We start from the raw sequence: 57,671 nt of genomic DNA, 5'->3' as shown, positions 1-57,671 counted from the left end.
GTGCTGGATGTCAAACCGGAGACCTTTTACAGTTTCCTGACCTCTAACCCGACTCCGGTCGTTCACGATGACGGCAGTGTGCTGTTAATCTTCAAGGCCCGCCAATACAACAACGAGTTTCCTTATCATAGCGGCATGATGCTGGGCGTGGCCAAGGCACCGCATTATACGGGGCCGTATACGGTCGTGATGGATGAGCCGATCTTCAGCGACGACCGTTTTGGCGTCTTGGAAGATCCCTTTCTCTGGCAGGACGAAAAGGGCTATCACATGCTGGCCAAAGATCAGCACGGCAAGGTGGGTGGCGTTTTTCAGGGAGGGATTCTGGCGCACTCGCAGGATGGCCTGAGTTGGACGCTGGATGATCAACCGACCGCGTATACCAAAATCGTCAAGTGGGATGACGGTACCGAACGCCAGATGGGGCAGCTGGAACGTGTTCAAGGTTTGATCCAGGACGGAAAACTGACCCATCTCACCTTTGCTGTGATGGATGGTGACGGCGGATTTGATGACGGTAAAAATATCTGGAATATTGTTGTCCCTCTTAATCCTGCAGGGGAATGAATCCTGAAAACCGTGCCTCATCTGCTGATATCCGTCAGACGGTAGAACAGTAGAAAAAGGAGTGAAATATGACTGTATGGATGTGTAGGAATGTTTTGGGGTGTTTGGTTGTCTTGGCAGGAGTGCTGTCCGGGGGGGCTGAACCCAGTCGCAGGGATCAACCCAATATTATTTTTCTGCTGACGGATGACCAGCGGGATAATTCATTCGGCATCATGGGGCACGAGTTCGTTAAAACGCCCAATGTGGACAAGCTCATTCGAAGCGGGGTGCGCTTCAGCAATGCCTATATTGCGGAGCCGACGTGTGCACCGAGCCGTGTGGCGTTTTTTACCGGGATGCATGAACGTGTGAATGGGGTGGGCTTTACCTCCAGCTATCGGCTTAACGATGAACAGTGGGAGCAGACGTATCCCGCCCTGTTGAAACGAAGCGGATATTATACGGGATTTATCGGCAAATTCGGGGTCGAATACTACACGTTCAGAGGGCAGGCGGATAAGCGGTTCGACTTCTGGCGCGGCCATGATGGCTGGGCGAATTTTTTCCCGAAGGCAAACGATACGAACTGTAAAATCTATCACGATTCCGGCGAGGAAATCATTACCCCGGTGATGGGCGAAAGCATTACGCGTTTTCTCGACCAAGCGCCCGCCGACGCGCCGTTCTGTCTGTCGGTGAGCTTTTCGGTGCCGCACGGATCTCAAATGATGAGCATGCATGACTGGGAAGCCCGGGCGTGCGAGAATCCAAAGCTGAAAGGCCATCCGGTCTATGGCTATCTGTACCGAGACCAGGGCATTGGAATTCCTGCTGAAACCGCGACGGATCCATACCGGTTTATTCCGAAGGCAATAATGGATCAGGACCAGGGGCGCAAAGGAAAGATCTATCCCTACGACTACACGGTTGAGGCCTGCCGGGAGCATCACATCCGGTATTATCAACAGATTACGGGACTGGATCTGGTTATTGGCGACATGGTCGAAACCCTGAAGGCAAAAGGGCTTGATCAAAATACGGTGATTATTTTTTCTAGCGACCACGGATTGCTCATGGGCGAATACGGCATGGGCGGAAAGGCGTTGCTCTATGACCTTACCGCAAAATTCCCTTGTTTTGTGTATGACCCGCGTCTTCCGGAGGAGCTGCGCGGACGGGATGTTAAAGAACTGGTGTCGAGTTTGGATATAACCAGCTCGATTCTCGAGTATGCGGGAGTGGGTCAACCGGCAGAGATGCAAGGGAGCAGTCTTGTTCCTCTGATGAAGGGTGAAAATGTGGAGTGGCGGAAGCACCTGTTTCTGGAGAATCTCTACACAGGGCGCGATACGCCGTTTTCTGAGGGGATCCGAAAGGGTAAATGGAAATACATCCGCATGTACGACGGTGTGGAGGGCTATACTGAAACCGATCTCAATTTTGCAGAGAAGAAACCCGACTTCGAGCAGTTGTTCGATCTCCAGCTTGATCCCTCAGAAATGAATAATCTGATCGAAAAATATGAAGGCAGCCCTGTGCTGACTGAACTCAGGGAAATGTGCGGTCAGTCATCCGATGAGTTGAATGACTGCCGGGCGCGTTTCCGGGACCGTCACGGCGTGACACAACGATAGTTGAAAAAGGAAAAGAAGATGAAGAATTGGGTGATGAAAAAAACAGTATGTGGAGCGTTTGTGCTGATTGTTGTGGTTGGCGCATGTGCCGAATCAGGCGGCGTTTTGAAAGACCTGCCTGCTCAAAACCTGAAACCCTCAGGCTGGGCGCTTGACTTTCTGGAACGGCAGGAGTCGGGATTAACTGGTCATCCGGAACAGAGCGGCTTTCCGTTCAATACCGGCATGTGGACGGAAGCTATGAATGTGCGCGACCGCGAGTTTTCGGGCAGCGGTTCGGATTGGTGGCCCTACGAACAGACGGCCTATTATCTGACCGGCGCGTTGCGTTGCGGTTACCTCCTTGAATCCGATGCGCTGATTGAACGGGTGCGGAATAACGTCAAAGCTGTTGTTGAAAACCCCAAGGCCGGCGGGCGGCTCGGTGCTTCCAATGTTGAAAACGATTCGTGGCCGATGGTGGTGTTGATGCGCATGCTGTTCGAGGAGTATGCCAACACGCAGGACCCCGAACTGCTGGCGGCAATCGAAGGCCACTATAATGCCGTTTATCCTGAAGGGCAGTCTATTGAATTTGCCGATTTGAGCGGCTTCAACGAGCGTACCGTGCTGCATGTGGAGCATCTATGTTCGCTCACGGAAGTCACGGGCGACTCCTCTTGGCTGGAACGGGCGCAGAGTCTTTATGCCGCTTTCGTAAAGGCGAAGGGAGAAAAGCACTGCCTGGTTGCGCCGGGAATGCTGGCAGGCACAACGCCTACTGGCCACGCGGTTTCCTATCTCGAATTTCTCAAGCTGCCCGCCGTGCTCTATTTGCACACCGGCGATGAGCAATATCGGAAAGCGCTTGAGAAGGCCTACGATAAGATGGAGCGTTACAGCACAATGGCGGATGGCCTCACCACGGGTGTGGAAGGCATCCGCCCGGTCAGCAGCGCCGCCGCCCACGAAACCTGCAACGCCACCGAGTTTGTCTGGACGGCCGGTTGGGCCCTGCGGGCAACCGACAATCCCGTCTATGCTGATCGCATGGAAAAGGTGATTTATAATGCCGGTTTCAGCTCAATCACCAAGGACTTCAAGGCCTTTCAGTATTACGGGTCGCCCAACCTGATGATCAGTACCGATGGCACCAGCCATTGGAACGACCACGACGGATGGGGCTACATGACCAAGGGGCGCATGACTTACCGCGCCGGCCACGACACCGAGTGCTGCGCCGGCAACATACACCGCATGTTTCCCGACTTCCTGAAGCGCTCGTGGCTGCAGAAGGGCCATCAGGTCACGGTTGCGCTCTACGTGCCGGGCACGGTGGGACTTGAGCTGGAGAACGGTAAAGCGCTTAAGATTAAGCAGTCCACCGAATATCCATTTGAACACGCGATTCGTTTCGACTTCGAGATGGAGAAATCGGAGCAACTGGAATTTCGTCTCCGCATTCCAGGTTGGAGCACGGGCTATAAAGTACTCGTTAATGGAAAAGAAGTTCAGTCCGGAACGGAAAATACGATTTATGCAAAGCTGAACCGCACCTTTAAAAATGGTGATTCAATTTCGATCGAATTCGATGCCGCACCGGTCGTGGTCGATCGAGGGCAGGGCATTTCAGTGGAATACGGTCCGCTCGTTTATTCGTTGCCGATCAAGGCTAAGCAAACGTTGACCACAGATGACGGCGGCATTGGAAAATGCTCGGAAGAATATCCGTCCATTCAGTTGCAACCGCGTTCCACCTGGAGCTATGCGCTTTCCGCCAACCTGAAGCCGGAGCAGATTAAGGTGATCCAGACGGGGGCCAAGGGCTACCCGTGGGATAACCCGCCCATCAAACTAAAGGTGCCCGGCCGCTATGTCAAAAACTGGAAGCTGTGCCACCATCAGGAAGTCCCGGAGTTCCCGGAAAAACTGGAGATAACGAATAATTCTGTGCTCACACTCCAGCCGCTCGGCAGTACGCTTCTGCGTATCACCGAATTTCCCAAGGGCGACTTTTAGTGGTGTTTGCGAGTTGTTCATAATGAACGAGAGGTATCACATGAGACCATTTTATGCGGCCCTTTTGGGGGGCATGTTGTTCTGCTCATGCGGTTCCCTCATGGTTTACGGGGCCTTGCATATGGAGGTCGGCGCAACGAATCAGGTTGACGTTTGGCTCGAGCGCGCCGAGCCGGGGACAACCTACCAGTTTCAATCGTCGACCAATCTCATGACACCATGGGAAAATCTTGGTAACCCCATTGTCGGCGATGGGCGTTTCCATACGGAGCGCGATTTCAACGACACGTCCGCCGGGTTCTATCGGGCCATTGAAACCAATATTCCTGCGGTTAGGCTGGAGCTCCAAAGCGACTTGCTGGACAGCTCGATATTTGGTCGGCATGCGACTCTTGCCGGAGGGGCTGTAAATTTTATCGAGGGACGGACCGAACATTTCCAAGCCTACGCATTCGATGGAGCCAACATGCTTGATCTTCCAATCATTGGAAGCGTCGATGCACTGACGCTATCCATGGATGTTTATCTTGACGATATAACCGGTGCAACCACCATGCTGTTCGATTCCGGTTCCTTGCCCGGCAACGTGCAACTGTATTTACGCGACAACCATTCCGGCACCCACACCGGGGATGGAAAAGACCGGGATGTCGGCTTGGTTTTCAAGGTGCATGGAAACACGGGGGGCAACGGGGTGACGGGCGAAAGCGTGGAAACAACCTATCGCCGTTTTGCGGAGCACTCACTCGATTTTTTAATGACGGTCAGCCACGAGCGGCGGAATCACCCGGAGCACAATTGGCTTCATCTCGCCGTCACGTACGCGCCTTCGGAAAAGCGTGTTGATTTCTACATCAACGGAATGCATGACGGGACGCAATATTTCACGGTTGCGCAACCGTCTGTTTTGGATGCCTCGCGGATCGGTTCCGATCTGGCAAGAGCCAATCCATTAATTGGAAAAATCAGCGATTTCAATATTTACGATACCGTGCTGTCCGCAGAGCAGATCCGCGCAAAGGCAGATTTCCGGCAGGACTTGTGGGCGGTTCGCGATATCGAGCAATGGACGAGCGACCGAACCTTCTATGTGGATGGGGCCACCGGCAGCGATGGAAACGATGGCTCCGTCGGCACTCCGCTGAGCTCAATTGGAGAAGCGGTTGATCGAGTCAACGCTCTGTCAGCAACCATGGCGCCGGGAAGCCGCATCGTAATCAAACCCGGGGTGTACCGCGAAGGGGGTATTGTTCTGAAGAAAAATGGAACCCGCTTCAAACCCATCATCATAGAGGCGGAAACACCGGGGACCGTCACGCTTAGCGGGTCGGAAGTGTGGGACGATGATGCTTGGTCGGAAACGGCTCCTGGAAGCGGGATCTGGACCCATGCATGGGCCTATAATTTTGGGCGCAGTACAACAAACGTCTTTGACGAAACCACTGAAGCGCGGTATCGCCGAGAGATTGTTTCCATGGATGGCGAACTGCTGCGCCCGTACATGACGCTCGCCAGCCTGCAGGCGGCTCCGGATCCGAGCAACGATGCCTACATGACCGACGAGCATGCCTTCTATGTGGATGAAGATAATGATCTCATCTATGTCCGGACAACGGGAGACCCCAATACGAGTTTGCTGGAAGTCGGCATCCACGAGGAACTGCTGCGCTTAAATCTATATTTTAATAACTGTGAATATGTGGTTATTCGAGGCATCCGGGTTCAGCATTCCGCCTCATTCTATGGTTATCATAAAGGTGCTTTGAATATCGTAGGCAGCAAATACCTGCTGATCGAAGACTGTGAAATTATCGACAATGGAAGCTCCGGACTGAAATCTTCCGGTTCCGGATACAATACGGTAATCCGTCGTTGCTCATTCGACCGCAATGGCCGGGAAGGGCTTTCACTGGTGCGCGGCTACAGCCGTGCATGGGTTCAGGATTGCGCGGTGGAACAAAACCAGTGGCGCAATGATCTGGGGAACTATACGGGGCCCGATCTCGCAGGGATTGGAAAGATCATGTTCTCAAGCCGGCTCTATTTTGAGCGGACCCGTGTTTCCAAACACAATTATACCGGACTCTGGGCGGATGCCCAAAACTGGGACATCACCGTTGACGATGGCTATTTTTCCGAAAACCAAGGAGCCATCTGGTTCGAGATCAATACGTTGAACCAAGAAGCGATTAACAATTCCTGCTACGAGAACCGAAACGCTGCCATCATAATGGATGCGGAGAGTAATCGTGTTGAGAACAACCTGCTTAAGCAGACCGGGTTGGTCTCGTGGCGGGGCATGCTCGCTTCTTCCCGTACGGTCCGGACGAAGCAGGCAAATATTCCGGATATCTACGCGGCAAAGGATGCCGTCGTGCGGAACAATGTCGTTGCGTCGGCCGGCACCTCCGGCAGCCTGCACCATTTTGATGACTCCACGATCATTCCCGACTCCATGATCTCGGCGGACAATGTCTACTATGCGCCTTATACCGCCAATCTGTTCAATATTGCGGGTTCCGCCATGCCGTTTTCGACATGGCATGACAACTATCTGTACGACTCAACCTCGCAGCTGCTGCCGGTAGGCTCGCCGCCGTTCGTGAACGATGGCAGCGTGACCATCAGCTTCGAAAGCGACTGGGTCGTTGCGCCTGAATCGCGTACGGCGCTTCAAGTACCGATCGTCCTTTCCATGGCGGTTGACGACGCCATCACGGTGGATTTGTCGGTTGAGGATGTCACTGCGGCTAAGGGCGCTGATTTTCGTGTGATCGGCAGCGGACAAATCACCTTTTCCCCGCTGGAGCGTTCGCGTGTGATCAGCGTACCCATCGCCCGCGATCTGATCGCCGAGAGCGAGGAGACCTTCCGCCTGCAACTGAGCAATCCCGGCAATGCCTCTATGGGGAGTATCACAACGTTCACGGTCCGGATTCCGGCCAATACTGACTAGGATAATTACCCATTGTTTGGGACAGGGTTTTTGTGGGGGGCGACGCTCCGTCGGAGTCATTACTATGGCACGTTACGATAGAGCTGGAATTCGCTGAGGTGTATGCGTCTCTTCGGTGACCGCCTCGACAGGGTTACTCTCCGGTGGTTTCGCGGATTGATTTCCAGCGGGCTGGCGTCCAACTGGCAGCCTCGGACTGTTTCATCGTTGGCAGGGCCTCGAGAATTTCGCGGAGATAGTCTGCCGGATTGATGCCGCAGGGCGCGCATGCTAGATTTATTGCTCAATTTGAACCGCTCCCTATGCTCGTTATATCTCCAGAGGAAATAATGTGTTGTGACATTCTTCAACGATATCATCCTGTCATCCAATGATCCTGTCCCCTTTCTACGCGGCAGTCCGGTTATCGCACGGTTTAATGCTGGAGGGGCGCGCTTCGTCGCGTCCTTATGCCGCAAAGAACTCAGGACATTACCTTAAGGATGCTTGTTATGGCCGCTTTCGCGGATTGCCGGCCAGGTAAGGGGGCCAAGGGGCGCCAGTTTGTTCTTTCCGATTGTTTTTTTTCCAAGGAAATGATGTCGGAAAGACGGCGCCAGAACATTTTGCAATCCGGATGCTTTCGGATGATGAACAGAAGCAGGCTAGAATTTGCCGGGGCGACATGGGGAATGTCCGTTCATCTGAGTTGGGACGGGCTGTTGTTTTTCAGGGGGTGGACTCTCAAACGTCATCCGTTTCTGGCGGCGAAAAAATCAAACGGTGTACCTCGGTGTTCCATCATGTTCCACTTGCCGTTGCCGGCCTTTCCTGTGATCCTGTCTGCAGGCACTGGGCCAAAGGATATTTCCAGGGCCGGTAATTAATAGAATAAGCTGTCCAGCATAACCTGCCTGATACGGATTATTTTGAATGAGGTTTTAGATACATAGGATGGGAATGAAAAAACTGAAAATATACGTGTTGACCGGCCTTACGGCCCTAATGGCAGGATGGGCTTTAGCGGGACAAAAGCCGAATATTCTTTTTCTTCTGGTGGACGATCTGGGTTGGACGGATCTAACCTGCAACGGAAGCTCGTTTTATGAAACGCCGAACATAGACGCGTTGGCGGCATCGGGCATGTTTTTTACCGACGCCTATGCGGCGGGGTCGGTCTGTTCGCCGACGCGCAACAGCATCCTGAGCGGAAAATATCCCGCCCGCACCGGCCACACCAACATTGGCGGGGCCATGAAGCGCTCGGAGGTAACCATCGCCGAAGCGCTGAAGGATGGCGGCTATGCCACCTATTTCACCGGCAAGTGGCACCTCGGCAATGCAAAGGGGAAAACGCTGCCGGAAGATCAGGGCTTCGATATCAACATCGGCGGTTGCCACTATGGCCAGCCCCCGACCTATTTTTATCCCTATTTTTCTGAGAGACAGTCGAAAAAGTTTGCTCATCCGATTCCCGGATTGGAGGTCGGAGTTGAGGGCGAATATTTGACCGAACGGCTGACCGATGAAGCGATCAACTATCTGGAAAGCCGCGCAGGAAAGCCCGAACCGTTCTTTCTCTATTTTTCGTACCACACTGTGCATACGCCGCTCGAAGCCCCGGCGGAAAAAATCGAAAAGTACAAAAAGAAAGCGGCGGATATGGGAATTTCCAATGATCGGAACCTGGCCGAAAACCGTCAGAAGAAAGTGCAGAACGATCCCACCTATGCGGCGATGGTCGAGTGTCTGGACGAGAGCGTGGGGCGCTTGCTCTCAACGCTGAAAACTCAGGGCATGGAAAAGAACACCATCGTGGTGTTTATGTCGGACAACGGCGGGCTGTCCACGAAAGGCACCTTTGGCGGGCCGACCTCCAACCTGCCGCTGCGCGCCGGGAAGGCGTTTGCCTATGAAGGCGGCATCCGCGAGCCGATGATCATCCGTTGGCCGGGCGTGACCAAACCTGGCAGCCGTTGCAGTGTGCCGGTGACCAGCACCGATTTTTATCCGACGCTGCTGGACGCCGCCGGACTGCCGCTTCGCCCGAAGCAGCACGCCGACGGCGTATCGCTGGTGCCGTTGCTCAAAGGAGGCAATGCATTGGAGCGGGAGGCCATCTACTGGCACTATCCACACAATCACGGAGGAACTGGCGCCAAAGCTTTTTCGGCGGTGCGCATGGGCGACTATAAGCTCATTCACTTTCATGCCGGCAACCGGTATGAACTCTACTGTCTTACCGACGATCTCGGTGAAATGAATGATCTGTCCGACTCCGATCCGGAAAAAACACAACAATTGAAGAGTCTGTTGACGCAATGGCAGAACAGCATTAATTCGGAGTTGAAATATGGAACCAGACGCAATCGCGTTAAATAAAAGATCAAAAAGCTGGGCAGGAACCTGTCCGGCCAAAGCGTAGGTTGAAACCGAAGGCCAAAGGGGGCGCACGGCCAACTCAAAGGTGTTCGTACACGTTGATCTATAGGCGGGAACGTATGGTTTCCTATAAAGAAGAATGGCAAGAGGTGATGTAATGAAGAATGTCTTAGTATTATCGTTTTTGCTAGTGGTCATGAGTGCGTGGTGCGACTCATCATTCACGATTTTAAAAAATGGGAATGTGGCTCCGATCTGCGTTGACGCTGATGCCGCTCCGGTACTTCATGAAGCCGCCCGGATGCTCGCGGAGGATATTGAGGCGATCGGCGGCGTGCGCCCTGCGATTGTGCATGCGGTGTCTGCCAAGCCGGCCATCTATCTCGGACAGGTTGGGAAAAGTGCGCTGATCCAGCAACTCGCTGGTCGGGAGACGTTGCCGGTGAAGCAACTCACGGGCGGGTGGGAACGCTTTTTACACGCCCGCGTTAACGGCTCGGTCGTGGTGATGGGGTCCGATCCGCGCGGAACCGCCTACGGCACGCTGGAACTCTCGCGAATGCTCGGTATCTCCCCGTGGATCTGGTGGGCCGATCTGCCGCCGGAACCCCGGACTGAAATTGAGCTGAGTGTTTCCGATAAGGTTTTTGCCGGTCCAGCGGTGCAATACCGCGGCATTTTTATTAACGACGAAGATAACCATCTGCGACCCTGGGCCTGCAACTATTTTAATGAGGAGCATCTGGGCCCCAAGGCCTATGAGAAAATCTATGAACTGATGCTGCGCCTGCGCGCCAATTATCTATGGCCGGCGATGCATAACCGAACGAACTCTCGCATTTGGGGACAACTGCCCCACAAAACCTTTCCGTTCCATTATGTGGAGGGCAATCGGGAGATGGCCAACCGCTTTGGCATCATCATCGGATCCAGCCACCATGAGCCGCTGCACCGCAATACGCTGCACGAATGGGGCGATGAAAACGGACGGGAAAAGTATGGGTATTACGCGAACAAAGAGCTGTTCCTGGAATGGCTGAAGAAGCGAGTGGTCGAAGCGAAAGAGTGTGACAATATTTTCACCCTGGCGATGCGCGGCAGCGGTGATAGCGGAATTAAGGTGCCGGACGGGGTGGATGTCATCGACGTCATTAACGAGGGTATTCTGGCACAACGCCAGATTCTGGCCGATGTATTCAAGAAACCAGCTCAGGAGATCCCTCAAATTTTCGTGCCCTATTCAGAAGTGCTGAAGCAATTTAACGAGGGGTTGATTATTCCGGAAGATGTCACTCTGGTCTGGCCGGATAACAACAGCGGCACCATGCGCCAATATCCTGATGCCGATCAGCAGGCGCGCAGTGGCGGCAATGGCGTGTATTATCATTTCCAGCATCTCGGACCGGGAATCAGCGGGCGCACCACCTGGCTCAACTCCACCCCGCTGGATCTAATTGCCAAAGAACACCACGCCGCCCTGCAGGCAAAAACGGATAAACTTTGGGTCGTCAACGTCGGCGACATTAAGCATGCCGAGAAAGAGCTCGAGTTCTACATGGATTTGGCCTGGGACCCGGCACCCTGGACGGAAGAAACCGCAATGTCCTACTATCAGGCGTGGGCCGCGCGGACCTTCGAGGCGGACTCGGCCGCAGAAATTGCATCCATCCAGAGCGACTTTATCGATCTGATTCGATTTTGCCGGGCGGAATATATTGATGCCGACAAATATCAGTTTGAGCGGGACGAGGAAATTCAGCGCACCGAAAAATGGCAGGAACTCATCTCCCGGACTGATGCCGTTTCTGCGCGTCTTCCCGCTCGCCTGCAAGATGCCTATTTCCATCTGATCGCCTATCCGGTCAAAGCCTGTGCCGGCCTGCACAGCTCGCGCTATCTGGCCAAGCGAAGCCGCGAACTGTCAGAGCAGGGATCGCCGGAGGCCAATGAGCTGGCCCGGAAGGCCTACGCTCAGTTCATGGTTGCCCAGCAAATGGCCGATTATTTCAACAACGACCTGCAGAACGGCAAGTGGTACAAGATGACCGCCATCGCCAACTACATTCCGTTCCGTCCGCCGGTCGTCGGCTGGCGCTACGAGATTGAGCCGAAGCTTCCGAAACTCTCTTTGAGCACGGCGCGTATCGAGGCACCGATGCAGCTCGTCGATGGGGCGCTCAGCGGACCGACCGAGCAGCCGCGCTATGCGCCGGGCGAGGGCGGCTCCGCCAGCTGGACCTTTACTAGCAATGTGGAGGGATTTATTGCCCTCGATCTCTTCGTGGATTGCCCAAGTGTCCTGAACGACAGTCTCTACGTCACGCTCAACGGGCAGCGCACGACGGTCGAATGGCTGCTCAACGCCGTCGAGCCGGGAATGAGGGATTCAAAAGCTTTAAATCGTCAGAAAGGCCCTCTCTGGCAGACGGTGCTGTTGCTGGATCTTAAAAAAGGTCGCAACACCCTGACCCTTGCGACGTGCGAACCGGTCCGGATTCTTGACCTGAAGCTTTCCCGGTTGAGTAATCCTGATTGATTATCGAATTGAACCCAAAGAATCAGTGTATCGAGGAGACTGAATATGAAAATGATGTTTGCCAGCTTGTTGAGTTTGATGTTGGCGTGCACCGGCCTGGCCGGAACGACCGTGACGGAGGCCGGTCCGGTGGTTACCATCGCCAACCAGAAGATTTCTGTTCAGTTTAATCTGTTCGAGGGAACCTATCAGGTGACGGATTTGGCGACCGGGGACATCCGAGTGAAAAACGCTTCGTTCATTTATGACCGGGGATTCAGCAAGGCGGAGTATGAAAAACGGGTGCCAAAAACCTATCCTGCCAGCTACGCGGTTGAGCAGGAGCCGTTGGCCGATGCGCTGGGGAAGGGCGTGCGGCTCAAAATTTTCAAAACCATCGCGCATGACTACCGCCCGATCGAAATCTTAATGATCGATCTTTATGATGAAGCCGATTTTATCGCCCTCGGTTTCGGAATCCGTAACCGGCTGAGCTTCCCGGTCCGGCTGAAGGAAGCCATTGTTTGCGACGGCGTGATCCCGGAAAAGGAACGGGTCACCTCGGCCTTGAATCTCAATGGCGGAGCGGGTCAGGCGAAAACTAAACTGAACAAGGGGGCGAAGATTTCGTCCCTGAATATGGCGTTCGTCACCTATCTCGCTGGCGAAAAGCGACGCAGCGTGACGGCCGGCGCATTGCAGACCTATGAGTTTATGAAAGAGGTTCGTTTTGCGGAAGCCAAAGGCGGTTTGTCGCTGGAGCTGCTGGCCAGCGATCCGCACGGACGCCTGATTGATCCCGGAACCGACTATATTTCGCGCGACCGGTTTTATCTCGATTTGAGCACATCCGACGGATTTGCTTCGCTGGAAAAATACGGCCAGACGGTGCGTGCAGCGCATCAGGCCGCTCCAAAGGTTTATTCTTTCCCAACCGTTTGCGGGTGGGCGACTCAAAACCGAGGTCTGGGCAGCGGCATTCCAATCAACAACACCGCCGGCATGGTCGAAGAGATGGATATCGTACAGCAGAGCGGGTTCCTGAACTATTCGCCGGTCGCCGTTCGGGTTGAGCCCGACTATTACTGCTACGGCAAACACGGCAATACCCAGCAGGGCTGGTACGACGACGAACACTGGGCCAAATACAATACCCTCCGTGAGCCGTATCCAACCTTTGGAAGTTTTTGCGCGGCTGTTGCTGAACGCGGCGGGATTCCATTTACCTATTTTCAGGTCGGCATGCCGTCGAACGACTTTGCCTTGGAGCATCCCGACTGGATGCTGAACAACGACATCAGCCGCCTGCACCTGTTTCACGGGCATAACCGGCCTCCGGTCTCCTACGACCCGACCGATCCCGGATTCAAAGCCTATATGCTGGCCATGTGGCAGCGACTGCGGGCCGAAGGCATGAAGGGGATCAAGTTTGATTATCCGGAAACCGGATGGCATCCCGAAGGAGGGTTCGAAGACCCGTATGCCACGACCCTCAGCGCCTATCGCAGCTATTATGAAACCTGTCGCGAAGGTCTCGGTCCCGGGGCCTATCTGCACGAACGCCTGCTCGGCGGAAAACACTGCCCGCTGATGGAAGCGACGCTTGGGGTGGTGGACTTGCAGCGCGTCACCGGCGACGGCTCCGGCTTCGATCCCGAAATGGTCAGCAAGATTGGACTGCGCTGGTATAAAAATCGCGTGCTCTACAACTATTACCCCGACAGCAAGGCCATCGCAAAGCCGGATCGGCCGCTGACTCAAACGCAGCTGCGCACTTGGCTGAGCACGCTCTACATGGTCAGCGCGCGGCTGGAGCTCGCCAGCTCGTTCCGCGACATGTCGCCGGAGGTGCTGCACGATCTCGAACGCGTCTATCCGGTGATCCCTGACAATGTGCTTGTGCGTCCGGTTGATCTTTTCCAAAGTCTGGAAGACCCCAATATCTATGCGCTTGACGTGGAGCTCGGCTGGCAGCAGATCCTGGTTTTTAATCACGATAAAAAGCCGAAAGAGATCTCTGTACCGCTGAGCGCCGATCCAATGACGACCGGTTCGCTCGGGCTCGATCCGAAAAAATCGTACTATGTCTACGACTTCTGGAATGATGCGCTGGTGGATACCGTTTCCGGTGCAACCGCGTTTACCGTGTCGCTCGAGAAGGGGCAGGCGTTGATGGTTTCCGTGCGCGAAAAAGTGAACCACCCGCAGGTGCTTTCCACCGACCGCCATATTCTGCAGGGCATGCTGGATATGAAAGATGTCGTCTGGGATGCGAAAAAGAAAACCCTCTCCGCAACCTCATCGGTGGTGGCCGGCGAATCCTATACCATTGTGGTGGCATCGAATGGAGCAGCGGCCAGATCGGTGGCATCCAGCGCCAAAGCCAGCCTGAAGAAGGAAAAGGGATTGGTGCGCGTCGTTTTAGAATCGCCGGAAAACCGAGAGGTTTCCTGGACGGTGCAGTTCTAGCCGGATCAGATGCTTTGGCATAAATGAACGAGGACTATATGAAGAAAAAATATGTTGGATTATCTCTGCTTGTGTTGCTGGTAGCGAACCTGGGGGTTGCAAAACCATCGGCGTCGCCGGCCATTCTGCGAAACGGCCATATCGAAGCGGTTTTTGCCAAGCAGGGAAATGCGTGGTCGCTCGAACAGTGCCGTCGGCCCGACGGCAGCGACGTGCTCTCCATGGACAGCGACGAGTTTGAAATTCTGCTGCTCGATGGATCACGCTTTACCGTGGAGGACTATAAAATTGCAGAGGTGGAGCATGAGCGTGCCGACGGGATGCAGGTTGTTCGGTTTCATTACCAGCCGATTGCATCTTCCGGAGCTGCCCCGGCGCAGATTGTCGTATCCTACACCCTTGGCAGCGATCCGTTTATACGCAAAACGGTCTTTCTGAAAATGAAGGAAGGCGATGTCGTCGACCGGCTGCAGGTGCTGCGTTTCTCCTCGAAGCAAACGGCTTCCCGCGGTGGCGAGGGCCAGCCCATCTTTCTCGGAAACTGGTTTGTGGCCATGGACTATCCGGCGTTCTACAGCCGGCACAGCGATGGGTTTGTGAACCCGAAATACAGCTATACCTGGCACTATACGATCGATCTGGAGGACGGCGAAAACGAACGCGCTCCGCGCGACGGTCTTGTGACGCTGTTTCATTTCCCCGGCCATGCCAAACGGCAGGCGGATGGAAGTTGGGGCGTTGCGAGCAAGCCGGCTGTGCTGGGGCTGAGCGCGACGCCGGGCGAGAATGCCGAGTTGGCGCTCCTCGATTATATCAACCTGACCCGCCGTCCGGCGCGCAGCCATTTGCATCATAACAACTGGTACAACCGGGAGGCCAAGCATTTGACGGTCGACGGCTATGTGAACGGTTTTTCACGCACGCTGGCCGAAAACCTGGCCAAGTACGGGGCGCATCTTGATGCGATGGTCCCCGATGACGGCTGGCAGCAGAAGAAAGATTATAAACGAATTTACGAGCCCGGCTCGCAACATGACCCCCTTCCTGAAATTTCCGCAGCACTGGCGGCACTTGATATCGAGTTGGGGATTTGGCTCGGACTCGACGGTTCGACCTCTCCGCTGGAACCCGGAATTAAATTGGGCTATACACCGGCGGTTCCGCTGGAAAACTATAAGCCGCCGAAGCAGTGGGGGGGGCAGAAATATTTTGATATTCTAAACCCCAAATATCAGGCGGACCTCAAGGAATCGCTTCGCTTCTTGATCGAAGACGCCAGCGTGACGTATTTTAAGCATGACTTTAATCATTGTTTGACGCCGCATTATTTGCGTCCGCGCCACGCCCGGGAAGCCTGTCTGGATGTCACGCTAGAGCTGATTGCCTATGAGCGCAGCCTGAATCCGAACGTGTATATCAACTATACCAACGGATCAACCTTTTCTCCGTTCTGGCTGCAGTTTATGGAGTGCATCTGGATGCAGTCGGGCGACTCGCCTTCCAACAGCGATTGGCCGCAGCTCTCGTTACGCGAAGGCGCGACCTCTTATCGGGATAATCATTTCTATAAGAGCTTCAATAATCCGACGGTGTGTGCGCGCCCGGTATTGCCGATTGCCAATTTTATGACGCATGGGATTCTCTATACCGAACGGAAGCCGTTTACCGATTTCAAGGATACGCTGCTGGATTGGTCGAACTATGTGGTGATGTACCTTGGGCGCGGCACGCTGCTCAAGGAGCTCTACATCTCGAATTCGCTCTTCGATGACGCGCAGTGGGAAGTGCTGGGAAAAGCCTGCGCCTGGGCGCAGCAAAACCAGGATCGCATGCTCAATACGGTTTTGATCGGTGGCGACTGTGCAAAAGGGCAGGTCTATGGCTATGTCAGCTGGGTGGACGATCGGGCGGTGCTCGTGGTCCGCAATCCCGACCGCGCCGAACAGACATTGACGGTTCCTTTCGATGCTTCGGTCTACTTCCGCGGCGCGAAGGGGAAGGCCTATCACGCTCGGGCGATCTATCCGTTTGTCGAGCAGATGCCGTGGGCGCTGACCTCCGGCAAGGCGATGAGCGTGACGGTTCCCGGCGACTCCGTGCTGATTTATGAACTGGAGCCGGGATCGCCAGTGGTGAAAACCGCCGTACAACCCGCTCCATTGCCGAAAGCGACCGTGGACACTTCGAAGTCGGTCTGGAGCTTGAAGGTGACCGTTCCGGATGAAGAGTTGGCGCGCTATGATCTGCTTCTGCAGACCGAGAAACTGGCGATCGCATCGGTTTTGATTAATGGCGAGCCGGCGGCGGCGACGCGCACCAGTAACGGCAGAGCATGGACGCTTGCGACCTACGACCTACGTGCGTATCGCGGAAAGACGCTGAATATCACCGCCGAGGCCGGCGTCTTTTCGCTGGAAAAGGTTCCAGCAAAAACAAGGCGTCTCATGAAGACGGTCGCTTCAGGCGACTCGGTTTTGATGGAGGCTTGGCTGGTTGCTGATTGTCCGGTGGAGACCCAGGCGGCGCCAGAGGACGAAGTCCTGCCATTAACCGTCGGGCAGAATTACCGGCGTCAGACGCAGTGTCTGGTTCCGGAAACCGCGATTGAACTCAAGTAATTTATTCCGCAGCGTAGAAATTAAAAGGCCCTCTCATGAAAACGAAACAGAAAATAATCCTCGGTCTGCTTGTTGCTTTCCCGCTGCTTTTAAAAGCAGAAGGTTCGGCGGTTGATTCGGTTCGCGGTTTGATTGAGAGGCGGCTGCCGGCCGCGTAGTCGGCGCACCGATGCTCCGGCGGACGAGGTGCTTCCTTGCCCTATTGGGCAGCACTGCCGGCGATTAACCCAGCACGTTGTTAAAGGGGAGCGTTTGAACGTTGCAGAAGAGCTTGAAAATTAAGGGAAATGACTGGTGAAAGTCGTTCTCCAATCATTGGAAATCCAGGAAGTAACCTGGACGGTTCAGTTCCAATAAACGGCCTTTTATTCAGTCAGGACGATAATTCTCCAAAAAATCCACCAGCGTGTCCAAATCCGCTTTTACAATACGGATACTCTATTATTAAGCAGGTTTCGGGGGCGGTTAAAAGGTCCGCCATAGGTGTGAAAACGCAGTTTTCCGCCAAATTAAACAGAAATCCCGGTAAAACGAGGAGAGATATGAAGAAGTTAATTCTGGGATGTATTTCTGTACTGGTTGGCATGGGGGCATCGGCGGGCGTGTTTGTTGATTTTAACAGCACCAACGATCTGGCCACCTTGTTCAATAACAACGACAACGATTTAAACACGGCCAATGTCGAAAGTGGCGGCCTAGGTGACTCGGGCGCGGTGAAGCCGAGCAATTCGGGGCAGGTGTTTGCCTGCAATCAGGCCTCCTTCAACCTTGCATCCAACGAGCTGACGGTTTCCATGTATGTTAAGGTTAAGAACAACGTGAACTCTACGTCTGCGGAAAACTTCTGGCTGGGATTTACCAGAGACGAAACGGATGACTACGTGCATGCGGGAGGGGGGACGTCGGATCCCGAAGAATTCTATGTGTTGATCAAGGAAGGCGGAAACACCAACGAATATGTCCTCGTGCTCAAGGATGGCAATCTACGGCCGGCGTCATCGACCACCAACAGCGTTACGCCCAACAGCTGGTATTACGTGACCCTGACGGCTTCGCGGGACACCGAGAACACCAACTTCCCTTTCATGAATGCATCCGCGGCCATGTACAACTCCGACACCAACGGCACGGTCGGCAGTCTGGTCATGTCGGTTCCAGAGACCAACTTCCGGAGCGCCTCGGCAACGAATACAGGGCTGTATGCCTTTTTTGGCGGCGTCGGTCCGGCAAACAACGGCATGGACTATTGGGACAATTTCAGGGTTGTCTCGTCCGATGATCCGGTGCTCTCGCCGTATGACCTGTGGGCGCAGGAAAAAGGCCTGACGGGGTCTGAAACCAACTATGCCGCCAATCCGGACCACGATGCGTTGAACAACCTGTATGAATATGGCCTGGGCGGGGACCCCAAAGCCGATGTCGATGCGGCGTTGATGCCGACCTACAGCAACCAGGCCGAAGGCGGCACCAACTGGATGGTCTATGTCTACCGCCGCCGGCTGGATGCCGCCGCCCGCGGATTAAGCTATTATCTGGAGCTCAATGACGAGCTGGTTGAGGGCACATGGACCAACAGCGGCTACGAGGCCGATATTGGCAGCTTCGCAATCGATGCTAGCTTTGAAACCGTCACCAACCGCGTTTCCACCGAGAGCCTGGACGCGCAGTTTATTCGCTTGCAGATTGAATTATGATATGTGATAAACCGCTATAAGTTTCATTAGTGTTATAGATAGAAATTCTACCAATGGAAGAAGCCAAAAAAGGAATAAAAAAATGAAACTTAAGAAAAAGCAAATTATAGCGGCCATGGCACTGCTGTGCGTGGTGCCATTGAGTTCGTTTGGCAGCGTGTTTGTTGACTTCAACAACACCAACGATCTGGCCGCCTACTTTAACAATAACGATGCAGTGACATCGCCGAATGACCCCGATGGCGGTCTCAGTGATTCCGGCTCGGTGGATTACAACAACAGCGGTCAGGTCTTTGCATACAATCAGTCTTCGTATGACCTTTCTCAGGGCGCGTTGACCGTCTCCATGTATCTGCAGATTCAGGGCAACGGATTAGGCACTACAGAAAACTTCTGGCTCGGCTTCACCAACGATAATACGGACGACTATGTCAATGCCGCCGGCGGAACCCGTGGTGCAAGTGAGTTTTACCTCTACGTACAGGAGGCGGATGCTGCTGACCAATACACCTTGAACCTCAAGGAAGAAAATCAACGTCCGGCGTCTTCGAGTGCCGCGACCCTCGTGGATGGCAATTGGTACTTCCTGACGCTGACCGCTACGTATGTTGATGACACCCATATCGATCTGAGTGCGGGCATGTATAATTCCGCCGCCGACGGCACCGTTGGTTCCGCGGTCTACACGATCTCTGCGCTGAACAATGCAAATGCCGGCGCATCCGATACCACCCTCTACGGCTTCTTCGGCGGGGTGACCATGCAGAACAACGGCTCCAGCGCTGGCGACAACTTCTCGATCACCCAAATTCCTGAACCGGCGACGCTGGGTCTGATTGGTTTTGCGGGTATGGGGATAGTGTTTGCCCGCAGATTCCTGAGTATGTAAAATTGATTCTGACCGAAAGGAAAGCGTTTGGGGGCATGTCTCAGGCGCTTTTTTTGTGGAGAAAACACATGAATAGGATGCTGAAACAGGCCTTGAGCCTCAGTTGTTTTTTAGTTTGTGTTAATCTTTCCGTGCAGGGCGATCCCTCGTTGCAGGAGATCATCGAGTTCCAGCCGGTGAATGCCAATATACTGCCTAACGGCGCTTTCAGTATGGGACTGGGCGCCGAACCGTTTTATCCCGGCTGGCGCCCGTTGGCGGCGGTGGATGGGATCGGCGCACCGGCGACTGCACCGGCCTTGCCGGAGATTGTCGACGACGGCGCGCAGCTCAACTGCCTGAAGTTTTCCATGGATTCCGAGGAACAGATGGGGCTGCTGTTGTTCAAGTCGTTTGAGATCGGCGACACCAATCAGGTCTACTATCTCCATTTCAAGGCGCGCGCCAGTCGCACCGGCATCGACCTGCGGCCGGCGAATAACGGTGCGACCGGCGGAATCGTGGTGACCAAGCCAACCCAGAGCCTGACCACGTCCTGGGCGGACTACTATGTAAAAATAGATGGTGCCAGAATTCGGTTGGCCCCGAGCCTCCGTTTTAATATCTGGGACGACGGATCGAGCAGCGGGCCGTTCGAGGTTTATATAGACGATCTGATGCTGGTCAACGACAGTTGGGGCATCGGCGGCTATGAATTGAGCCCCGCCGAGGTGGTGCTGACTCCCGAAGCGCGCAACGGGGTGCATTTCCACGGAACGGACTATCCGCTCAGCTGGAACGTGCAGGGAACCTATGCCGACGATGTGGATCTGGTGCTCTATCTGCGGGATCTCTCCCGCGACGGCGCCCTGACGACCCATGCGCTGGGCACGCACAACCTGTCGGACGGGCTGGTGCATTCGGGAACCAACAACCTGGCCAACCTGAAGCGCGGTCACTATCAGGCGCTGGTGGCGGTGCTCGATACGCAGAGTCGCGAGCTGGTCGCCGTGGGGCGCGAACTCTTCTCGGTGATGAGCGATCTGACCGGCCTCAACCTGCCCGCCTTCACGACCGGAACCGACCATGGGCTGGTGTCCAATGGAAACCAGTATGAATACAACTACCGCGGGTTCTGGAGTACGGAGGAATATTATCAACAAAACTTCCAGAACGGGTTGCGCGTGCAACGGATCTATTACCATCTGGACAAGCTGGCGCCGCAGGAAAACACGTTTAACTGGTATCTCGACAACGACATTGATGGGGCCGCCTCCAACGGGTGCCAGACCCTGCTGGTGTTTCCCAGCGAACCCGCGGCTTATTCAACGAACGACTACGATGCCATCATGGCGGCGGATCCTGCGGATGGCGACGGCTACTGGTGGATCCAACAGGGAACCCTGCTGGCGGATGCCGACGCCTATGGCCATATGAGCTGGCCCAGCAATATTGACAAGTATGATCAGGTTTCTCCGGAAACCAACTTTCTGACATCGGTTGCACAGCAGTGCGCGCTGCGCTATGGCGACAACGTTCATTTTATCGAGTATAAAAACGAGGCCAACGGGGCGGTTGTCGCGCAATTCATGCTCGACCACATCGTCAAGCCGGTCTATGAGGCCTACAAAACCAACAGTCCGAATACCAAGCTGTTTCTAAGTACCACGAGTAATATTGATGGGAACGATCCGCAGGTGGCCTCCTATTCCACCGAGTTCTTTGATCTAGGCGGCACCAATTATTCGGACGGATATTCATTCCATGCCTATGGCGCGGCAACCATTCTGCCGGCCGGATTCGACCTGAGCACGCCCGAGGCGGAGGGAGCGGCCACCGGGATCGAGCGCATGGCGGTCTACAAGGCCCGTGCGGAAAACTATGGACTGGAGTTCGGCCAGTCGGAGGTCTTCTACTTTTCCGATCCGAACTATCCGAAACTCACCGGATGGCAGCATCAGCAGCGGGTGCTGCTGGATGTTTCGTACGGGGCGCAGTACACCGTTTCGGTCAACCCGATCGGGCTGTATACCTTTGAGACCGGGGTCAAGAATGCTTGGCGTAATCGAGGAACCGGGGTGCCCTCCACGCCCTGCGTGGCCCTCAACGGCATGTACCGCATCCTCGAAGGCGCCTCGGTGCTCGGCGTCATTGAAAAAGGGACGGAGTTTCTGATCGGCACCTTCCAGACCCAGCGAACGGGAATGGGAACCCGTTATGTCGCCGCGCTGGCGGCAGGCAACAATACGAAGATTGCCGAACTTTCCGTCGATCTGAGCGGCATCGGCGATCTGGTCGCCTACGATCAGTGGGGCGAGGCAATCGCCGTGCCGCAGACCAATGGAATGCTCTATGTGGGGCGCGATGCGCTCTATCTGGAAACCGCATCGGCCACTGCGTTGTTCGATGCGCTGCAGGTGGCCACGCTGACGTGGCGCCCCGGAATCGGAATCGATCAGGTGGATGGGTCGCTTACCGCAGAAGAGCAGGTTGTCGCCCTTGGGAAATCCGGCATGTTTCAGGAAAACGAGAATCTTGTTACGGGAGCCTTTACTGCATCGCGGGTGGCCGCCGTCTCCAGCGATTATATCCCCGACTTGACCTCGCTGGTGCTCTCCGGCAGCGCCATCGCCCCGGATACGGAAGGCACCTATGTGCTGGAGCACGCGAGCCTGCCGGGCAGCGGCGCCTATACGAAAATGTCCGCGCTGGTGGCTTCTGCCGGTGCACTTGCCGGACAACAATTTAATCTAACGTGTACAAACTGCGATGAAGCCACCCTGTTTGTAAACGGCCAGACGCTCTATGACGGCCCGGTTTCGAATCTGTATTACCGCACCGACTGGATCCAGGTTTCGGATTCGCTGCCGACGGGGCTCACGCTGGTTGAACTCGTCTTCCGTCCTGCCGCGAATGTCTCGCTGGTTATGCTCGAGGCCGTGGCCGGCGTTCCGCTTCCCCAGACGGGGGATCTCGCCTGTGCGCTTCTGGAAGATACCTACGTCTACTCGGCTGGTGACGGAGACGACATCTATGGCACGGACGATCAGTTGCTGATCCGCGGATCGACAGGCTGGGCCCGTCGCTCGTTCATCAAGTTTGATCTGCGCACGCTGCTGGGCGAGGTGACCAATGCCGTGCTTCGGATGTATGCCGAGGATGCCAACACGGATGTGTTGCTGCGATCGGTCTCCGACAACGCCTGGGCGGAAGAGACGATGGTGTGGACCAACGCGCCGTTTGCTTCCATTGAACCGACGGTGCTGGCCACCGCAACCGCGACGAACGATACCTGGTTTGAGCTGGACCTGTCCGGAATCATCACTAATGCCGGGATCTATAGTTTCGTGCTGGATGCAACCACCACGGACAACAGCATTCATCGGTTGACCAGCAGCGAGGGCGGTGCCAATGCACCGGTGCTGGAGCTCGATGTCGTGCTTGATCTCGATAGCGATCAACTGCCCGACAGTTGGGAGGCCGAATGGCTCGGCGGCTATTACGTATCCGACGGTTCCGGCGATTTTGATGCCGACGGATTTATTGATCTGCATGAATATATGGCGGGAACCAATCCAACCAACTCGGCTTCCATCTTTGAAATCGAAAATCTGGATATGGCGTCGGCTCAATCGTGGGTTCAATGGTCGAGTATCTCCGGAAAAACCTACGCGGTTGAATATTCGGATGATCTGCTGGAATGGCACCCCTTGCCGGATGCGGGCAGCGTGTATGCGACCGGTAGTGAAACGGGGGTGGTCGATACCAATCAAATCGTCGCGGTGAAGTTTTACAGAGTGGGTGTTCTGCCCGAATAAGGAGAAAAATAGATGTACGGAAAATATTTGATGTTGGGTGTGTTGGTGACGGTCGGTTCGGTCTGGGCCGCGAATGATAATTTTGAGATCCAGGAGTTCAAGGTCGATAAGTCGATTGTGCTTCCAACCGCCTCCGATGCGGCGCATGAAGCCTGGAAGGATAACCGTTTCGGCATGTTTATTCACTGGGGTCCCATCAGCCAGATGGGCGAGACGTTGAGCCACTCGCGCAACAGCCCGAGCCACCACCCAGGCGGGAAGCCCTATAAGGTGTCGAAGATTGAGCCGGAGGTCTACGACGTGCAGTACAAAACCTTTAACCCGGTGAAGTTCGATGCGGATGATATGCTCAAAATGGCCAAAAAAGCAGGAGTCGATTACATCGTCTTCACGGCTAAGCATCATGCCGGGTTTTCCATGTTTGATTCGGCGGTCACCGAATACGACATGATGAGCACGCCGTACAAAAAAGATATCGTGAAGCTGCTTGCAGATGGCTGCCGGGCCAACGATATGAATTTCGGGTTCTATTATTCCCCGCGCGACTGGGGCCATCCCGATTGCGATTCCGAAAACAACCACGACCGCTACATCCAGTTCTATAAAGCACAGATGGGCGAGCTGATGACGAAGTACGGACCGATTCATGAAATCTGGTTCGATGGAATGGGACCGGGCAACTGGGGCGACACCTCTCGTGAAATCATGGGCGCGATTCGTGCATTGCATCCCGATGCGATGGTCAATGACCGTGGCGGCGCCGGCGCCGATTTTTATACGCCGGAGCACGATATCAGCTATTTCAACCGCGAGCACAACTGGGAGTCTTGCCAGACAACGACCGGGCAGTGGGGCTACAATCCGAATCAGAACGCAAAGTCCATTGAGGACCTCATGGAAATCCTGCTCTATGTCTGGGGCGGCGATGGAAATATGCTGCTGAATATCGGGCCCATGGGCGATGGGGCGGTCAGCCCGGCTGAACGGGAGCGTTTTGAGCAGATTGCCGATTGGTGGGGCGTCCATGGCGAGGAGAGCATTCGCGGCTCGCGCGGCGGCACCTATATGCCCGGCCCTTGGGGAACGGCGACCTGCAAGGATAGTCGCGTTTTCCTGCATATCTTTCGTTGGCCGGCGCAAGGCGGGCTGCAGTTCCCGGCATTGAAGGGCTTGAAGCTGAAATCCGCCCGCCTGCTCAATGGCGGGTCGGTTAAAGCCAAAGCCAATGCGAAGGGAATTTTGGTGGATGTACCGTCGGCGGACCGCGAGCCGATCGTAACCACCGTCGAACTCACTTTTGATGGGCCGACGTTTCCGGTGGAGCCACTTCAGCGGCGGGCTTCATTGGCGGAGCAGGCCACCTTGACCGCCTCGCACAATCCAGAGGCCTTGAGCAACCTGACCGACCAGAATGCAAATACGTATTGGGATGCGAAGGCGGCCAAGGGCGAAAAGGAAATCTGGGTGGAAGCCAAATTTGACGAGCCGGTGACGATTGGATGTTTCAATATTGGCCGCGGAGACGAGTGGTCGCCGAAAAGCACGGCGGTTATGCAGGTTCCGGATGGTTCCAAGGGTTGGAAAACGGTTTCGCCAAAAGGCATGAAGCTGAAGTGGATCCCCATGCACTTCCTCGGAAAACCGGTCACCACGGATCGCATTCGGTTGCTTGTGACGGGAACCTCGAAGTTTGTGTTTGCCGAATTTGAACTGTTCGCTCCCGTGCAATAAGGAAGAGGTGATGAAGAGTTCCGTTGGTAAGAAAGGCTATTTTGGGAAGCATGCAAAGTCGAGCGCGATGCTGGTCAGTCTGGCGATTCATGCGACTCTAATCCTCGTTGCGGTTTCCTTTGTTGCGGTCAAGGTGATCGTTAAGGACGAGTCGAGCTTTGAGTCGAAAACGGTTAAGCGTCCGAAAATACAGCTCAAGAAACTGGTCGTTCCCGTAAACGTAAAGAAGAAGCCGCCCAAGCCCAAGCTGGTGAAAAGGCTGGTCGTCAAACCAAGGCTGAATCAAAATATTCCCGACATCAAAATGCCGGAAATAACAGGCGTCAAGGGTGGCATGGGAAGCGGTGTTGGCGATGCCGGCTTCGGAGCGGGAGGGCTTGGTTTCACGATGCCGGAAATCAATTTGTTCGGCGTGAAGAGCAAGGGGGAAAAGATTTTTATCATGCTGAATTCCAATTCATGGATGATGGTCGATGAAATCGGCGGGATGACGGCCTATGCCATCATTAAGAATGAGCTGGTTAAGATTCTGGGCGAGTTGAACCCGACGGTGCTGTTCAACATTTCGGTGTACTCCGGCATGCAGGCTCAGGTTCTTTTCCCAGGCTGGGTCAGTGCGTCTTCTGAAAATGTTGGCAAGGTAAAGGAGTGGCTGGCTCCCTTGAATATGGTTGAAGAGGGGATGTCGGATAATGCCTATGGACTTAAAACATTAGGTGCGGGCGGCAGCGGTATTACGGAGGACTTCGCGGCTGAACCCTTTGAGCGTATGGAAAGCTGGGCCATCCCCACCATGCTCGCCATGAAGCAGCAGGCCGACTCGCTGTACGTGCTCACCTGTCGCTGGGGGCTCCAACGCAAATCGGTTTCAAAGGGAGCGAAAACCAACGATGCGGTCGTTCGCCGTTGGGAAGAAGCCTATGAAAAGGCCAAGGTGAAACTGGAGCAGGAAAACGAAGAGCGCCGGAAAAAAGGGATGCCGCCGCGGGTCTTCAAGAACAAGGGGGATATGATTACGAGCTATTTCCCCAATGCCAGGGGGCCGGCGATTTCGAAAGAGTTGTACTTGTTTACTCCGCAGGATTTTGAGGATCTCATGAACGCAACGCGCAGTAAATGGATCCCTAAGAAAACCCAGAAATCGAGTGGGATCGCAAAAAATAAACCTGATCGTTATACCTTCAACGTGGTTCATTTTGTCGGCAGGAAGGGCGGTAGTCCGAACGATGAAACCTATTTCAAGAAACTAACCAGCTTGACCGGTGGGGAATACCGGACGCTGGCTGGGCTTGAAGCTATTCAGAGCGCGGTAAAACCGGAAAACTTGGAGTGAGTGGTTTATGAAACAACGGTATTTTATTTTGACAACGCTTGCGGCTTTCGTTGCGGTTAGTTCGGTTGCGGTGACTTCGCCGAAACGGCCGAATGTGATTGTGATCCTGACCGATGATCAGGGCTGGGGAGATCTGGGGTCGCAGGGGCATCCATATATTCAGTCGCCGAACGTCGATGCATTGGCGGCGGAGGGCTTGCGGTTCACGCAGGGCTACGCCGCGGCCGCCGTTTGTTCACCGTCGCGCTCATCGATTCTGACGGGTCGCACCCCATTCCGCAACGGGGTTTACCGCTTTCTGCCGCTCCACCATTTTTGCCATCTTCCGGCGAAAGAAATCACCCTGCCGCAGCTGCTGCGCGAAAGCGGCTACCAGACCGCCCATTTCGGCAAGTGGCACCTGAGCTTCTACGACGAAGACAAGCGCTGGGGCGGCATCACGACCGATGAGCGGAAGGAAAAGGCGCAGAGCGAAAGACCGCTGGATCCCTTTGTTTTCGGGATAGAGGGCGAGCCGTCGATGAACGACTACGGCTATGACTACTGGCTGGTGACCGGCAATGTCGCGCGACCCAGCCATAAAAACCCCTGCAACTTTTTTCTGAACGGCGAGCCGCTCGGCATGCAAACCGGATTTGCCGCGCAGCTGGTCGGCGCGCAGTTTGAGGCTTGGATGCAGAACACCTGCAAGACGGATGAGCCGTTCTTTGCGACGGTGTGGCTGCACGAGCCCCACGGGCCGATTGAGAGCGATCCGCGCTTTATGGATCTGTATAAAGATCTGGACGATTCCTCGTTGCGCCAGTATCTGGCCAATATTACCCAGCTCGATGAGGCGGTTGGCCAGATCGTCAAAGTGGTTGAGGCGGCAGGGCAGACGGACAACACGCTCATTTGGTACACGAGCGATAACGGCCCCGAGGGGGCAACGGACGAGGGCAAGCCGGGGGATCCGGATGTTGCGCCGGGCAAGCAGCGCTATCGCGGATCGACCGGCGGGTTGAATGGCCGCAAGCGCTATACGCACGAGGGCGGAATTCGGGTTCCAATGATTATTAAATGGCCTGCTGGATTAAACGGTGCTGGAACGACCTGTGATGTGCCGGTGATCGGTTCGGATATTTTTCCGACAGTCCTCGAATTGGCGGGCATTCCTCTGCCAACCGACCGCACGTTTGACTGTGCCTCGATTGCCCCAGTGCTGAAGGGCGAGTCGATGAAGCGGGAACGTCCATTGTTCTGGCGCAACAGTTCGAAGACGTATCGGGTGGCCCTGCGCGACGGGGACTGGAAAATCCTGGCCGATGGGAAGCACACGAAGTTTTTACTGTTCAATCTTGAAGAGGATCCGAATGAGGCTACCGACCTTGCTGGCTCTGAGCCGGAGCGATTGGAGTCCATGAAGAAGATGTTGCTCGAGTACGATTTGGAAGTGCTTCGCGACGGTCCGGACTGGTGGAAAAAAGAGCAAGGCAAAGCGGTTCCGGCAGGATTGTAGTGAGGGAGAATCCATAGCACCTTGAAGGAAAACAATATGAAAAAAACGGTCTCAATTATTCTTTCCACCCTGTTTTGCGCCACCGGTGCAATGGCCAACACAAAGCCGCATATCGTCTATATTCTAGCTGATGATATGGGGCACGGCGACGTGCAGGCGCTACGCGCGGAATGTAAATTTCCCACGCCTCACCTTAACCGCCTGGCCAACGAAGGCATGGCTTTCACGCAGGCTTATTCGGGCTCGGCAATCTGTACGCCGACGCGCTATGGCATCATGACCGGGCGGTATTGCTGGCGCGATGGCGTCGGCCTAGCCTCGGGCTACACGGGACCTGAAATCGAGGGCGTTCCAACCGTTGCCGAATTCCTGCGCGGCCAGGGGTATCGCACCCGCATGGTAGGCAAGTGGCATCTCGGGGGGCAGTGGACTGGAGTGGACGGCGCGCCGGTGAAGGAACGCAAGCCAAAACCCGGCACGGTTGACTTTTCCCACGGGATTACCGGCGGGCCCGTCGATCGCGGTTTCGAGTCGTGGTTCGGCATTATCGCCAGCCTCGATATGCCTCCGTATGTTTATTTCCGCGACCGCACCCCCGTCGCCATTCCGACCAAGCTGGTTCCGGCAAAAAGCCCGTTCGGAAACCGCGCAGGATTGGCCGATCCCGACCTCAGTCCATATACTGTGCTGGGCGACATCACCACCGAATCGATTAAGGTAATTCGTGAACATAATCCGAAGGAGTCGCTCTTCCTCTACATGCCGCTCAACGCGCCGCACTCGCCTGTCGTACCCAGCCCCGAGTGGCAGGGCCGCAGCAAGATTGACGAGCATGCCGATTTCCGCATGGAAGTGGATCATTCCGTTGGCCGGATACTCAAGGCGCTTGAGGAAAAAGGCATCCTCGACGACACGCTCGTGATCTTCACGGCGGACAACGGAAGTGCGTCGTTCGCCGTAACCAGCATGCTCAAAGAGGGCGGGCACGATAGCAGCGACGGCCGCCGCGGCTGGAAGGCCACTTGGTTCGAGGGTGGACATCGGGTGCCGTTCATTGTCCGCTGGCCCGAGGGGCTCAAGGGCCGGGGCCGCAAGGATGCGGGGATGATCACTCTCGAGGATTTCTTTGCGACGGTGGCCGATATTCTGGATCAGCCCTTGCCGGCAGAGGCGGGCGACAGCGTCAGCTTTTTGCCGCAGCTTCAGGGCCAGTCGCAGGATAAATCCCAGCGCGAAATTATTATGAGCAGCCTGAGCAACAAGCTCGTGTTGCGCCATAAGCAATGGAAGCTCATTTGCGTTGGCGAGGAGGAACTGGTCGGGCGGGTAGAGAAGAAAAGGGAGAGCAAGGGCAAAGCCCCTAATCCGAACGCGGCGTGGCATGAGCAGGTGTCGCTTTACAATCTCGAAGACGATGTCGCCGAAACCACCAATCTTGCACAACAGAATCCGGCCATCGTCGCACAAATCGCCAAACGTGCGGTAGCCGCCATTCTTGATGGGCGCACCAACCGCGGTCCGGCCCGTCCGGACAGCTGCAAGCAACCGCAAATCGAGCTATTGAAAAAACTAAGCACGCTGGATTAGATTGATAAGTGTGCTGGTTTTTAATGGTATAACGAATATATAACAAACCGAATAATATGATCATGGATTGTTTGTCCAGAACGCGGTTCTGCATTCGTATAATGATATAGGTAAGATATATTATATGGCATCGTGTTGAACGAGTGCATTTTCCTATAACAACAGGCGCGGTGCCTCGGTCGTCGCGCGCATCAATCAGGGGGAAGCTATGAAAACAAGACAAACCATTTTGCTGGCAGTGCTCGCAGCCGCAACCATGTCGGCATTTGCGGCGCATTACACCCCGCCGCACACGGATGGGATTGAACCGTATTTCAATACGACGGAGTATCAGGCTTGGCTGGATAAGCTGCCGCCGGCCGATGCCGCCGCCTTGGTGGCCTCCGATGAAGAAATGGCGTGGTGGAACGAGGCCCGCTTCGGCTTCTTTGTGCATTGGGGCCCCAGCTCCATGCTCAAATGCCCGATGAGTTGGGGGCGAAAAGGGCCGCGTCCGGGGCACTCGAGCGATGGCACCGTCAAAGGCGGCATCGACGAAGCGGTTTACAACAGTCAGTTTAAGCAATTCGCGGCGCCGGACTTCGATGCCGACGAATGGATCCAGCTGGTGAAGGCCTCCGGGGCCAAATATTTTATCTTCACCGCCAAGCATCATGACGGATTCTGCATGTTCGACACCAAGCTGACCGATTACAACGTCATGAATACGCCGCTCGGCCGCGATGTGCTCAAAGAGCTGACCGATGCCTGCCATAAACAGGGCATTAAGGTGGCGATCTATTATTCCCAGCCGGATTGGTACAACCCGATTTATGCCACGGGCGATTATAACCGCTATTGCGACGAATATCTGTTCCCGCAGATCCGGGAGCTGTTGACCAACTATGGCGAAGTCGATGTGCTTTGGTTCGATGGATTGGGAAAGCACCCGGACACGTGGAAGGCGGTGGAGCTGATCAAGATGGCCAAGCAATTGCAGCCGGGCATTTTGTTTAATCATCGCTGGGGGCCCAAGCACTGGCATGTGGGCGACTTCGATGGGCCGGAACGCTCGATCGGCAACTTTCAGGTCAATCGGCCGTGGGAAACCTGCACGGTGATTGGCGGCGGCTGGGGCTGGATGGGCGACGCCCCTGCAATGCCCCTTCCGCAAGCGATTGGGCTGCTGGTCCGTTGCGCGGGCAATGGAGGAAACCTGGCGCTGAACACGGGGCCGAATGGAGCCGGAAAAATTCTTCCCGACCACAAAAAGCGTTTGCTCGAGATGGGCGCTTGGCTCGAAACGTATGGCGAAAGCATTTATGGAACGCAGGGCGGCCCCTATCAATCCGGTCCGTGGGGCGCGGCGACCTTCAAGGGCGATACCGTCTATCTGCATGTGTTGGCCCATTGGGCGGGCACGCTGGCGCTTCCTGCCCTGCCGGCAAAGGTGCTTTCCGCCAACGTCCTCACCGGTGGTACGGTAAAGGTTGAGCAAAAGAATGGGAAACTGACGGTTAGGCTCAATCCCGAAAACATTGATCCCGTGAATACCATTATTGCGCTCAAACTGGATCGCCCTGCGGCTGAAATCGCGCCGATCAAAACCGTCGGCCTGCCTTTAACCATTGGAGCAACGGCGACCGCCTCTTCGGAAAAGAGCAAGAAGAACGCCGCCCGGTCGGTGGTCGCTTCCGATCTGAAGGAATTTTCCGAAGGCATCATGGTGAAAAGCGCCTGGAGCCCCGATTCAAAAGATAAAAACCCCTGGATTCAAATCCGTCTCAAAAAACCGCAGATGGTGAGCCAGATCCAGATTCGCGAAGGCAAGTTTGGCAACGCCAGCCACGTTGAGCAGTTTGTGATCGAGGCCAAGGTTTCCAACGATTGGAAAACCATCCATGAAGGTTCGACTTTGGGCGGTGACTTTGGCTTGGTTTTAGATGAAGCGGTGAAGAGCGATTCTTTCCGCCTGCGTATGGTCAAATGGCAGGGTGGCCTTTCCATTAATTCATTTGAACTGTTCTGAAAAACTCAATCCAGAAGTAGAATTGCAGGAACAACCATGAAGAATATTTTTATATCAGTCGCGATGCTTGTGCTGGTTTCGACATGATCTCTGGCGGTCGCGCGATAAAGCGGCTGGTTTGATTAGGAATATAAAATCATGAAAAAAATACTCATAGCAAGCACGTTGTCTTGTCTAGCGTTTAGCCTTCAGGCACATGCGGCGAAGAAAGTAGATACGCGCCATCCCAATGCGGAGAGAGCCATCGAAATTCCCGATGTGCAACCCGAAGACCGCATCGGCTTTGTGCTCTACACCCTGCATGAGCGTACGCTCAAGATGACCGTTCAGTTCTATCCGCTCGCCAAAAGCGAGTCGCGCACCACCGTGCTTGAAAAGATGGAAAAGGGAAAATGGGTGAAGGTTGCTAAATCCACGATCAGCGAAGAACCCTACAAAACCACCAAAAGCGATGCGCAGAGTTGGACGGCACTGTTCCGCGTGGAAAACTGGGATGACACCGTCGCGACCCAATACCGCGTTGTGGCTATCGATGGAAAGGCGACCTACGAGGGGATCATCCGCAAAAACCCGATCGATAAAGAAGAGATTGTGGTCGCGGCCTTTACTGGAAACACGTGGCGCGACGCTCGCATGAAGCCCGACATCATCACCAATATTAACGCGCAGGATCCGGATCTGCTCTTTTTCTCCGGCGACCAGCTTTACGGCCATGGGGTTCATCTGGCCCACTGGCTGCACTTCGGCCGCCAGTTCGGCGATATCACCCGCAACCGCCCGACCATTTGCATCCCGGACGACCACGACGTCGGCAACGGCAACCTCTGGGGCGAAGGCGGCCGCGACTGGAGCGGAAAAAAAGTAGGTGTTCCCAATCAGGGCTATGGCGATCCGCAATACGTCAAGATGGTCGAGCGCGCGCAAACCTCAAATCTTCCTGACCCGTATGACCCGACCCCCATCGAACGCGGCATTGGCGCCTACTACACCTCGCTCAAAATCGGGCCGATTGACTTCGCGATTGTCGAAGACCGCAAATTTAAAAGCTCCCCCGCCAGCCTCGAGGAATATCTCACGGGCCAGGGCATCGAAAATACATTCAGCGGGGCCTGCCCCTCCGTTCCGGGCCAGCCCGTTTCCATTCTCGACTACCCCGGGGCCAAGTTGATGGGCGATCGCCAGCTGGCTTTTTTGGATGAGTGGGCGACCCATTGGAAGGGCGTGCAGATGAAAACCGTTCTTTCCCAAACCCTCTTCGCCAAGGCGCATACCGCCGGCAAGCTGGACCTCGACACCAACGGCTGGCCGCAAACGCCTCGCAACCGCGCCGTCGAAACCATCCGCAAGGCCTACGCCCTGCACATCAACGGCGACCAGCACCTTGCGACCGTCGTCCAGTATGGCGTCGATGATTGGCGCGACTCCAGCTATTCGTTCTGCGTCCCCGCCATCTATAACCACTACACCCGCTACTGGAAGCCCAACCGGAAGCCCGATGGCCAGCCGGTTGCGGGGAGCGATATTGAATTTGCCGGCGACTATTTCGATACCTTCGAAAATCGGCTGACGGTCTACGCCTACGCCAATCCGAAAGAGGAATGGCTGAATAAGTGGGCCAATGAATTCGGCCGCTATGCCCCCGGCTACGGGTTGATTCGCTTTAATGTAAAGACCCGCAAAATCACCATGGAATGCTGGCCGCGCGGCGTGGATGTCACCGACCCAGCCATTCCGCAATATCCGGGCTGGCCCATCACCATCGACCAGCAGGACAACTATGGCCGCAAGGCCGTGGCGTGGCTGCCGACGCTGAAGGTCTCCGGCATGGAAGATCCGGTCGTGCAGGTGATCGACGAGGCGACCAAAGAAATTCTCTACACCCTGCGCATCAACGGAACCTCTTTCACCCCCAAGGTGTTCTCGAAGGGAACCTTTACCGTGCGTGTCGGCGAGCTCGACACCGCACGGGAGCAGCAGTTTAAAAAACTACCTGCACTCGAACAATCCGGAGCTGAAACGCTTCGTGTAAAATTTTAGGGAACGCAACTATGTTTAAACGAATTTTTAAAACCGCTGTTGTTTTATCCTTCGGCCTTTCGGTGTTTGCCGGATCGCAGAAGCCGCCGAATGTTATCGTCATCCTCGCGGATGATATGGGGCGCGACTCGGTCTCGGCCTTCAATGCATCGCTGGGCTTTGAAACCCCGCGTATCGATGCACTGGCTAAGCAAGGCCTTGTTTTTTCCGACGGGCATTCCGGTTCGGCGGTCTGCACCCCGACGCGCTATGGGCTGCTCACCGGGCGCTACAGCTGGCGCTCGAGGCTGAAGAGAGGCATCGTTCCTAAATGGGATGCCCCGTTGATCGAGGACGGGCGTATGACGATGGCTTCGATGCTAAAAGCCAAAGGGTACCATACGGCCTGCATCGGCAAGTGGCACCTCGGTTTAAACTGGCCGTTCTCTTCGACGGACAAGGTGCCGGTGGGCAATGCCAAGGCGTTGGCGAAACTGGCCGCGGCGGGCATCGATTGGACTGCTCCTGTGCCGGGGCCGCGCCTGGCGGGTTTTGATTATTATTTCGGCGATGACGTCATAAACTGGCCGCCCTTTGTCTACATTGAAAACGAAAAGGTGCTTGGCACGCCGGATGCAAAATTTAGAACACCCGGCGGAGAGTGGGCGGAAAATAAAGTGCTCCCGACCATTACGTCAAAAGCGGTTGAATATATTGAAAAACAGGCTGCTTCGAAGAAGCCGTTCTTTCTCTATTTCCCGATGACTGCGCCACACGCGCCCATTGCGCCGGCGGTTGATTTTGCGGGGAAAAGCGGCCTGACCAAGTACGTTGATTTTGTGATCGAAACCGATCGCCGGGTGGGGCAGATCCTCGATGCGGTGGATCGCGCTGGAATCGCGGCCAATACCTTGATTGTTTTTACGGCCGACAACGGAACCTCGCTGAAACATTCCAATGCTGATGATGTGGAAGCCAAAGGCATTGACTTCGAAGTGAATGTTCGTGGCGGGAAGTCGGATATTTGGGAAGGGGGGCATAAGGTTCCATTCATCGTCCGCTGGCCGGGCAAAATCAAAGGTGGAGCAATCAACACGACTCCGATTTGTACAACGGATATTATGGCGACGGTTGCCGAGCTGGTCGGTGTTGAACTGCCGGACGATGCGGCGGAAGACAGCGTGAGTTTCCGGCCGGCTTTGCAGGGAGAGCCGCTTGAGCGCGGTCCGATTATTAATCATTCGATTCAGGGGCGGTTTGCCATTCGCGACGGAAAATGGAAGTTGGCCTTTTGTCCCGGTTCCGGCGGATGGAGTCTCAGAGATGAACTGGCGCTTAAGAAAGGGTTGCCGGAGCTGCAGCTGTACAACCTTGCCGCCGATCCGCTGGAGCAGAACAATCTGATTGCATCGCATCCAGAACAAGCGGCGCAACTCACGGACGAACTTCGGGAAATAATCAACAACGGCCGCAGCACCCCTGGAAAGCCGCAACGGAATACCGGTGAGACTTGGGTGCCTTAAACGTAAAGAAGGACAAGGAAACATGAAAAGAGAATGGTTTATATTAGGGCTCACAATGCTGCTTGCCGGCTCGGCTTTCGCCGTGGACGGGGCCTATTTATCCGACTTTGATCTGCTCTGGGATCGTACGCCGAAAGCGTTTGAAGAGAGCGCCTTTCTTGGGAACGGCGAGCTGGGCACCTGCATCTGGTCGGCCCGTGATGAGACCCTGCATTTTGATATTGGCGACACGCGGGTCTATTCCGAAAAAAGCCGCGCCCCCATCGGCAAGTTTATTCTCAAAGCCAAGGGGGAAACGACTGACTTTTCAATGCGCTTGAGTCTGCATAAGGCGCTGGTGGCGGGAACCATTGCGACCACAAAGGGCACCGTTGGTTTTCAGTCGCTGGCCTCCGTGAAGCATGATGTGGTGCTGGTGGAGTTCACCGTGTCGGGCGATGAAAAAATCGACATCAAGCATTTTGCATTGCCGGGCGCTCCCGCCGACGGGCTCTATGCGATCCGTAAAGAAAAGGGCATTAAACTGGATAATGTAAACGATTTTTCAGATCCCCAAACCTATCAGGCGATCATGGGCATGGAGCTGGTTAAAAAACTGGCACCGGAAAAAAGGGGCGATGTCGGAGGAATCAAAACCCGGTTTGTTCCGCTCAAAGGCGGGCAGGCGTATGTGCTGAGCTGGAAGTTTGGTAAGGTCGCCCGAAACCGCTATCTGTTGGCCTGGACGACGGACTACAGTCAGGACGCAAAGACGCTTTCCAAAACGGCCGGGATTCAAACCATTCAGGAGGCATTTCGCGCCGGTTCCGAATCGATCAAAAAAGACCACCAGGCCTATTGGGCGGACTATTTTTCCAAGCTTTTTATCTCGATTCCTGACAAGCAGATCGAAGCCAACTATTGGGTTCAGATGTATAAGTATGGTTCGGCCACCCGTCCGGGCGCGCTGCCGATCGACCTGATGGGGCCCTGGTTTCGGGCAACGCCTTGGCCGCGGATCTGGGCCAATCTGAACGTGCAGCTTTCCTACCTGCCGATGGCGACGGCCAATCAGCCGGGCATTGCCTCCACGCTGGCGGACTGGATTGATGAGAGCACCGATATCTTCATTCAGGCCGCGGATAAAGAGTTCCAGCACGATTCCGCAACCTGCGGGCGCGGAACCAGCCCCTACGGGCCGACCGGCTTCTGGGGGGAATACGGCAACTTCCTCTGGACCCTCTACGACTACTGGCATTTCCTGCGTGTCTATCCGGATGACCAGCGCGCCGTGGAAAAGTTTTATCCGATTCTGAAACGCGCGAATAATTTCCTGATCCACGCGCTCACCAAAGGCGATGATGGTTGCCTGCATATGCCCAAAGATATTTCCCCAGAATGGAAAGTGGAGGGCGAAGACACCACCTATGATCTTGAACTGCTGCGCTGGGGGCTGGAGACCGCACTCTACATCGACGGGCATTTTAAGCTGAACGATCCGGATGCCGTCCGGTATCAGAAAACCCTGAAGGAGCTGGTTTCCAAGCATATTTGTGAAGGGGTAATCATGCTGGGAAAAGACCTCCCTTTGACCGGCCCGCACCGTCACTATTCGCATCTGGTGGGGCTCTATCCGCTGCGCCGGATCGACATCGATTCGGCAGAAGAGCGCGAGCTCTATTTGAACACGGTTGATCACTGGCTGGGATTTAAGTTGAGCAAACCGCTGACACGGCACGACTGGAGCTACAAAGGCTACACGCGCACCGGCGCAACCTCGATGTATGCCATGCTCGATGAACCTGAAAAGGCACTCGGTCAGCTTCGGCAATATTTTGATCTCTACCTTTATCCGAATACCTTCTATCTGGAAACCGGCCCCGTGATTGAAACGCCGCTTTCTTCCGCTGCGGCCACGCAGGAACTGTTAATTCAGAGCTGGGGGATAAATAACTACGCGATAAACCTGGTGCGTCTGTTCCCCGGCGTTTCGAAGAATTGGCCTGAAGCCGGTTTCGACGGGCTCCGCGCAGAGGGCGGCTATACCGTCAGTGCGCGTCATCAACAGGGGCAGACTACTGCCTTCCGGATCACGGCGGATCGGACGGATACGTTGCAGTTGCGGTTTAAAAGAAATGCCCCGGCTGAAGTCAAAACGACGCAAGGCAGTCCATTGACCACCACGATGAATAATGGGTGGCAGACGGTTAGCGTTGAGCTGAAGAAGGGTGAAAGCCTCGTCTTCGGAGCCGACAACGATTTTAAAACGCCGGTAGTAGATGCAAAGACGACTCAGCGTAATTACCATTTTGGACTGAATGATCAATGTGTGGTTGGAGAGGACTAATGATGAAGAGTTTGATTGTAGGGATTTGTTGTTTGGCAATGCTGTCGCCGGCCGTGTCGGTCGCAGCGGGAAAGACCAAGGTGATTCTATTTGCCGGGCAGTCCAACTGCCGGGGCAAGGGTGATTTCAGCAAACTGACGAAGGACGAGCTGAAGCTTCTTGAAAAAGCCGGAAAGCAGGTGACCTTTGCCTTGTTTGAAAACGGTGAAAAAACCATCGCGCCGCTTCATCCGTTCAAAGCCTCCGCAAACGATACCAAAAAATATGGTCCGGAATGGTTCTTCGGCCCCGAGCTGTTTATGGGCATGGAATTCAGTCAGCAATGGCCGGATGAAAAGTTTTTGTTCATTAAGCATGCCGTAGGCGGCTCGTCGCTGCATGGCGCCTGGAACATTGATTGGTCGGCCGATATCGTAAAGGGCACGCCGGATGAAAAGCGCCCGAGGCTTTACTATACCTGGAGTTCCTACGTACAGGAGGTGCTGGCGACGCTGGATCCGGATTCATATGAGATTGTCGGCATGATCTGGGTGCAGGGCGAGTCGGACAACCCTGGGCTGAAGAGCGGCCCCAAAGAGGCCTATTCGTTCAACTATAAGGACAATCTGGTTAAGCTTATTCGAAAGGCGCGCGAAGATGTGCAGGCGCCGGACATGCCCTTTTTCTGTCTCCAAATCGGAAGCCTTCCGATGAAAGAAGCCACGCAAGAAGCCGGGAACGCCTTTGTGTTGCGACATGACGGAAAAAAGGGGGAAGGGAAATATATTTATCCCATGTATCCGCAGAGCCACTACAACTATGAAGGAATGAAGAAAATCGGATCAAACTTTGCAGAGTTGTATATCGAAGAGCGCGGCAGCCTGATTGAGTGAGATACGTGTTTTACTTGGAGAGAAGATAGGAGAAATGAATATGAAACTGTTTACGATGATAAGTTTAAGTTTGTTGTGCGCTGGGACGCTGTCTGCAGAGACCCGTCCGAATATTATCTGGATCGAGGCCGACGACCTGATGCCGCGCTTTATGAACAAGCTGGGCGATGGCTTTGGCCTGACGCCCAACCTGGACCGGCTGGCGACGGTCGGAACGTATTTCCCGAATGCCATGTGCCAAGGGCCGATGTGCGGGCCTTCGCGCAACGGGCTGCTGGCCAACCTCTACTCGCATAATCTCGGATTCTATCGTAACGGGCACTTGAGAAATATGCCGAAAGGCACCTGGACTTTTCCGCCCGTACTTCAGAAGGCGGGCTATCAGACGGCCTACATCGGCAAGTCTCATGTCAAAGCTTCGGCGGATAACCCCAAGGCCTCCAAGGATGACGCGCTTCATGGCTACGGGTTTGACTATGTTCAATGCACCGGCGAACGCTATGCCATGTGGAAAGCACTGAGTCAGGACAAGCCCATCAGCGGACCTTTTGTCGAGCATTTGAAGCGGCGCGGGAAATATGAACAGTTTCTTCAGGATGCCGACGGCTACGGCAAGAAGAGTACGATGGAGGAAGACATCGACTACCTCGACGGCTTTACGGCACAGGTCGCCATCCATTGGTTGACCAAGGAACGCGATTCCAAAAAGCCGTTCTTTATGTGGTTTAACTTTTGCCTGCCGCATGGCCCGTACGATGTGCCGCAACGCTGGTACGACAAGGTGGCCGATCTGAAAATTCCCCCGCCGAAAACCGACCGGTTCGGGCATGACATTCCCGAGCCGCTGCTGGTGGACAACCGTCCGATCAAGAATGCGGAGGGTGTTGCCAAGGATCGTTTGGGCGAGGCGGCTTCGGTGGCTTTTATGGATGCGCGAATCGGTGAGCTGCTGGATGCCTTGGAAACCGCGGGGCAGCTCGAAAATACGGTCGTTGTTTTCTTTTCCGATCACTCCATTTTCCTTGGAAACCATGGGCGCCTGCACAAAGGCACCCTGTTTGAAGAGTCGTTGAGCACCTCAATGATTGTTTGTTTTCCAAAGCGGTTTGCGGGGGATAAAATTAATGTTCACCCGATGGAACTTATGGATTTGGTGCCTACCACGTTTGAGCTGGCCGGAATCAAGAGTCCCAATGAAATCGCGAAGAACGGATTGAGTATCGTACCGCTGCTCGAAGGCAAAAAAACCAACGGACGGACCTATGCCTTTTCCGAAATTCTCGGTGCTCAGTCCGCCTGCGACGGGCGCTACCGCTATATCATCAGCGAAGGCGTTGAAATTTTGTATGATCACGAAACCGATCCGTGGGAGATGGAAAACGTGGCCAGTAAATATCCGGAGATCACAGCAAAAATGGGGAAGGCCGTGGCTGACTGGATGGAAAACACAGGGCCGGTTTATCCGCCCAAAACCTTTTAGGCAGGAACAGGACAATGAAGAAAAAAATCTACAGTTTGGTGGTGCTCGGAGCGCTGCTAACCGCAGGAACCCTGCAATGTTTCGCTTCGGGGTTCGAAGGGGAGTCGAGCCGGTGGAAAACATTTGAAAAGATTAGCTTTCAAGTGGATGGCCGTGCGGGCCATGTGGTGTTGCCGGAAACTCCGGCCGAGGGCAATCCCTGGGTGTGGCGCGCGCGCTTCCCCAACTGGCATACGGAAGTGGATCTCCTGTTGCTGGAAAAGGGATACTCAATCGGCTACATCGATGTGACGAAGCTTTTTGGTTCGCCAACCGCAGTGGCGCATTGGGACGCCTTCTATGCCTTCATGGTTTCCAAGGGCATGTCGGAAAAGGCCGTGCTCGAGGGCGTCAGCCGGGGCGGACTGATCTGCTTTAACTGGGCAAAGAAAAATCCGGAGAAAGTTGCCTGCATGTATCTGGAAGCGCCGGTCTGCGACATCAAAAGCTGGCCTGGCGGAAAGGGAACCGGAAAGGGCGCTGCCAATGAGTGGGGGCAGGCCCAACAGATTTACGGTTTCGACGAAGCGGGATTAATGGAATGGAACGATAACCCGATTGATAATCTGGGCGCATTGGCCGCTGCCAAGATCCCAATCTACGCGGCGATCAACCTCAAGGACATCATTGTTCCGCCCGAAGAAAATTCACTGGAGCTCATGCGCCGCTATATCGCGCTGGGTGGCCCGTTCACGGTGTATCCCATGACCCTTGGCGAGCAAAAAGCCGACGGACATCATTTCACTATTGAACGGCCGGATCGAATCGTCGATTTCATCGTCACTCACACCACCTCAACCAAACCGTAATCCTATGAAACTCCAAATCATTTTCCTGCTTCTTTTTTGTTCAGCCTCTGCTTTCGCGAAGGTTCAGTTGGCTTCCGTATTTTCCGACCATATGGTGCTGCAGCGCGGCAAACCGGTCCCGGTCTGGGGGACAGCCGATCCCGGCGAAAAAGTCTCAGTTGCCTTTGCCGGACAAAAGAAAACCGCTGCCGCGAATCCCGCTGGAAAGTGGCGGCTGCAACTCGATCCTTTGAGATTGTCGAAACACCCGCAGAATTTGTCGGTATCGTCTCAAGTTTCAGATTTCAAGTTTCAAGTTTCCGACATCTTGGTCGGCGATGTTTGGATTTGTTCCGGGCAGTCGAATATGAAATTCGCGCTCGGAAACACGCTCGGGGCTGAGGAAATCATACCGTCGGCTGACATTGCTAATCTCCGCCTTTTGCAGGTTCCTAAAAAGATCGAACTACAGCCCTCAAACGAATTCAACGCATCGTGGGCGGCGAGTTCGCCGGAAACGGCATCAAAATTCACGGCGGTTGGCTTTCTGTTCGGACGACGCGTCCAGAAGGAAGCGGATATTCCGATCGGGCTGATCATGTGCGCCGAGGGCAGCACCAGCGTTGAGTGTTGGGTCTCCAACAAAACACTGGAATCGGATCTGTTCGCCCCCGCGGTCAGGAAATGGCGCGAAGTAGAAGCCAGTTGGGATGACCCGGCGGTGCGTGCCAAGCATCTGCATAAAAGCCTTAAAGCTGATGCACGAGTCAAACCCTCCGATGCGCGCACCTATCCGGCGGGATGCTACAACGGCATGCTGCACCCGCTTTTCCCGTTTGCGATCAAGGGCGTGGTCTGGTATCAGGGCGAAGCCAACCGGCTGCGCGCCCACCAATACCGTTCGCTCTTTCCAGCGATGCTCGCCGAATGGCGCGACCGGTTTGAGCAGGATGATTTTAAGTTCTATGCCATCCAGCTTCCAGAGATTGGAAAGCCCAGCGTAAAGCCCGGCGGCAGCCCGTATGCCGAGCTGCGCGAAGCCCAGCAGTTGGCCGCCCAAAACGATCCGCTGGTGGAACTCGCGGTTGTCATCGACAGTGATCAGGGGGGCAGCATCCATCCCAAGAACAAGCAGCTGCCCGGCGAACGTCTGGCGGCCATTGCGCTGGCGAAAGACTATGGCCAGGACATTGAGTTTAGCGGCCCGGTTTTCCAGCGGTTGGAAATCAAAAGCAAAGCCGTGCGGTTGTTCTTCGGTCATGCCGACGGACTCGTCTGCGGGAAACGCGTTGCCCCGACAAGCCTTGAGATTGAGCCGACCGACGACGCGCCCGCCAACTTTACCGTGGCTGGCGACGACCAGGTTTTCCATGAAGCGCAGGCCATAATAAAAGGCGACAGCATTATCGTTCGGAGCGATGCGGTTTCGAAGCCGGTTGCGGTGCGCTATGCCTGGGCCGACAATCCGGCCGGGTGCAATCTGTATAACCGCGCGAGCTTTCCCGTACGGCCTTTCCGCACCGACGACTGGCCGTGCGTAACTAAAGGGAACGTTGAGGGGAAAGTCCTCGTGATCCGATGACGCCAATGGAAGGAAATACCATGTTCAGACCCATTCAATTCACTGTCGTTTTGGCATTGCTTCTATGCGCTGTTGCGGTCGATGCAAAGCAGCCCAACATTATTTATATCAATACGGATGACTGGGGGATCGGCAAAGTTCCGTGCTACAAGATGGACGATGCCAGCATGAAGATCATCAAAACGCCGTGCCTCGACCAGTTGCGGGCGGGCGGCATGTTGTTTAACCGGGCGTATGCAGGGAACGCCGTGTGCGGGCCGTCGCGATGCAGCCTGCTCACCGGCAAGCACCCCGGCCACGCCGCGTGGCGGGCCAACACCTCCACGGATATTCCAACGCCGGACTGGCCGCCAAAGTTTCCAATGCTTGGCGAGGTTGCGCGACAGGCGGGCTACGCCACGGCCGCATTCGGCAAGCTCAGTCCGGGCGGGAGATCTTTGCCGGAGCTGATCACGGCAACGGGTTGGGATTATTGGTTGGGCTATCTGGGCCATGTGGATTGCCGCAGCTTCTACAACGACCATATCTGGGAAAACGGCGTTCGCAAACCGATCCCGGAAAACAGCCCGGAGCTGCTGGCGGAGCATCTGCCGGTTCTGGGAGACAAAGGCGTCTTCATTGAAGATCTCTATGCCGACAAAGCCATCGAGTTCATGGGTCAAAATCAGGACCGCCCCTTCTTTATCTACTACGCCAGCGTTGTCCCGCACGGCGACGCGAAGACGGTTCCCTTCTACGGGCTGTGGACGCCGAGCCTCGAAGGATACGACCAGCTCGAACTTACCCAAAGGGAGCAGCTTTACGCGGCGCTCATGACCCGCCACGACCGCAACGTCGGGCGCATCGTCGAGGCGGTGCGCAAACTGGGGCTGGCGGAGAACACCCTCATCATGTGGACGTCGGACAATGGCGACGAGAGCAGCTACTACGGGCGCACCGACACGTTTGACGGGAACGGTCCGTTCCGCATGTTTAAGCGCTACCTCTACGAAGGCGGCATCCGGGTTCCGCTCATCGCCTACTGGCCCGGCACCATCGAGCCGGGGTCGACCACCGACCAGTGGACCACACAATACGATCTCATGCCCACACTCGCCGATGCCGGCGGGAAAAGCACCACCTCGGAAATGGATGGAATTTCGATTTTTCCAACCCTTGGGAACCAGCCGGAAAAACAGAAAAAACGCGAATACCTCTATTGGGAATTCTATGAAAAGATGCCCCAGCAGGCCGTGCACCTCGGAAAGTGGAAAGGCTACCGCGCCCACGGTCTCGACGGGGAACTGGAACTGTACGACCTCTCAACCGACATCGGCGAAGAAAACGATGTCGCCCAGCAGCACCCCGAAATCGTCGAACGCATCAAAGAGATCATGACGGACGAGCATGAGCCCCATCCACGATGGAAGCTCCCTGGAATCGACATGCCAAGCAGCGAAGCTCCCCCGTCAAAGAAAAGAAAATAGGAGTTCAACTTATGCACCGGTCATTTCAGAATCATCAAAAAGTGAAGCGAGCATTCATCGCTTCCCTCTTTATTGTTTCCGCAGCAACTGCCGCGCACGTTTCCACGCCGCACACGGATGGGATCGAGCCCTATTACCCGCCCGACGCATTCGCGAACTATCTGAAAACGGTGCCGGATCCCGATGTCCTGTTCGCCGGCGAAGGCGACATGGATTGGTGGACCGATGCGCGCTTCGCGTCATTCATCTGCTGGGGGCCGAGCTCGATGCTCGAGTGTTCGCTGGGATGGGGGCGCAAGGGACCGCGGCCGGGCCATCCCTCCGACGGCACCGTCACCCGAGGTGTGCCGCAGGAAATCTACGACGATCAGTACAAGCATTTTGCCGCGCCGGACTTCGATGCGGACGAGTGGGTCAAGCTGGTACGCGATTCGGGCGCAAAATATTTGGTCTGGCTGACCAAGCACCACGACGGCTTCTGCATGTTCGACACCAAGCTGACCGACTACAACATCATGAACACCCCGTTCGGGCGCGATGCCACCAAGGAGATTGTCGATGCCTGCCATAAATACGGGATCAAGGTCGCGCTCTACTATTCGCAGCCCGATTGGTACAACCCGATCTATGCCACGGGCGACAAGGGAAAATATTGCGAGGAATACCTGTTCCCGCAGATCCGCGAACTGTTGACGAACTATGGAAAGATCGATGTCATGTGGTTCGACGGCCTGGGGCTTCATCCCGACACGTGGAAAGCGCCCGCGCTGCTGAAGATGATCCGCTCGCTGCAGCCCGGCATCATCGTCAACCACCGCTTCGGTCCGCGGGATTGGCACGTGGGCGACTTTGACGGGCCGGAACGTTCCATCGGCCGATTCCAGAGCAACCGTCCGTGGGAAACCTGCTCCGTCATCGGCGGCGGCTGGGCCTGGATGGGCGATGCTCCGGCGATGCCGTTGCCGCAGGCCATCAGCCTGCTGGTCCGGTGCGCGGGCGGAGACGGCAACCTTGCGCTGGGTTTTGGCCCCAATGGCGACGGTCTGGTGCTGCCCGACCACAAGAAGCGTTTGCTCGAAATGGGCGAGTGGCTCAAGCAGTACGGCGAAACCATCTATGGCACGCAGGGCGGCCCCTACATGCCCGGCCCGTGGGGCGCGGCGACCTGCAAGGGCGACACGGTCTATCTGCATGTTTTGGCCAATTGGTCGGGAACGCTTACGTTGCCGTCTTTGCCAGCCAAGGTGCTGGAGGCCAACGTGCTCGCAAACGGCAACGTCAAAGTAGTGCAAAACAGAGGCCAGCTGCGGATTGAGCTGCAGCCTGACGCGGTGAGCGAGATCGACACCGTCATCGCGCTGAAGCTCGATCGGCCGGCCTCGGAAATCGCTCCGATCAAAACCGTCGATCTTCCGCTCACCATCGGTGCGACGGCGACCGCGTCTTCGGAAAGGAGCGAGAACCACTCGGCCCGTTCGTTCGTGGCCTCCGACCTGAAGGAGTTTTCGGAAGGCATTATGGTCAAGAGCGCCTGGAGTCCCGCGCGCGATGATAAGGCCCCGTGGATTCAGGTCACCCTCGCTAAACCGGAATCGGTCGATCAGATTCAGATTCGCGAAGGCAAGTTTGGCAGCCCCAGCCGGGTGGAGCAGTTTGTGATCGAGGCGAAGGTTTCCAAGGATTGGAAAACCATTCACGAAGGCACCTCGCTGGGCGGCGACTTTGGCTTGGTGCTTCCGGAGCCCGTGACGAGCGATACGTTCCGAATTCGGTTTGTCCGCTGGAAGGGCGCGATCAACGTTAATTCATTGGAATTGTTCAAAGGAGAATAAGCGATGCGCAGGATTGGACTTTTAAGGATTGCAGTTTTGGCCCTGGCCGGTGTTTTGGCGGTTCACGCCGATGCGGATCGGCCCAACTTTATTTTCATCATGGCGGATGACATGGGGTATTCGGGGCTTTCCTGCTATGACAATGCCAGCGGCATAAAAACGCCGCATCTCGACCGCATGGCGGCGAACGGCGTGAAGTTTACGGATTTTCATTCCAACGGGGCGGTGTGCAGCCCGACGCGGGCCGCGCTGTTGTCAGGGCGCTATCAGCAACGCACCGGAATAACCAGTGTGGTGAAAGCCAAAGAATGCCGGAATCAGGGACTGGCGCTCGAAGAATTCACGATTGCGGAAATGCTCAAGTCGGGCGGCTACCGTACGGCCTTGTTTGGAAAATGGCACGTGGGGTATTCCACCAAGTTTAATCCGGTCAAGCAGGGGTTCGACGAGTTCATTGGATTTGTCAGCGGCAACGTCGACTATCAATCGCATCTCGATCTCGCCCAGCAGGAAGACTGGTGGAAGCAGGATCAGCTGACTCCGGAAGAGGGATACCAGACCACGTTGATCGGCAGCCACGCCCTCGATTTCATGGAGCGCAACCAGAAGAATCCGTTCTTCCTCTATGTGGCCTTCGGTGCACCGCACTCTCCATTCCAAGGGCCCGGCGATCCGGCGGTACGCGGGGCGGGTTCCGTGAAGCAAAGCGAGATCGACATGGAATGCGCCTACCGGGAAATGATTGAATCGATGGATGCCGAAGTGGGGCGCATCTGCACAAAACTGGAAGAGCTGGGTTTGGTAAAAAACACGTTCATCTTTTTCTGTTCGGACAACGGCCCGGCGAAAGAGTGGTCGAAGTCTGCCGACCTGAAAGGGGGCAAGGGATCCATGAGCGAAGGCGGGCACCGCGTGCCGGGCATTGCGTTCTGGCCGGGAACCATCCCGCCGGCCGTCACGGGCGAAACCGCCATGATTCTTGATTTTTACACCACCTATGCGGCGCTGTCCGGCACTCCGGTTCCTGAACAGGTCCAGCTCGACGGGGTCGATCTTTCCCCGCTGCTGTTTAACGGGGAAAAACTGCCGGTGCGCACGCTCTATTGGTCGAAGCCGGGTGCTGGCGCGGCTCGGCGGGGTCCGTGGAAATATTTTCCGCAACAAAAGGGGGCTTTATATAATCTGGATACCGACCTAGCTGAAACCACCGATGTGTCTGCGCAGCATCCGGAAATTGTCCAACAGTTGAAAGCGGAATATGTGCGGTGGGATGCCGAGGTGAACGCCAATCCGACCGGCCCGGCAATCGACCCGGACATTTCTGCAACGCCGCCCAAAGGAAAATCAAAATGAAGAAGACGCTGCTGATTGCTTTGGCGCTCATGCCGGCACTTGCGTTGTCGGCCGCGAAGGAGCCGGACACTATGCCTGTGTATAAGACCGCGGGCGATGCGGAGCTGAAACTGCATGTATTCACCCCCGAGGGAGCGTCGCAGGAGCCGCGCGCCTGCGTGGTTTTCTTTTTTGGCGGTGGCTGGGTCGGGGGGCGTCCGGGGCAGTTTTACAGCTATTGCACCTATCTGAAATCTAAGGGCATCGTAGCGATTTCCGCTGAATACCGGGTGAAAAAGACGCATAAAACAACGCCGTTTGATTGTGTGGAGGATGGCAAGTCCGCGATCCGCTGGGTGCGCGAACACGCGAAAGAGCTGGGGATTGATCCGGAGCGCATAATTGCGTCGGGCGGTTCTGCCGGTGGTCATGTGGCGGCCTGTACCGGCATGATTCAAGGGCTGGATGACCCCTCCGAAAATCTGAAGATTAGCTCCGTGCCGAATGCGATGGTTCTCTTTAATCCGGTGGCGGATACGACCGAGCTTGGCTATGGATTGGAGAAGGTCGGTGAAGCGCGTAAGACAGAGATTTCGCCCTGCCATCAGGTGCGGGCGGGGCAACCGCCGACCTTGGTTTTTCACGGCATGGCCGACACCACTGTTCCCTTTGAGAATGTGGAACGGATGACCCGTCTGATGAAGGCAGCCGGGAATGACTGCACGCTGAAAGGTTATGAGGGTCGCAATCACGGATTTTTCTGCCGGGGAGAGTTTAAGAAAGAGGATGTTCCGAAGATTCAGGCCGAGATGCTCGACTGGATGAAAAGCAGGAATTTTGTGAAATAATGAAAACTGTTTTAAAACTGATGTGGGTGAGTGCATTGCTGGCGACCGGGGTTTTGGCGAAGGAACCGCTCCCGAACATTGTTTGTATTTTAGCCGATGATATGGGTGTGGGAGACATTGCCGCGCTGAATCCGGCAGCGAAAGTGAAGACGCCGAACTTGGACGGCCTAGTGGCGTCTGGGATGAAATTCAGTGATATGCACTCGTCGGCGTCGATCTGCACGCCGACGCGCTACAGCCTGCTGACCGGCCGGTATTGCTGGCGCAGTGAGCTGAAGGGCAATGTGCTCTACGGCTATTCCCGCGCGCTGATTGCGCCGGGCCGCGATACGGCGGCGGCGCTGCTGAAACGAAACGGCTATCAAACCGCGATGATCGGCAAGTGGCACCTTGGCCTGAACTGGATGCTCAAAGACGGTTCCCGCGTAACGGAGCTGAAGGCGCCGGAGGGGATCGAGGCGCAGATCGATTTTTCGAAGCCGTTCACCGGCGGACCGTGCGATCTCGGGTTCGATTCGTGGTTCGGAATCAATGCTTCGCTGAATCTGCCGCCGTATGTCTGGATGGAAAATGATCGGGTGGTCGAGGTGCCGACGGAACGGCACGTTTCCAATGGTTTGAAAACGCCGGAAGAGAAGCAGGTGCGGATGGAGAGCGGTCTGCAGGCCTCCGGGTTTGATCCGTCCACGGTTTTGAAAACGTTGACGGAGCGGGCGGTGGAGCATATCGATGCGGCGGATGCGGAATCGCCGTTTTTTTTGTATCTACCGCTCACGGCACCGCATACGCCGGTGGTGCCGCGCGATGAGTTCAGGGGAACCAGCGACTGCGGGATCTATGGCGATTTTGTGCAGGAGATCGACTGGAGCGTCGGGCAGGTTCTCGACGCGCTGGAGGCGCGGGGAATTGCGGAGAATACGCTGGTGATTTTTACCGCGGACAACGGGGCGTCGAAGCCGGCCTTTCCGCTGAAGTTTGAACAGGTTTTTGATCACCATCCGAGCGGGATCTATCGGGGGCGCAAGGCGAGTTTGTACGAAGGGGGCCATCGGGTGCCGTTTTTGGTGCGTTGGCCGGAAGTGGTGGAGGCGGGCAGCCGCTGCGATGTGCTCTGTGAATTGACCGACTTTTATGCCACCTGTGCGGAACTGGTCCGCGCGCCGGCGGCACCGCAGGTCGGTGAAGACAGTTTCAGCATGTTGCCGCTGTTTTTCCAAACCTTGGAAAAATACAAGCGAACTCAGGCCGTGCATCACGATTTCGGGGGACGCTTTGCATTCCGTGACGGTCGCTGGAAATTGATTCCGTCGAAAAACAGAAGCAAGGCGGCTTTGTATGATTTAGAGGCTGATGTGTCCGAAACCGCGAACCAGTATGCATCGAATCCGGAAGTGGTGGAGCGGCTAGAAGCTCGCTTGACGGCGGTGGTGGCGAACGGACGGAGCACGCCGGGACCGAAACAGGAAAACGATGGACCGGCCTGGTGGTCGCAGCTGGTCTGGATGGAACAAAAATAGAGGATGGATAATCCAAGATGACGAGTCGGGTTTTAGGTGGATGATGTTCTGTTGAAGGTTAACGGGAGTGCCGTCAGCGGCGTGGGGCAGATGAAAACGCTGCTGGAAAAAGCGAAGCGCGGAACCTCGCTGAAAATGAAAGTGATGCGCAATCAGGAAGTACAGGAATTCACCTGCGAGATCCCTTGAGTAATCCGCGGGTGGAGTACAGTTTTTTATTAGTCGAATGAATGGTTACCGGTAAAGGAATGAAATGATGAAATCCATATGGAAATTAATGTTACTGAGTGCGTTGACCGCAACCGGCGTATTCGCCAAGCAACCGCTGCCGAATATTGTCTATATTCTGGCGGACGACATGGGCGTCGGAGATGTGGCGGCGTTGAACCCCGGCGCGAAAGTGAAGACCCCCAACATTGACGGGCTGGTGGCCGGCGGGATGCAGTTTAGCGATGCGCATTCGGCATCGGCCGTGTGCACCCCCACGCGCTACAGCCTGATGACCGGCCGCTATAGCTGGCGGTCTGAAAAGAAAGAACGGGTATTGCATGGCTACTCGCGTTCACTGATCAAGCCGGATCGCGATACGGTGGCGTCGCTCTTGAAACGCAACGGCTATGCTACGGCGATGATCGGTAAGTGGCATTTGGGTCTGAACTGGATGTTGAAGGATGGTACACGAGTTAGCGAGCTTGACAGTAATTCGAGCGATATTGAGCCGTTGGTTGATTTCACGAAGCCGTTCACGGGCGGACCGTGCGATTTCGGTTTTGATTCGTGGTATGGCATCAATGCTTCGCTCGACTTTCCGCCCTATACCTGGCTGGTGAATGACCGGGCCTCGGTGCTGCCCACGGAGCAGAATCCTTTCAAACACGACAAAACGCCTGCGGGCAAGCAACGCATGATGCGCGGGGGCCTGATGGCGCCGGGCTTCGATCCCTCCCTTCTGTTGAAACAACTGACTGAACGGGCCGTGGACTACATCGGCAACGTGGATTCCGCGAAGCCGTTCTATTTCTATATGGCGCTCAATGCACCGCATACGCCGGTGATGCCCCGCGAAGAATTCCTGGGCAAAAGCGGATGCGGAATCTATGGCGATTTTATCCAGGAGATTGATTGGACGGTAGGGCAGGTGGTCGCCGCGCTGAAAAAAAAGGGGCTGCTTAAAAACACGCTGGTAATCTTTACGGCCGACAACGGCGCATCCCGGATTTCGTTTCCGGTGGAGTTTGAAGAGCAGTACGGCCATCATTCCAGCGCGATCTATAAGGGACGCAAGGGCAGCTTGAACGAAGGCGGGCATCGCGTGCCGTTCGTCGCGCAGTGGCCGGCGGTTATTCCGGCCGGAAGCCGCTCGGATGTGATGTGTGGCCTGACCGACCTCTATGCCACCTGCGCAGATTTGGTGGGAGAAAAAGTGGCGCCTAATGCGGGGGAAGACAGCTACAGCATGCTGCCGCTGTTTTTCCAAACCCCGGGAAAGTATAAACGCACCAATGCGGTACATCATGACTTTGGAGGTCGTTTTGCCTTCCGCGACGGGAAGTGGAAATTGATTCCGAACAAGAGCCCGAAAAAGGCCGCTCTTTACGATCTGGAGGCCGACGTGTCCGAAACCACCAACTTGCACGGAAAATATCCTGAGGTGGTGGAACAGCTTGAGAAAAGTCTGACCGAAGTCGTGAGCAACGGACGCAGCACCCCCGGCCCAAAACAGCAAAACGATGCCCCCGAATGGTGGCCCCAGCTGATTTGGATGGACGAGAAATAATAAGGGATGCGTAAATTTAGATATAGATGAAAAGGAGCAGGATGATGAAGAGTATATTAATGATAGGTGTTTTAGTTTCAGCGGCATGGGCCCATGCCGCGGTTCATACCTTGAAGAACGACCAACTGACGGTTCGCTACGATACGAAAACGTCAAGCTATTCGGTGCAATCGGTTCAAAACCCGAAGCTCGGACTGAAAGGCGGGCAGTTTGCCGAAACCGGCGGCACCGTGGAAAAGGGCGCTGCAACGCATCCGGATTGGGGGCAGGGCTCCGCCTTGGTCATCACGCACCAGTCGGGCAGTTCGGATCGAATTGTGCTCTATCCTGCATTGTCCTTTGCGGTGATCCAGCACATTCAGAAGAACGCCTCGACTCAGGTAGAAACCTTTCAGAAGATCCCAACGGGTGGATTCGCGGTTGAGATTAACGGGAAGCGTGCCGACGAGCTGGCCGTGCGGTCGTCCGGTGCGCTGTCGAAGCCTTCTTCGACAGAAATTGGAAGCTATGTTTTTGCCGCCGTGGCCGATCCGGCAACCCGCAACGGAATGGTATGCGGATGGCTGACCCACGACCGCGGCGACGGCATTGTCTTTGTAGCGACCGAGCAGGATCGGGTGCAGGTACGCTCGCAGATCGACTATGGAGCGCTCCGGATTGCGACGGGCGGCGAGGAGCAACTCGAAAGCTTCATGGTTGGTTTGTTCGACGATGCGCGTGTCGGGCTTGAACAGCTGGCCGGACGCATTGCCGAGCAGTATGACATCGAGTTGAAAGACAAGCCTTCGCTCTATTGCACGTGGTACAACACCTTCCGCGCCACCAATGAAAAAAACCTGTTCAAGACGGTCGACCTTATTCAGGAAAAGCAGCTGCCCGGCTACGGCTTGAGCGTGGTGCAGATCGACGATGGCTGGCAGGCGGGCATCGAAAAGGGCGGCCCGGCGCGCGATTTTTACCATGTGAACGAAAGCTATGCCTCCGGCATGAAGGCTACGGCGGATAAGATCAAGAGTGCGGACATGGTTGCCGGCATCTGGTTCAAGCCCTTCTCCGGAACCGCAAGCGATCCGTGGTTCGCCGACAAGCAAGAGCTGTTTGCTACGATGGATGGACAGCCTTACAACGCAAGATGGGGAGGCGACTGCCTCGATATGACCAACCCCAAGGCCCAGGACTATATGAGCGAGCTGGCGCGATTAATTTCGAAGGACTGGGGCTATAAATATTTCAAGCTCGACGGCATGTGGTGCGGCACCGCCACCCAGCAGAAATACATTAATACGTTCTATGTGGACGATAAGATCGGTGAGTCGAAGTTGTTTAATCCGGACATGACTCATATTGAAGCCTTTCGCACCGGCCTGAAAAAGCTGCGCAAGGCGGCCGGGGATGAGGTCTTTATTCTTGGGTGCAACACCTGCCAAAACATGCGCTCGCTGGGGGGTAGTTTCGGGCTGGTCAATGCCATGCGCATTGGTCCCGACAACCGCGCCAGCTATCCGGCCACGCTGAAAGGGCCGCTGTTTGGCGGACGCTTCTACTTCCTGCATAATCGCGTTTGGCACAACGACCCCGATCCGGCCTACGTCCGCGAAAGCCTGCCGCTCAATGATGCCCGCTCGCTTTGCTCGTGGGTCGCGCTGACCGGAACGCTGACTGCAAATAGCGTGGATTACAGCAAGCTTCCCGCGGAACGCCTCGATTTGCTGCGCCGCACGATTCCGTCGCACTCGTTGAACGCCAGGCCGGTGGACTTCTTCGATTATGACAGTCCGACGGTCTGGATGCTCGAAGATCCGAAGAGCGATCGAAAACTCGTTGGCCTGTTCAACTGGGGCAAGAGCGAAAGCGATGTGCTCAAAGAGATTCAGCGTGCCAAGGACGATGATATTGAAATCCAAGGCAAGTCGAAGAAGAAGGGCAAAAAGAAACCGAAGAAAAAGGGGGATGAATGGGCCATGACCGCTCCGATCGATCCCGCCTTCAGCCAAAACCTCGACTGGGTTGGTTTGGATGAATCAAAGCAATATGTCGGGTTTGAATATTGGAGCAACTCATTCATTGATCCATTTTCCAAGACGCTTGAGCGAACAGTCCCCTCACGCACCTGCCAAGTGATCAGCCTTGTTGAGGTGAAAGACGAGCCGCAGGTGATCGGCACGTCGCGCCATATTACACAAGGAGTGATGGATTTGTTGAGCACCGAGTGGAGCGCTGGTGAGAAGAGTCTGTCTGGGCGAAGTCTGGTTGTGGGCAGCGATCCCTACGAAATTCGCGTGGCGGCTCGGAAGAGCGGCGGGGCATGGACATGCACCAAGGCGGTTGTGTCGAAGAAAGACCGGAGGGCCGGGGTCAAAATCAAGATGGTGGAACAAGACGGCTGGAAGCTGCGTGTTCAGATTGACGCCCCGGAAAACCGTGAAGTTCAGTGGAAGCTCTTGTTTAAATAATTGAGGAGACTGTATGACCCGTTTTATTGCCCTGATGATCTGTTTTGCAACCGGGGTTGCAACCGCTGAGTCAGACCGCCCGAACATTCTATTTGCCTTTGCGGATGACTGGGGGCGGCATGCCGGCGCGTATGGAACCGACTGGCTGAAAACCCCGACGTTTGACCGGGTGGCGGAAAAGGGGATTCTTTTCGATCAGGCTTATACGGCCGTGGCGAAGTGCGCGCCGTGTCGCGCGTCGGTTTTGACGGGGCGCTATCCGTGGCAGAACGAGGAGGTGGGCAACCACCTCGCCTACTGGCCGAAGGATAAATTCCAGACCTATATCGAGACGCTGGTGAAGAACGGATACTATGCGGCGCGGGTCGGCAAGGGCTGGTCGCCGGGGCAGTTGCCGGAAGGGCGCAAGCTGTGCGGCGAAATCTATACCGGCAGCTACGTCGAGGCCTTTGAAGCCTTTCTTGACGATGTTCCCGAGGGGAAGCCGTTCCATTTCTGGTTCTGCTCCAGTGATCCGCACCGGGGCTATAAAAAACAAAAGCACACCGCGAAACGGTTGGCTCAGATTGATTTGCCGTCTTATTGGGAGGATACGCCGGCTCTGCGTCAGGATGTGGCCGACTATGCATTCGAGGTGGAGCGGTTCGATTCCGATACCGGGAAAATGATCCAGCTGCTCGAAGAGCGGGGGCTGTTGGAAAACACCCTGATCATCATGTCGTCCGATCACGGCATGCCGTTCCCGCGCGCCAAAGGAGATACCTACATGGCCGGGAATCATGTGCCGCTCAGCATCATGTGGAAAGGGCAGCTTAAAAACCCGGGACGCACCTGCACGGCCTATGTGAACTTTGTGGATATTGCCCCGACCCTGCTGGAGCTCGCCGGGGTCGATCCAAAAACGACGGGCATGGACTCGCTTTCCGGCCGCAGCTGGACGGAGATTTTCCGCGGCGATGACCTGAAGGGGTCGATTCCGGAGCGGGCCTTTGCGCTGTATGGCCGCGAGCGCCACGATGTGAACATACGTCCCGACAACAGGGGGTATCCTTCCCGTGCCATCCGGAAAGGAAAATATCTCTATATCAACAATCTGGCTCCCGACCTGCCGCCTACCGCGCTGAAGGAATCCGGGGGCATCGCTCAGTTTAAAAAACTGGATGAAAATTCCAATGAGTGGAAGCTGCTCTATGGGAGCCGGCCCGCAGATGAATTCTACAATGTGGAAGAGGATCCGGAATGTGTGAATAATTTGGCCTCAAATCCTGAATATTCCCGTCTGATGAAGTCGATGCGCTCCACGCTGCACGACCAGCTGCGCGAACAAAATGATCCCCGGATGACGGGGGGCGAGGTCTTGTTTGACACCTACCCGGCCACCGTTCCGTGGAAGGAAATTCATCAAGCCCGGGTGCAATGGGAAAAAGAAAACTCAAAGAATTAAACAAGGAGATTCAAATGTACGTTCAAATGATATCAGGTCTGCTGCTCCTGTCGGCAACCATATCGATGGCGGCGACGCCGAAAAGTCTAGAGGGCTCGCGCCCGAATATTATTCTGGTGGTCACGGACGACAACAGCTTCGACACGGTCGGCCGATACGGCGGAGGCGCTGTTTCGCCCAATCTCGACAAGCTCTACGATGAAGGGTTGCGGCTGAACCGCTTTCATGTTTCGCCAACCTGTTCGCCCAGCCGGACGGCCATGTTCACGGGGCGGCACGAATTTTATGCCGGCGTAACGCACACGATTTTCGGCCGCGACCGTCTTAATCCTGAATGCCGCACCATCCCGGAGGTGCTGCGCGATGCCGGCTATAGAACCGGCATGTTCGGCAAATGGCATTTGGGCAACGAAAAGAAATATCGGCCGTACCAGCGCGGCTTTGATGAAGCGTGGCAGCACGGCGGCGGGGGCATCGGCCAGTCCTATGCAAACTGCAGCGACTTTCCGGCGAACACCTACCACAACCCGATGCTGCTGCATAACGAAGAGATCGTGCAGGAAGAGGGCTATTGCACCGATATCTTTTTTGATAAGGCGATGCAGTGGATCAAGAACGTCAAAGGCAGGAAGCCCTTCTTTGCATATATCACCACCAACACGTCGCACGGCCCCCATATTCCGCCGCTCGGCTACGACAAACGTTTTCCGGGGGCCGATGCCTACACGCTGATGCAGGCCAACATCGACGATAACATGGGCCGACTGGTGGCCTTCCTTGAAAAGCAAAATTTGCGGGAAAACACCCTCCTGATTTTCCACACGGACAATGGCCGGGGCGGGCAGGAAGTCCACGGCATTAAACTGAAAGCCGGCAAGGGCCGGGCGCGTGAAGGCGGCGTCTGGGTGCCGTGCATCGTGTCGTGGCCGGGAACCCTCGGCAACAACGAGGATCGCGGTCAGTTGTGCGGTCACATTGATTGGTACATGACGTTTTCTGACCTCGCCGGTGCCAAAGAGAAAGCGCCTGGAACCAAGGCATGGGACGGCCGCAGCCTGCTTCCGCTGTTTTACAACACAGCTCCGGCCGACTGGGACAACCGTCTGTTCCTCGCCCATCGCGCCCGCTGGAAAAACGGAAAACGCGAAGCGGCCAAATATGAGGAATGCTCCATCCAGAACGGGAGCTATAAGTTGTTCAACAATGAGATTCTGTTCGATATGCAGTCCGATCGTGGAGAAAACACAGACATCGCCGCCCAGCATCCGGAAGTGGTTTCCAACCTTCGGAAACAGTTTGACGCTTTCTGGGCCGATTCGGTTCCCTACATGATCAATGATGTGAACCCGCTCGAAAACGGCCTGCTCGAAGACGAGGAGTTTCATAAACTCTACAAGGTAAAATTTGGCGAGAAGGCCTATCAGGAACGGCTCGCCATGATGAAGGGATGGGGGAAAGGCGGGCAGACTGACGCCGATTTCGAGGCCTGGAAATCCGCGCAAAAAAACTAAACAAAATGCAACGGGAACATGAAGAGGTTCGAATGAAAAAAATAGCGCATACGAATTGGAAATGGACGCGATTGTTCTCGTTGCTGTTGCTGGGGTGTGGGGCCGTGTTCGCGGCGCAGAGGCCGAATGTCATCGTGGTGATTACGGATGATCAGGGGTATGGTGATTTATCGTTCACCGGAAACCCGATTGTCAAAACACCGCAGCTCGACCAGTTTGCCGAGCAGAGCATCCGGCTGACGAACTACCATGTTGATCCAACCTGCTCGCCGACCCGCGCAGCCTTGATGACGGGACGCTATTCCGACCGCGCCGGCGTCTGGCATACGCTGATGGGGCGCAGCCTGCTGCGCGCCCGCGAAACCACCATGGCCGATGTGTTCGAAGCCAATCATTATGCCACCGGGTTTTTCGGAAAATGGCATTTGGGCGACACGTACCCCTTCCGGCCGGAAGACCGCGGGTTCCAGCATGTGGTGATGCATGGCAGTGGAGCCATTGGGCAGGCGGCCGACTATTGGGGCAACGACTATTTTAACGACACCTATTATGTGAACGGCAAGTGGACCAAGTTTGAGGGTTATTGCACCGATATCTGGTTTTCCGAAGCCCGGAAATTTATTCAAACCTGCGCAACGAAAAAGAAACCGTTTTTCATCTACCTCTCGACCAACGCGCCGCACCAACCCCTGCGGGCTCCTCAGAAATATTTGGAGATGTATCTGAACAACCCGGGCATGGAAGGCCACCAGGAAGCGATTCCCTTCTACGGAATGATCTCGAATATTGATGATAATTTCGGGGTGCTGCGCGCGTTCCTGAAACAAGAGGGGCTGGAAGAAAACACCATCCTTATTTTTACCACCGACAACGGCAGTTCCAAGGGGTCGGGGATCTACAATGCCGGAATGAAGGGCGGAAAAGGGGTGGCCTTTGAGGGCGGGCACCGCGTGCCGTTTTTCCTGCGCTGGCCGGAAGGAAAGCTGGTCGGCGGAGCGGAGGTGGATCAGATCACGGCGCATTTGGACCTGCTGCCCACCTTTATTGATCTGCTCGATCTGCAGGCCCCGTCCATTGAGTTCGATGGAACCAGCCTGGTCGATGTGCTTCGGGGCGATAAGAACAAACTACGGGACCGAACGCTTGTGGTGGAATCGCAGCGCGTTATGCATCCGGAAAAATGGCGCAACTGCGCGGTGATGCAGGGCGGCTGGCGGCTGAAAGACAA

35 protein-coding genes (2 of these 35 running past the window's edge) are annotated in these 57,671 nt (G+C 55.4%); all 35 read left to right on the top strand.

All coding sequences use genetic code 11. The features are described from left to right. Nucleotides 1–567, top strand: partial view of a glycoside hydrolase family protein gene (locus SCARR_RS03295; protein WP_222846162.1) — the 3' end only. 618 nt of this gene lie to the left of the window's left edge; 567 of the gene's 1,185 nt are visible here — the last part of the coding sequence; its start codon lies off the left edge, out of view; it ends in the stop codon at nt 565–567. Nucleotides 568–635: 68 nt separating this feature from the next. Continuing rightward, nucleotides 636–2,183 carry a sulfatase-like hydrolase/transferase gene (locus SCARR_RS03290; RefSeq protein WP_136060091.1) on the top strand — a complete coding sequence of 516 codons (1,548 nt, stop codon included), beginning with the start codon at nt 636–638 and terminating at the stop codon, nt 2,181–2,183. 18 nt (nt 2,184–2,201) lie between these two features. Further along, nucleotides 2,202–4,181, top strand: a complete 1,980-nt coding sequence (locus tag SCARR_RS03285; RefSeq protein WP_136060090.1) for a beta-L-arabinofuranosidase domain-containing protein — start codon at nt 2,202–2,204, stop codon at nt 4,179–4,181. 40 nt (nt 4,182–4,221) lie between these two features. Continuing rightward, on the top strand, nt 4,222–7,137 hold the full coding sequence (locus SCARR_RS03280; protein WP_168432958.1) for a right-handed parallel beta-helix repeat-containing protein: 2,916 nt from the start codon (nt 4,222–4,224) through the stop codon (nt 7,135–7,137). A gap of 491 nt (nt 7,138–7,628) precedes the next feature. Beyond that, nucleotides 7,629–8,003, top strand: a complete 375-nt coding sequence (locus tag SCARR_RS03275; protein ID WP_136060088.1) for a hypothetical protein — start codon at nt 7,629–7,631, stop codon at nt 8,001–8,003. Between the two features lie 73 nt (nt 8,004–8,076). Continuing rightward, a complete protein-coding gene (locus SCARR_RS03270; protein WP_136060087.1) occupies nt 8,077–9,498 on the top strand; it encodes a sulfatase in 1,422 nt (473 codons plus the stop codon). A gap of 157 nt (nt 9,499–9,655) precedes the next feature. Continuing rightward, nucleotides 9,656–12,034, top strand: a complete 2,379-nt coding sequence (locus SCARR_RS03265) for a glycosyl hydrolase 115 family protein (protein WP_168432957.1) — start codon at nt 9,656–9,658, stop codon at nt 12,032–12,034. Between the two features lie 45 nt (nt 12,035–12,079). After that, nucleotides 12,080–14,482, top strand: a complete 2,403-nt coding sequence (locus SCARR_RS03260; protein WP_136060085.1) for an alpha-amylase family protein — start codon at nt 12,080–12,082, stop codon at nt 14,480–14,482. A 38-nt stretch (nt 14,483–14,520) separates the two neighbouring features. Beyond that, nucleotides 14,521–17,100 (top strand): alpha-galactosidase, encoded by a 2,580-nt coding sequence (locus SCARR_RS03255; protein WP_136060084.1) that lies wholly within the window; start codon nt 14,521–14,523, stop codon nt 17,098–17,100. A 542-nt stretch (nt 17,101–17,642) separates the two neighbouring features. After that, nucleotides 17,643–18,794, top strand: a complete 1,152-nt coding sequence (locus SCARR_RS03250) for a hypothetical protein (protein ID WP_136060083.1) — start codon at nt 17,643–17,645, stop codon at nt 18,792–18,794. A gap of 82 nt (nt 18,795–18,876) precedes the next feature. Continuing rightward, complete coding sequence (locus SCARR_RS03245) at nt 18,877–19,683, top strand: PEP-CTERM sorting domain-containing protein (RefSeq protein WP_136060082.1); 807 nt, start codon at nt 18,877–18,879, stop codon at nt 19,681–19,683. 68 nt (nt 19,684–19,751) lie between these two features. After that, a complete protein-coding gene (locus SCARR_RS03240; RefSeq protein ID WP_168432956.1) occupies nt 19,752–23,480 on the top strand; it encodes a CBM96 family carbohydrate-binding protein in 3,729 nt (1,242 codons plus the stop codon). A gap of 12 nt (nt 23,481–23,492) precedes the next feature. Continuing rightward, nucleotides 23,493–25,211, top strand: coding sequence for an alpha-L-fucosidase (locus SCARR_RS03235; protein WP_136060080.1), 1,719 nt, complete (start codon nt 23,493–23,495; stop codon nt 25,209–25,211). 10 nt (nt 25,212–25,221) lie between these two features. Beyond that, nucleotides 25,222–26,544, top strand: a complete 1,323-nt coding sequence (locus SCARR_RS03230; protein WP_136060079.1) for a vWA domain-containing protein — start codon at nt 25,222–25,224, stop codon at nt 26,542–26,544. A 7-nt stretch (nt 26,545–26,551) separates the two neighbouring features. Then, nucleotides 26,552–28,042: a sulfatase family protein gene (locus SCARR_RS03225; protein WP_136060078.1), complete on the top strand. Its 1,491-nt coding sequence runs from the start codon at nt 26,552–26,554 to the stop codon at nt 28,040–28,042. Nucleotides 28,043–28,078: 36 nt separating this feature from the next. Further along, a complete protein-coding gene (locus SCARR_RS03220) occupies nt 28,079–29,629 on the top strand; it encodes a sulfatase family protein (protein WP_136060077.1) in 1,551 nt (516 codons plus the stop codon). A gap of 208 nt (nt 29,630–29,837) precedes the next feature. After that, entirely contained in the window at nt 29,838–31,637 is a 1,800-nt protein-coding gene (locus tag SCARR_RS03215; protein WP_136060076.1) for an alpha-L-fucosidase, read from the top strand. 138 nt (nt 31,638–31,775) lie between these two features. Continuing rightward, nucleotides 31,776–33,674: a hypothetical protein gene (locus tag SCARR_RS03210; RefSeq protein WP_136060075.1), complete on the top strand. Its 1,899-nt coding sequence runs from the start codon at nt 31,776–31,778 to the stop codon at nt 33,672–33,674. 11 nt (nt 33,675–33,685) lie between these two features. Continuing rightward, the gene (locus SCARR_RS03205) at nt 33,686–35,176 is read left to right on the top strand and encodes a sulfatase family protein (RefSeq protein WP_136060074.1); all 1,491 of its coding nucleotides are present in this window, start codon (nt 33,686–33,688) and stop codon (nt 35,174–35,176) included. 22 nt (nt 35,177–35,198) lie between these two features. Then, on the top strand, nt 35,199–37,502 hold the full coding sequence (locus SCARR_RS03200; protein ID WP_136060073.1) for a glycosyl hydrolase family 95 catalytic domain-containing protein: 2,304 nt from the start codon (nt 35,199–35,201) through the stop codon (nt 37,500–37,502). Continuing rightward, nucleotides 37,502–38,374, top strand: coding sequence for a sialate O-acetylesterase (locus tag SCARR_RS03195; RefSeq protein ID WP_168432953.1), 873 nt, complete (start codon nt 37,502–37,504; stop codon nt 38,372–38,374). The genes SCARR_RS03200 and SCARR_RS03195 overlap by 1 nt, the downstream gene beginning before the upstream one ends. Before the next feature lie 40 nt (nt 38,375–38,414). After that, nucleotides 38,415–39,854: a sulfatase family protein gene (locus SCARR_RS03190; protein WP_168432951.1), complete on the top strand. Its 1,440-nt coding sequence runs from the start codon at nt 38,415–38,417 to the stop codon at nt 39,852–39,854. A gap of 14 nt (nt 39,855–39,868) precedes the next feature. Then, complete coding sequence (locus SCARR_RS03185) at nt 39,869–40,702, top strand: alpha/beta hydrolase family protein (protein ID WP_136060070.1); 834 nt, start codon at nt 39,869–39,871, stop codon at nt 40,700–40,702. A 4-nt stretch (nt 40,703–40,706) separates the two neighbouring features. After that, entirely contained in the window at nt 40,707–42,263 is a 1,557-nt protein-coding gene (locus SCARR_RS03180; RefSeq protein ID WP_136060069.1) for a sialate O-acetylesterase, read from the top strand. 20 nt (nt 42,264–42,283) lie between these two features. Continuing rightward, nucleotides 42,284–43,729, top strand: a complete 1,446-nt coding sequence (locus SCARR_RS03175; RefSeq protein ID WP_222846161.1) for an arylsulfatase — start codon at nt 42,284–42,286, stop codon at nt 43,727–43,729. 11 nt (nt 43,730–43,740) lie between these two features. Beyond that, a complete protein-coding gene (locus tag SCARR_RS03170; RefSeq protein WP_168432949.1) occupies nt 43,741–45,561 on the top strand; it encodes an alpha-L-fucosidase in 1,821 nt (606 codons plus the stop codon). A gap of 3 nt (nt 45,562–45,564) precedes the next feature. Then, nucleotides 45,565–46,914, top strand: coding sequence for a sulfatase-like hydrolase/transferase (locus tag SCARR_RS03165; RefSeq protein ID WP_136060066.1), 1,350 nt, complete (start codon nt 45,565–45,567; stop codon nt 46,912–46,914). Next, the gene (locus SCARR_RS03160; protein WP_136060065.1) at nt 46,911–47,741 is read left to right on the top strand and encodes an alpha/beta hydrolase; all 831 of its coding nucleotides are present in this window, start codon (nt 46,911–46,913) and stop codon (nt 47,739–47,741) included. Before SCARR_RS03165 ends, SCARR_RS03160 begins: the two co-directional genes overlap by 4 nt. Continuing rightward, nucleotides 47,741–49,258: a sulfatase family protein gene (locus SCARR_RS03155; RefSeq protein ID WP_136060064.1), complete on the top strand. Its 1,518-nt coding sequence runs from the start codon at nt 47,741–47,743 to the stop codon at nt 49,256–49,258. Before SCARR_RS03160 ends, SCARR_RS03155 begins: the two co-directional genes overlap by 1 nt. Before the next feature lie 36 nt (nt 49,259–49,294). Beyond that, nucleotides 49,295–49,447: a PDZ domain-containing protein gene (locus SCARR_RS03150; RefSeq protein ID WP_136060063.1), complete on the top strand. Its 153-nt coding sequence runs from the start codon at nt 49,295–49,297 to the stop codon at nt 49,445–49,447. A gap of 64 nt (nt 49,448–49,511) precedes the next feature. Then, on the top strand, nt 49,512–51,035 hold the full coding sequence (locus SCARR_RS03145; protein ID WP_136060062.1) for a sulfatase family protein: 1,524 nt from the start codon (nt 49,512–49,514) through the stop codon (nt 51,033–51,035). 41 nt (nt 51,036–51,076) lie between these two features. Further along, a complete protein-coding gene (locus SCARR_RS03140) occupies nt 51,077–53,488 on the top strand; it encodes a glycoside hydrolase family 36 protein (RefSeq protein WP_168432948.1) in 2,412 nt (803 codons plus the stop codon). 13 nt (nt 53,489–53,501) lie between these two features. Next, the gene (locus tag SCARR_RS03135) at nt 53,502–54,932 is read left to right on the top strand and encodes a sulfatase family protein (RefSeq protein WP_136060060.1); all 1,431 of its coding nucleotides are present in this window, start codon (nt 53,502–53,504) and stop codon (nt 54,930–54,932) included. A gap of 14 nt (nt 54,933–54,946) precedes the next feature. Beyond that, the gene (locus SCARR_RS03130; protein ID WP_168432946.1) at nt 54,947–56,443 is read left to right on the top strand and encodes a sulfatase-like hydrolase/transferase; all 1,497 of its coding nucleotides are present in this window, start codon (nt 54,947–54,949) and stop codon (nt 56,441–56,443) included. A gap of 32 nt (nt 56,444–56,475) precedes the next feature. Next, nucleotides 56,476–57,671, top strand: the 5' portion of a protein-coding gene (locus tag SCARR_RS03125; RefSeq protein WP_136060058.1) for an arylsulfatase. Its footprint extends 688 nt past the window's final position; only the first 1,196 of its 1,884 coding nucleotides appear in the window; the start codon lies at nt 56,476–56,478; the stop codon falls past the right edge of the window.

Origin of the sequence: Pontiella sulfatireligans (assembly GCF_900890705.1) — a bacterium.
GTDB lineage: Bacteria > Verrucomicrobiota > Kiritimatiellia > Kiritimatiellales > Pontiellaceae > Pontiella > Pontiella sulfatireligans.
The sequence above is the reverse complement of the archived record's forward strand: the minus strand, read 5'-3'. Positions and strand labels throughout refer to the sequence as shown.

Excerpts from the sequence above, each read along its gene's own strand:
- SCARR_RS03245 (WP_136060082.1), top strand. The coding sequence starts at position 18,877 with ATGAAACTTAAGAAAAAGCAAATTATAGCGGCCATGGCACTGCTGTGC.
- SCARR_RS03265 (WP_168432957.1), top strand. The coding sequence starts at position 9,656 with ATGAAGAATGTCTTAGTATTATCGTTTTTGCTAGTGGTCATGAGTGCG.
- SCARR_RS03215 (WP_136060076.1), top strand. The coding sequence starts at position 29,838 with ATGAAAACAAGACAAACCATTTTGCTGGCAGTGCTCGCAGCCGCAACC.
- SCARR_RS03145 (WP_136060062.1), top strand. The coding sequence starts at position 49,512 with ATGATGAAATCCATATGGAAATTAATGTTACTGAGTGCGTTGACCGCA.
- SCARR_RS03130 (WP_168432946.1), top strand. The coding sequence starts at position 54,947 with ATGTACGTTCAAATGATATCAGGTCTGCTGCTCCTGTCGGCAACCATA.
- SCARR_RS03290 (WP_136060091.1), top strand. The coding sequence starts at position 636 with ATGACTGTATGGATGTGTAGGAATGTTTTGGGGTGTTTGGTTGTCTTG.
- SCARR_RS03230 (WP_136060079.1), top strand. The coding sequence starts at position 25,222 with ATGAAGAGTTCCGTTGGTAAGAAAGGCTATTTTGGGAAGCATGCAAAG.
- SCARR_RS03140 (WP_168432948.1), top strand. The coding sequence starts at position 51,077 with ATGATGAAGAGTATATTAATGATAGGTGTTTTAGTTTCAGCGGCATGG.
- SCARR_RS03180 (WP_136060069.1), top strand. The coding sequence starts at position 40,707 with ATGAAACTCCAAATCATTTTCCTGCTTCTTTTTTGTTCAGCCTCTGCT.
- SCARR_RS03260 (WP_136060085.1), top strand. The coding sequence starts at position 12,080 with ATGAAAATGATGTTTGCCAGCTTGTTGAGTTTGATGTTGGCGTGCACC.
- SCARR_RS03135 (WP_136060060.1), top strand. The coding sequence starts at position 53,502 with ATGACCCGTTTTATTGCCCTGATGATCTGTTTTGCAACCGGGGTTGCA.
- SCARR_RS03240 (WP_168432956.1), top strand. The coding sequence starts at position 19,752 with ATGAATAGGATGCTGAAACAGGCCTTGAGCCTCAGTTGTTTTTTAGTT.
- SCARR_RS03190 (WP_168432951.1), top strand. The coding sequence starts at position 38,415 with ATGAAACTGTTTACGATGATAAGTTTAAGTTTGTTGTGCGCTGGGACG.
- SCARR_RS03220 (WP_136060077.1), top strand. The coding sequence starts at position 28,079 with ATGAAAAAAACGGTCTCAATTATTCTTTCCACCCTGTTTTGCGCCACC.
- SCARR_RS03250 (WP_136060083.1), top strand. The coding sequence starts at position 17,643 with ATGAAGAAGTTAATTCTGGGATGTATTTCTGTACTGGTTGGCATGGGG.
- SCARR_RS03255 (WP_136060084.1), top strand. The coding sequence starts at position 14,521 with ATGAAGAAAAAATATGTTGGATTATCTCTGCTTGTGTTGCTGGTAGCG.
- SCARR_RS03225 (WP_136060078.1), top strand. The coding sequence starts at position 26,552 with ATGAAACAACGGTATTTTATTTTGACAACGCTTGCGGCTTTCGTTGCG.
- SCARR_RS03280 (WP_168432958.1), top strand. The coding sequence starts at position 4,222 with ATGAGACCATTTTATGCGGCCCTTTTGGGGGGCATGTTGTTCTGCTCA.
- SCARR_RS03205 (WP_136060074.1), top strand. The coding sequence starts at position 33,686 with ATGTTTAAACGAATTTTTAAAACCGCTGTTGTTTTATCCTTCGGCCTT.
- SCARR_RS03285 (WP_136060090.1), top strand. The coding sequence starts at position 2,202 with ATGAAGAATTGGGTGATGAAAAAAACAGTATGTGGAGCGTTTGTGCTG.
- SCARR_RS03165 (WP_136060066.1), top strand. The coding sequence starts at position 45,565 with ATGCGCAGGATTGGACTTTTAAGGATTGCAGTTTTGGCCCTGGCCGGT.
- SCARR_RS03195 (WP_168432953.1), top strand. The coding sequence starts at position 37,502 with ATGATGAAGAGTTTGATTGTAGGGATTTGTTGTTTGGCAATGCTGTCG.
- SCARR_RS03160 (WP_136060065.1), top strand. The coding sequence starts at position 46,911 with ATGAAGAAGACGCTGCTGATTGCTTTGGCGCTCATGCCGGCACTTGCG.
- SCARR_RS03210 (WP_136060075.1), top strand. The coding sequence starts at position 31,776 with ATGAAAAAAATACTCATAGCAAGCACGTTGTCTTGTCTAGCGTTTAGC.
- SCARR_RS03275 (WP_136060088.1), top strand. The coding sequence starts at position 7,629 with ATGGCCGCTTTCGCGGATTGCCGGCCAGGTAAGGGGGCCAAGGGGCGC.
- SCARR_RS03200 (WP_136060073.1), top strand. The coding sequence starts at position 35,199 with ATGAAAAGAGAATGGTTTATATTAGGGCTCACAATGCTGCTTGCCGGC.
- SCARR_RS03170 (WP_168432949.1), top strand. The coding sequence starts at position 43,741 with ATGCACCGGTCATTTCAGAATCATCAAAAAGTGAAGCGAGCATTCATC.
- SCARR_RS03270 (WP_136060087.1), top strand. The coding sequence starts at position 8,077 with ATGAAAAAACTGAAAATATACGTGTTGACCGGCCTTACGGCCCTAATG.
- SCARR_RS03175 (WP_222846161.1), top strand. The coding sequence starts at position 42,284 with ATGTTCAGACCCATTCAATTCACTGTCGTTTTGGCATTGCTTCTATGC.
- SCARR_RS03235 (WP_136060080.1), top strand. The coding sequence starts at position 23,493 with ATGTACGGAAAATATTTGATGTTGGGTGTGTTGGTGACGGTCGGTTCG.
- SCARR_RS03155 (WP_136060064.1), top strand. The coding sequence starts at position 47,741 with ATGAAAACTGTTTTAAAACTGATGTGGGTGAGTGCATTGCTGGCGACC.
- SCARR_RS03185 (WP_136060070.1), top strand. The coding sequence starts at position 39,869 with ATGAAGAAAAAAATCTACAGTTTGGTGGTGCTCGGAGCGCTGCTAACC.